Origin of the sequence: Lujinxingia vulgaris (assembly GCF_007997005.1) — a bacterium.
Taxonomy (GTDB): domain Bacteria; phylum Myxococcota_A; class Bradymonadia; order Bradymonadales; family Bradymonadaceae; genus Lujinxingia.
Genome location: NZ_VOSL01000148.1, coordinates 1 through 57,671 on the forward strand (window position 1 = coordinate 1; position 57,671 = coordinate 57,671).

At 65.7% G+C, this 57,671-nt stretch carries 48 protein-coding genes (1 of these 48 running past the window's edge); 24 read left to right on the forward strand and 24 right to left on the reverse strand.

Translation table 11 applies throughout. The features are described from left to right. A partial coding sequence (locus tag FRC96_RS21065; protein ID WP_146977526.1) for a serine/threonine-protein kinase occupies positions 1 to 1,775 on the reverse strand: 1,775 nt, incomplete at its 3' end. A 580-nt stretch (positions 1,776 to 2,355) separates the two neighbouring features. On the opposite strand from FRC96_RS21065, the gene FRC96_RS21070 reads away from it, so the two are divergent. Continuing rightward, positions 2,356 to 3,615, forward strand: a complete 1,260-nt coding sequence (locus FRC96_RS21070) for a hypothetical protein (RefSeq protein WP_146977527.1) — start codon at positions 2,356 to 2,358, stop codon at positions 3,613 to 3,615. A gap of 44 nt (positions 3,616 to 3,659) precedes the next feature. Beyond that, positions 3,660 to 4,226: a HEAT repeat domain-containing protein gene (locus tag FRC96_RS21075; protein ID WP_146977528.1), complete on the forward strand. Its 567-nt coding sequence runs from the start codon at positions 3,660 to 3,662 to the stop codon at positions 4,224 to 4,226. Positions 4,227 to 4,334: 108 nt separating this feature from the next. On the opposite strand, the gene FRC96_RS21080 is transcribed toward FRC96_RS21075, so the two are convergent. Then, positions 4,335 to 5,141 (reverse strand): outer membrane lipoprotein-sorting protein, encoded by an 807-nt coding sequence (locus FRC96_RS21080; RefSeq protein ID WP_146977529.1) that lies wholly within the window; start codon positions 5,139 to 5,141, stop codon positions 4,335 to 4,337. 186 nt (positions 5,142 to 5,327) lie between these two features. On the opposite strand from FRC96_RS21080, the gene FRC96_RS21085 reads away from it, so the two are divergent. The 8 genes from FRC96_RS21085 (at position 5,328) to FRC96_RS21120 (ending at position 13,201) form a co-directional block, all read left to right on the forward strand. Then, positions 5,328 to 7,445 (forward strand): hypothetical protein, encoded by a 2,118-nt coding sequence (locus tag FRC96_RS21085; RefSeq protein ID WP_146977530.1) that lies wholly within the window; start codon positions 5,328 to 5,330, stop codon positions 7,443 to 7,445. Between the two features lie 3 nt (positions 7,446 to 7,448). Continuing rightward, positions 7,449 to 8,021, forward strand: a complete 573-nt coding sequence (locus FRC96_RS21090) for a TlpA family protein disulfide reductase (RefSeq protein WP_146977531.1) — start codon at positions 7,449 to 7,451, stop codon at positions 8,019 to 8,021. A gap of 117 nt (positions 8,022 to 8,138) precedes the next feature. Then, positions 8,139 to 8,939 (forward strand): 3-methyl-2-oxobutanoate hydroxymethyltransferase, encoded by an 801-nt coding sequence (panB, locus tag FRC96_RS21095; RefSeq protein WP_146977532.1) that lies wholly within the window; start codon positions 8,139 to 8,141, stop codon positions 8,937 to 8,939. Positions 8,940 to 9,012: 73 nt separating this feature from the next. Beyond that, positions 9,013 to 9,891: a pantoate--beta-alanine ligase gene (gene panC, locus FRC96_RS21100; protein ID WP_146977533.1), complete on the forward strand. Its 879-nt coding sequence runs from the start codon at positions 9,013 to 9,015 to the stop codon at positions 9,889 to 9,891. 2 nt (positions 9,892 to 9,893) lie between these two features. Next, on the forward strand, positions 9,894 to 10,601 hold the full coding sequence (locus FRC96_RS21105) for a hypothetical protein (RefSeq protein WP_146977534.1): 708 nt from the start codon (positions 9,894 to 9,896) through the stop codon (positions 10,599 to 10,601). 144 nt (positions 10,602 to 10,745) lie between these two features. Further along, positions 10,746 to 11,372, forward strand: a complete 627-nt coding sequence (locus FRC96_RS21110; RefSeq protein ID WP_230470548.1) for a TetR/AcrR family transcriptional regulator — start codon at positions 10,746 to 10,748, stop codon at positions 11,370 to 11,372. 31 nt (positions 11,373 to 11,403) lie between these two features. Next, positions 11,404 to 12,150, forward strand: coding sequence for an electron transfer flavoprotein subunit beta/FixA family protein (locus FRC96_RS21115; RefSeq protein WP_146977536.1), 747 nt, complete (start codon positions 11,404 to 11,406; stop codon positions 12,148 to 12,150). An 85-nt stretch (positions 12,151 to 12,235) separates the two neighbouring features. Beyond that, on the forward strand, positions 12,236 to 13,201 hold the full coding sequence (locus tag FRC96_RS21120; RefSeq protein WP_146977537.1) for an electron transfer flavoprotein subunit alpha/FixB family protein: 966 nt from the start codon (positions 12,236 to 12,238) through the stop codon (positions 13,199 to 13,201). A 172-nt stretch (positions 13,202 to 13,373) separates the two neighbouring features. Here FRC96_RS21120 and FRC96_RS21125 read toward each other — a convergent pair whose 3' ends face one another. The 3 genes from FRC96_RS21125 to FRC96_RS21135 all read right to left on the reverse strand — a co-directional run bounded on the left by FRC96_RS21125 (position 13,374) and on the right by FRC96_RS21135 (position 17,402). Further along, positions 13,374 to 14,345, reverse strand: coding sequence for a universal stress protein (locus FRC96_RS21125; protein WP_146977538.1), 972 nt, complete (start codon positions 14,343 to 14,345; stop codon positions 13,374 to 13,376). 111 nt (positions 14,346 to 14,456) lie between these two features. Beyond that, positions 14,457 to 15,053, reverse strand: coding sequence for a hypothetical protein (locus tag FRC96_RS21130; protein WP_146977539.1), 597 nt, complete (start codon positions 15,051 to 15,053; stop codon positions 14,457 to 14,459). Between the two features lie 105 nt (positions 15,054 to 15,158). Continuing rightward, positions 15,159 to 17,402, reverse strand: a complete 2,244-nt coding sequence (locus tag FRC96_RS21135) for a spermidine synthase (RefSeq protein WP_146977540.1) — start codon at positions 17,400 to 17,402, stop codon at positions 15,159 to 15,161. Positions 17,403 to 17,647: 245 nt separating this feature from the next. On the opposite strand from FRC96_RS21135, the gene FRC96_RS21140 reads away from it, so the two are divergent. Then, a complete protein-coding gene (locus FRC96_RS21140; protein WP_146977541.1) occupies positions 17,648 to 18,886 on the forward strand; it encodes a hypothetical protein in 1,239 nt (412 codons plus the stop codon). A gap of 131 nt (positions 18,887 to 19,017) precedes the next feature. On the opposite strand, the gene FRC96_RS21145 is transcribed toward FRC96_RS21140, so the two are convergent. Then, the gene (locus tag FRC96_RS21145) at positions 19,018 to 19,506 is read right to left on the reverse strand and encodes a CarD family transcriptional regulator (protein ID WP_115605066.1); all 489 of its coding nucleotides are present in this window, start codon (positions 19,504 to 19,506) and stop codon (positions 19,018 to 19,020) included. A gap of 526 nt (positions 19,507 to 20,032) precedes the next feature. Then, positions 20,033 to 20,386, reverse strand: a complete 354-nt coding sequence (locus FRC96_RS21150; RefSeq protein ID WP_146977542.1) for a hypothetical protein — start codon at positions 20,384 to 20,386, stop codon at positions 20,033 to 20,035. Positions 20,387 to 20,626: 240 nt separating this feature from the next. Between FRC96_RS21150 and FRC96_RS21155 the strand changes: the two genes are divergently transcribed. Next, the gene (locus FRC96_RS21155) at positions 20,627 to 22,315 is read left to right on the forward strand and encodes a peptidylprolyl isomerase (RefSeq protein WP_146977543.1); all 1,689 of its coding nucleotides are present in this window, start codon (positions 20,627 to 20,629) and stop codon (positions 22,313 to 22,315) included. Here FRC96_RS21155 and truA read toward each other — a convergent pair. The 4 genes from truA to FRC96_RS21175 all read right to left on the reverse strand — a co-directional run bounded on the left by truA (position 22,288) and on the right by FRC96_RS21175 (position 26,092). Further along, entirely contained in the window at positions 22,288 to 23,100 is an 813-nt protein-coding gene (truA, locus tag FRC96_RS21160; protein ID WP_146977544.1) for a tRNA pseudouridine(38-40) synthase TruA, read from the reverse strand. The genes FRC96_RS21155 and truA overlap by 28 nt on opposite strands. Positions 23,101 to 23,151: 51 nt before the next feature. Further along, a complete protein-coding gene (locus FRC96_RS21165) occupies positions 23,152 to 23,895 on the reverse strand; it encodes an MXAN_2562 family outer membrane beta-barrel protein (protein WP_146977545.1) in 744 nt (247 codons plus the stop codon). A gap of 92 nt (positions 23,896 to 23,987) precedes the next feature. Further along, positions 23,988 to 25,037 carry an MYXO-CTERM sorting domain-containing protein gene (locus FRC96_RS21170; RefSeq protein WP_230470549.1) on the reverse strand — a complete coding sequence of 350 codons (1,050 nt, stop codon included), beginning with the start codon at positions 25,035 to 25,037 and terminating at the stop codon, positions 23,988 to 23,990. Positions 25,038 to 25,084: 47 nt separating this feature from the next. Further along, positions 25,085 to 26,092 carry an aspartate-semialdehyde dehydrogenase gene (locus FRC96_RS21175; protein WP_146977547.1) on the reverse strand — a complete coding sequence of 336 codons (1,008 nt, stop codon included), beginning with the start codon at positions 26,090 to 26,092 and terminating at the stop codon, positions 25,085 to 25,087. 374 nt (positions 26,093 to 26,466) lie between these two features. Here FRC96_RS21175 and glyQ point away from each other — a divergent pair, with 374 nt between their 5' ends. Continuing rightward, positions 26,467 to 27,345, forward strand: coding sequence for a glycine--tRNA ligase subunit alpha (gene glyQ / locus FRC96_RS21180; RefSeq protein ID WP_146977548.1), 879 nt, complete (start codon positions 26,467 to 26,469; stop codon positions 27,343 to 27,345). A 94-nt stretch (positions 27,346 to 27,439) separates the two neighbouring features. After that, on the forward strand, positions 27,440 to 29,530 hold the full coding sequence (gene glyS / locus FRC96_RS21185) for a glycine--tRNA ligase subunit beta (protein ID WP_146977549.1): 2,091 nt from the start codon (positions 27,440 to 27,442) through the stop codon (positions 29,528 to 29,530). A gap of 569 nt (positions 29,531 to 30,099) precedes the next feature. Here the strand turns inward: glyS and FRC96_RS21190 are convergent. The 3 genes from FRC96_RS21190 to FRC96_RS21200 all read right to left on the reverse strand — a co-directional run bounded on the left by FRC96_RS21190 (position 30,100) and on the right by FRC96_RS21200 (position 31,257). Further along, on the reverse strand, positions 30,100 to 30,699 hold the full coding sequence (locus tag FRC96_RS21190; RefSeq protein ID WP_230470550.1) for a pseudouridine synthase: 600 nt from the start codon (positions 30,697 to 30,699) through the stop codon (positions 30,100 to 30,102). Positions 30,700 to 30,764: 65 nt separating this feature from the next. Then, positions 30,765 to 30,968: a hypothetical protein gene (locus FRC96_RS21195; protein WP_146977551.1), complete on the reverse strand. Its 204-nt coding sequence runs from the start codon at positions 30,966 to 30,968 to the stop codon at positions 30,765 to 30,767. An 82-nt stretch (positions 30,969 to 31,050) separates the two neighbouring features. Further along, complete coding sequence (locus FRC96_RS21200; protein WP_146977552.1) at positions 31,051 to 31,257, reverse strand: hypothetical protein; 207 nt, start codon at positions 31,255 to 31,257, stop codon at positions 31,051 to 31,053. Between the two features lie 89 nt (positions 31,258 to 31,346). Between FRC96_RS21200 and FRC96_RS21205 the strand changes: the two genes are divergently transcribed. After that, the gene (locus FRC96_RS21205; RefSeq protein WP_146977553.1) at positions 31,347 to 32,405 is read left to right on the forward strand and encodes a hypothetical protein; all 1,059 of its coding nucleotides are present in this window, start codon (positions 31,347 to 31,349) and stop codon (positions 32,403 to 32,405) included. Positions 32,406 to 32,507: 102 nt separating this feature from the next. Here the strand turns inward: FRC96_RS21205 and FRC96_RS21210 are convergent, their stop codons facing one another. The 4 genes from FRC96_RS21210 to FRC96_RS21225 form a co-directional block, all read right to left on the reverse strand. Continuing rightward, positions 32,508 to 33,953 (reverse strand): hypothetical protein, encoded by a 1,446-nt coding sequence (locus tag FRC96_RS21210; RefSeq protein ID WP_146977554.1) that lies wholly within the window; start codon positions 33,951 to 33,953, stop codon positions 32,508 to 32,510. A 305-nt stretch (positions 33,954 to 34,258) separates the two neighbouring features. Then, a complete protein-coding gene (locus FRC96_RS21215; protein ID WP_146977555.1) occupies positions 34,259 to 34,852 on the reverse strand; it encodes an HD domain-containing protein in 594 nt (197 codons plus the stop codon). A 111-nt stretch (positions 34,853 to 34,963) separates the two neighbouring features. Further along, a complete protein-coding gene (locus FRC96_RS21220; protein ID WP_230470551.1) occupies positions 34,964 to 36,205 on the reverse strand; it encodes an OmpP1/FadL family transporter in 1,242 nt (413 codons plus the stop codon). A 47-nt stretch (positions 36,206 to 36,252) separates the two neighbouring features. After that, positions 36,253 to 38,790, reverse strand: a complete 2,538-nt coding sequence (locus tag FRC96_RS21225; protein WP_146977557.1) for a hypothetical protein — start codon at positions 38,788 to 38,790, stop codon at positions 36,253 to 36,255. Positions 38,791 to 39,311: 521 nt separating this feature from the next. On the opposite strand from FRC96_RS21225, the gene FRC96_RS21230 reads away from it, so the two are divergent. Continuing rightward, positions 39,312 to 40,271: a 2-oxo acid dehydrogenase subunit E2 gene (locus tag FRC96_RS21230; protein WP_146977558.1), complete on the forward strand. Its 960-nt coding sequence runs from the start codon at positions 39,312 to 39,314 to the stop codon at positions 40,269 to 40,271. 128 nt (positions 40,272 to 40,399) lie between these two features. Next, entirely contained in the window at positions 40,400 to 42,409 is a 2,010-nt protein-coding gene (locus FRC96_RS21235) for an IgGFc-binding protein (protein ID WP_146977559.1), read from the forward strand. Between the two features lie 150 nt (positions 42,410 to 42,559). Here FRC96_RS21235 and FRC96_RS21240 read toward each other — a convergent pair whose 3' ends face one another. Both FRC96_RS21240 and FRC96_RS21245 read right to left on the reverse strand, forming a co-directional pair. Continuing rightward, positions 42,560 to 43,666, reverse strand: a complete 1,107-nt coding sequence (locus tag FRC96_RS21240; RefSeq protein WP_146977560.1) for a P1 family peptidase — start codon at positions 43,664 to 43,666, stop codon at positions 42,560 to 42,562. Beyond that, complete coding sequence (locus FRC96_RS21245; RefSeq protein ID WP_146977561.1) at positions 43,663 to 44,937, reverse strand: D-alanine--D-alanine ligase family protein; 1,275 nt, start codon at positions 44,935 to 44,937, stop codon at positions 43,663 to 43,665. The genes FRC96_RS21240 and FRC96_RS21245 overlap by 4 nt, the downstream gene beginning before the upstream one ends. 215 nt (positions 44,938 to 45,152) lie before the next feature. Here FRC96_RS21245 and FRC96_RS21250 point away from each other — a divergent pair, with 215 nt between their 5' ends. The 3 genes from FRC96_RS21250 (at position 45,153) to FRC96_RS21260 (ending at position 48,953) form a co-directional block, all read left to right on the forward strand. Beyond that, the gene (locus FRC96_RS21250) at positions 45,153 to 46,367 is read left to right on the forward strand and encodes a hypothetical protein (protein WP_146977562.1); all 1,215 of its coding nucleotides are present in this window, start codon (positions 45,153 to 45,155) and stop codon (positions 46,365 to 46,367) included. 102 nt (positions 46,368 to 46,469) lie between these two features. Continuing rightward, entirely contained in the window at positions 46,470 to 47,471 is a 1,002-nt protein-coding gene (gene gluQRS / locus FRC96_RS21255) for a tRNA glutamyl-Q(34) synthetase GluQRS (protein WP_146977563.1), read from the forward strand. A 126-nt stretch (positions 47,472 to 47,597) separates the two neighbouring features. Beyond that, positions 47,598 to 48,953 carry an NAD-dependent succinate-semialdehyde dehydrogenase gene (locus FRC96_RS21260; protein ID WP_146977564.1) on the forward strand — a complete coding sequence of 452 codons (1,356 nt, stop codon included), beginning with the start codon at positions 47,598 to 47,600 and terminating at the stop codon, positions 48,951 to 48,953. 42 nt (positions 48,954 to 48,995) lie between these two features. On the opposite strand, the gene FRC96_RS21265 is transcribed toward FRC96_RS21260, so the two are convergent. After that, complete coding sequence (locus tag FRC96_RS21265; RefSeq protein WP_146977565.1) at positions 48,996 to 49,760, reverse strand: nucleotidyltransferase domain-containing protein; 765 nt, start codon at positions 49,758 to 49,760, stop codon at positions 48,996 to 48,998. A 194-nt stretch (positions 49,761 to 49,954) separates the two neighbouring features. Between FRC96_RS21265 and FRC96_RS21270 the strand changes: the two genes are divergently transcribed. From FRC96_RS21270 to FRC96_RS21280, 3 genes are all read left to right on the forward strand, one after another. After that, positions 49,955 to 51,124 (forward strand): GNAT family N-acetyltransferase, encoded by a 1,170-nt coding sequence (locus FRC96_RS21270; RefSeq protein WP_146977566.1) that lies wholly within the window; start codon positions 49,955 to 49,957, stop codon positions 51,122 to 51,124. A 138-nt stretch (positions 51,125 to 51,262) separates the two neighbouring features. Then, positions 51,263 to 52,333, forward strand: coding sequence for a hypothetical protein (locus FRC96_RS21275; protein ID WP_146977567.1), 1,071 nt, complete (start codon positions 51,263 to 51,265; stop codon positions 52,331 to 52,333). 269 nt (positions 52,334 to 52,602) lie between these two features. Beyond that, positions 52,603 to 53,322 carry a GAF domain-containing protein gene (locus FRC96_RS21280; protein ID WP_146977568.1) on the forward strand — a complete coding sequence of 240 codons (720 nt, stop codon included), beginning with the start codon at positions 52,603 to 52,605 and terminating at the stop codon, positions 53,320 to 53,322. Between the two features lie 10 nt (positions 53,323 to 53,332). Here FRC96_RS21280 and FRC96_RS21285 read toward each other — a convergent pair whose 3' ends face one another. From FRC96_RS21285 to FRC96_RS21295, 3 genes are all read right to left on the reverse strand, one after another. After that, on the reverse strand, positions 53,333 to 53,746 hold the full coding sequence (locus tag FRC96_RS21285) for a VOC family protein (RefSeq protein ID WP_146977569.1): 414 nt from the start codon (positions 53,744 to 53,746) through the stop codon (positions 53,333 to 53,335). A 111-nt stretch (positions 53,747 to 53,857) separates the two neighbouring features. After that, on the reverse strand, positions 53,858 to 54,196 hold the full coding sequence (locus FRC96_RS21290; protein WP_146977570.1) for a YciI family protein: 339 nt from the start codon (positions 54,194 to 54,196) through the stop codon (positions 53,858 to 53,860). 164 nt (positions 54,197 to 54,360) lie between these two features. Then, on the reverse strand, positions 54,361 to 55,626 hold the full coding sequence (locus FRC96_RS21295; protein ID WP_146977571.1) for an RNA polymerase sigma factor: 1,266 nt from the start codon (positions 55,624 to 55,626) through the stop codon (positions 54,361 to 54,363). A 280-nt stretch (positions 55,627 to 55,906) separates the two neighbouring features. Here FRC96_RS21295 and FRC96_RS21300 point away from each other — a divergent pair, with 280 nt between their 5' ends. Further along, a protein-coding gene (locus FRC96_RS21300; protein WP_146977572.1) for a hypothetical protein crosses the window boundary here: on the forward strand, positions 55,907 to 57,671 show its 5' portion. Its footprint extends 821 nt past the window's final position; only the first 1,765 of its 2,586 coding nucleotides appear in the window; its start codon is at positions 55,907 to 55,909; the stop codon falls past the right edge of the window.

A 57,671-nucleotide genomic window follows, 5' to 3' on the forward strand; every position in this document is an offset into this window, starting at 1 on the left:
TCGGCCGGATCCTCTGCGGCGTCACGCGCGCCGGCCACCTCCTCGCCAGCGCCCACGCCGCGCTCCGAGCCCTCGCCGGCGCCCGCCCCTTCATCGCCCGCCGCGCCCTCCTGCAGCGCCGCACCTCGCTCGTTCTCAGCGTCCTCGACCATCACCTTGCGCGGCGAGTTTGCAGCCGGAGCATCGCTCGACCCAGACGCCTCATCACCTTGCGCGGCGCGGGTCTCAGCGCCTTCACCAGCCTCACTGCTGCCGGGCTCACCATCGGTCAGCGCCTCCGCGCCTTGCGCCTCAACGGGCGCGTCAACCCCGCCCGCTGCCGTGGCAACCGCGCCCTCCTCGGGCTCTCCACCCATCCCGAAGACCACGACGGCCAGCACCACAACGGCCACCCCGATGGCGATCATCAAGAGCACCAGGGTCTTACGCTGGGTGGGGTTGGCGATCTCCTCCCAGGTCTCGGGGGCCTGACGCGGCGGCGCGCTCTCCTCGGTCGCCTGATAGGCGCGCCCGGGTTGCTGGCAGGTCGTCGGCGCATCCGCGGCCTCACCAGCTGGCGAGACGCCGATGTCGGCAGGAGGCATGGTCTGCGCATCCGAAAACGCCGCCAGAGCCTGCGCATCTCCGCGCTGCACGCCAGCGCTCGCCCCGACCTGCACGGCGATCCCGACGTCGTCCGACGAGGTGCCCTGCCAGCTCTCCGGCGAAGCCCCGAGGGTGGGCGCGTTGCCAAACGCCAGATCGGTGGAGCGAGCCCCCACCATCGGGTCGGAGTCCGGCGAACTCGGCGCCTCCGGCTCGGTCGGCTCCCCGCCAGGCTCGCCACCCATCAAAGGCGCGCCGCCCCGAAGGTCGGCCACCCCGCCCAGATCGGTCAGCGCCGTGACCTCGCCAGTCTCCACCACCACCCGGTCGAGCGCTTCGCGCAGCTCGGTGCAGCTCCCGAAACGATCCTCGGGATCTTTTTGCAAACAGCGCATCACGATCTGACGCAGCTCCTCGGGAAGATCGCTGCGCACCATCGGCGGCACCTCCTCATTGAGGTGCAACATCACCGTCTCAATCGGTGAGTCCGCCAAAAAGGGAAGTCGCCCCTCGATAAGCTCGTAGAGGATCACGCCGATCGAGTAGATATCGGTCGCAAAGGTGATGTTCAGCCGCGCCCGAATCTGCTCCGGGCTCATATAAGGCGGCGTGCCAAACATCTGCCCCATCTTCGTCAGGCGGCTCTGGTCCTGGGTCTCATCATCATCTTCGGCGATGCGCGCGATCCCGAAGTCGAGCACCTTCACCTCCAGCTTCCCGCTGTCGGCGATGGTCACCATGATGTTGTCGGGCTTTAAGTCGCGATGGATGATCTTCTGGCTGTGCGCGTGCTCAATCGCCGCGACCACCTGCCGCCCCAGATCGAGCACATCGTCGATCGCCAGCTTCTGCCCGGCCCACTTCTCCAGCGAGCGCCCCTTCACATACTCAAAGACCGCGTAGAGCGCCTCCAACTCCGGCTCCAGACCAAACTCATAGAGCATCACGCAGCCGGGGTGACTCAGCCGGGCGATCGCGCGGGCCTCGGTCTCAAAGCGACGCCGAATCGAGGCGTCCGAGGCCAGCGAGCGGTGCAACAACTTAATCGCCACCTCCCGCTCGATCGTCTTATGGCGCGCCAGATACACCGCCCCCATGCCGCCGGCGCCCAGCTCGCGCTCCAGCAGGTACTTACCCTCAATGAGCGTCCCTACCAGGGAGGGGCTCTCGGTCTCGGGAGGTTGGGTCATCAGATCGTGTCTCGGGGGCTGCGCCAGGATCGTAAACCGGGGGGCTCCGGCAGGCGTCGAGTGGCCACGTGACGTCACGTCACGCAGTCCGGGAAGGCTAAGGTGTGATTTTGCATGTTGAAGTTGCAAAGTAAAGTTACGACGCTGCGCGTCGACGCGGCGCCGCGGACATCCGGCAGCTGAATCGGTCCTTCGCCGTACACGACCGGTCCACGCCTCAATGCAGCGCGCGACGCATAAGTTGCTTTGCAGCAGCCGTGCCAGCTCGCGTGCACCCCGACTTTAACGCAACATCGCCCGGATCGCCCCCGCCAATATGGCCCGTCTCCCCATCGAAGGCGGGGACCACCCACCACACCCCTGACATCGTTGTCCGAACTCGCCCGAGCGCGGCCTCCTCCGGGCCCGGACCCGCCAGCTTGACCCTCCGGGGAGCGGTCACTATGCTCCGCTGCCGTCAGCTTCAGACCTGCTGATCGATGTGTCCCCGGCTTCGCCCGCGCGACCATCCCTCCTTTTTGAGGAGGGCTCTGGCCGGCGAGTGCAGGCTTCCACAGATCTTCATGCCTTCGGTTTTTTCATGGTTCACTGCGCCTCATTCCCCCGTACGACCCGGCTGCTTCTGGCCGGACTGTGCTCGACGCTTCTTCTGGCCTGCGACAACACCACCCCCACCGAAGAGCCGATCTTCGTGGTGGAAGAGCCCGACCCTCTGCCCGACTTTTGTGAGGGCTACACCGCGCTTCCGGTGGACCGCGACGCGCTCTCCCAGGTTCCCCCGGGAGAAGTCGCCACGGTCAAGCTCGTCGACCGCTTTGAGGTGGAGCACCCCGAAGGCTTCAGTGAAGAGCTCTGCCTCTCGGTCCCCGACAACATCCTCTCGCTGGCGGTGACCATCGAAGGCAGCGACCGCCTCACCTACGCCCTCAATGGCTGGCAGGGGCCGGACGGCTTTGAGATCGTGCGCCCGGGCTGGAACACCCAGGGCCAGGGGCTCTGCTCGAACAACTGCAACAACCGCATCTACGCGCGCATCGGCGCCTTCGCCGCGCTCGCCCCCAACAACCCGGCCAGCCGCGTGGAGCCGGGACGCCACATCCTCTCGGTCGAAGGCCGCTACTCCAGCAGCCCTCTGGCCGCCCCGCAGCCTCGCGACGGCAGCGTCAAGGTCACCATCCACGCCCGCGTCGTCGGCGATGAGGTGCCCGAGACCGGCACCCTCGATCTCAACCTCTTCTTCAGCGGCTCCGACGGCTGGACCGCCGAGAGCGCCCCGACCGACCCCGAGTTCCAGCAGGTCCTCGAAGAACTCGGTGAGATCTACGCCCAGGTGGGCATCGAGATTGGCGAGGTCGCCTACCTCGATGTCGACGAAGAGTACCAGGACATCGCAGACATCATGAGCGGCACCGGCGACTTCGCCGAGCTACTGACCAACTCGGCGCGCGCCCCCCTCGACGGCCCGAGCATCTTCTTTGTCGATCGTCTGCGCAGCATCTTTGATGGCGGCAGCGAAGGCGGCGGCGTCCTGGGCATCTCCGGCGGCATCCCCGGCCCGGTGCACGTCAAAGGCACCGTCGCCAGCGGCGTGGCCGTGATGAGCCACCAGATCCCCGGCGGCCCGCCCGTCTCCCACATCTTCGCCCACGAGCTGGGGCATTATATGGGGCTCTTCCACACCTCCGAGCAGAACCTCTTCGGCGGCCCTCAGATGCACGATCCCCTGCCGGACACCCCGCAAAATGACGAGAGCTACCTGATGCACGCCACCGGCGGTGGCGACATCCTCTCGGAGTGGCAGGGCATCGTCATCCGCAACAACCCCTGGGTGAAAAACTGAGGCGGCCGCAACTCGCACGCTTTCTGCACGATCTGGAGAACTTTATGCGCAGCATGTTCACATCGATTCTACTGGCTCTGGCGCTCGTGATGGGCGCGGCCTCCCCGGTCATCGCCCAGCACAACCACGCGCTGGAAGCCGACGCCAATTTTGACGACTTCCTCAACACCATCGACGCGCTCCCCAACGCCGAGGTGCTTGAGCGCTTCCCCGACGCCGAGGCGCGCCTGCTGGAGGTCGCCACCGACGCCGAGGCGACTGTCTTTCGGCGCTGGCGCGCCACCTCCATGCTCTCGAACTTCAACTCCCCCGAGGTGCGCCAGGCGCTGATCACGCTGACCGAGGCCGCCGATGACGACCTGCGCGGCATGGCGCTGCTCGTCCTGGGCGCAGGTTACCTCGAAGGCGGCGACGCCGAGGTGCTCGCCGCGATCGACGCCCGCTTAAGCGATGAAGACGCCTCGGTGCGCGCCGACGCGGTCCGCGCCCTGGCCTACGGCCACGGCCCTCAGATCACCGAGCGCCTGGAGCGCATCGCCGCTGGCGACGACGCTCGCCAGGCGAAGATCGCCGCGCGCGCCCTGGCCAAAAAGAGCCAGAATCCTCAATAATTACAAACACCTAGAACCACATCAGCGCAACGCACCAGAGAGGCATCCGCGACATCGCGGATGCCTCTTTGCGCTTCTTGCCTTCCGCCGGGTCGCCCCGGCCCTGGCTCAACTCCGGTCCCGGTACTGCCGCGCCTGACGGCGCATCCCCTGCTGGCTGAAGATCGAATCGTCGATGGGCACATCGAACTTCAGCTCCTCGTAGACCATCCGCGTAAACTCCCCGGGGGCATCGGCCGGGCGCACCTCCACCTGATGCGGGATCGGCCGACCATCGACCTCTTTGACGTCGCTGAAGGTGATCGTGCGCACGGCCTCCTCCCCATCGAAGTAGACCGCCTCGATCGGCGTCCACGCCTCGGCATCGAGGGCGTACTCGATCTTGGAGTAGGTCACCGGCGCGCCCTCGCGCGGGACCATCGTCGCCTGGAGCACCCGCTCGCCATCGCGCTCTCCCCAGCTCAGCTCGACCTCGAAGTCATCTTCAAAGCTCGTCTCGCGCACCAGGTCGTCGTTGGTGAGGTGGCTGCCCATCCAATCCTCGGAGAGCATGCCCGAGGGCGGCACCCGCATCAGGCGGTCCGCCCGAGGCGCGTAGTTCCAGAGCCCCTCGGAGGTGCGCAGCGTGGCCGTGCCCGCCTCCCGGGCCGGGCTGGTAATCACAAAAAGCCCCCGCTCCTCTCCCTGACTAAAGCCCTGCACGCTGAGTTCCCGCTCACGCTCGTCGCGCTTGATCGTCATCGTCATCGTCGACTCAGCGCTCTCGGAGCGATACAGCTTATCGAGATGCGCGTTGACCTCCTCGACCGAAGGCAGCGCCTCGTCCTCCTGCGCGCTTCCCACCCCGGGCGCCATCAACGCCAGGCATACCACCGCGATCCCACCCCACAACCCGCCTCTCAATGAACCTGACATAAGCCCTCCCTCGCCAGCTCGGCATGGACGAAGTTTTAAGCGTGCACATCTCAAAGTTAAACGCACAGAGCCCGCGCCGCCCGAAACTTGTAAAGTCAGCGCTCACCTGCCTATAATCTGGCCCCTTACGAGTTGATTCGCGCCGCATCGACGCCCACGTCGGCGGCTTATGAAATGGACGATCCCATGGTGAAACGCTCTCTACTTCTCCTGTCTGGCCTGTTGCTCCTGGCCGCCTGCGGCGACGACGTCGTTGAAGGTCAATGCGATCCGGGCATGACCGCCAACCCGGTCACCGGTGAATGCGTGGCCCGTCAATGCGACGAAGGTCAACGCTACAACCCCGTCGACGGCAATTGCGTCGACGAGGGCGATAACCCCGACGATCCCAACGATGCAGGCGATGCGGGTGATGAAGAAGATCCCGATTACGATCCGGATTGCCCCTTCTTCCAGGACTGCGACTCCGAGGAGCCCGCCCCCTGGAACCCGCCGGCCGACGGCTCTTACGACCCCTTTGAGCCCCAGGATCCGGCCACGGCCACCTACCACAGCTGCGAGAGCAGTGATGTGGGCCCGATGAGCGCGCCGCAGTTCATTCTGCACCGCGCTGGCGACTACCTGCTGGCGGTGGGCCGCGGCGCCGAGGTCTCCCCGCTGACCTTCTTCGACCGCAACCCCCACGCCCACGTGCTCGAAGAAGCTGACCAGGGCTACGCGGGCTTTATCGTCTCGATCAACCCGCGCTCGGGCTTCACCACGGCCACCGACATGGCCTACTGGCTCAGCGACACCATCTCGGCCATCCCCGGCTACGATGAGTCCGCACGCGAGGGCGCCGGTCGCACCTACCGCACCCACGACGGCTACAACGCCTCGGTGATGAACCACGTGCGCATCCCCACCGCCGACACCCCTGGCGAGGCCCGCGACAAGATCCTGGCCTCGATCTTTGGCATCGGCGCCTCCGACCTGGTCTATGAGCTCGACGAGGCCTCCGCGGCCGACGACTCCGGCCTTCACCTCAGCTACAAGACGGTGATGCGCTCCGATCAGCAGGTCATCATCGTCGGCGGCATCACCACCCAGGGTCGCTACGACCAGCCCGATCACGCCGCGCGCTTCGCCATCGAAGACCTCGCTGGCGGCACCGCCCTGGCGATGGCCGGCGAGACGATGAGCGATGAGTGCGTCTCGCTGACGCTGCGGGATACCACCGAGGTCGACATCATCATCTCGATGGACGCCTCCGGTTCCATGAGCTCGGTGCAATCCGCGCTGACCGGCTTCACTGAAGAGTTCACCAACCTCCTCAATGAGGCCGGCGTCGACTGGCGCATCGGGGTGACCGGCGTCGACTGCGACGGCATCCAGGACGACCAGGAGCTCAGCTACGACTTCCGCTCCCTCTGGCCCGGTCCGGATGAAGGCATCGATCCGCCCAACATCCCCGGTCTTCCCCCCTTGCCCGACATGGGCGGCCCCTGCAATCCCCCCGCCCTCGATGGAGGCGGCGGCAACAACGGCAAGCTCATCGGCGGCGGCTTCACCCGCGACCCGCAGGCGATCGCCGACCGCCTCAACGACGTCTCCACCGCCGGCGTGGAGTACACCCTGACGATGGGCATGGCCGCCATCGACCGCTCGCTGCCGCGCGCCCAGGGCGCCGTCGACAAGATCCGCCCCAACGCCCAGATCATCCTCGTGACCGTGACCGATGAGCGCGAAGAGCTCGTCGGGCAGATGATCTCCGGGTTGGGCAACTCCATCGGTGCCTCTACCCAGGCAGAGCTCGAGACCTTCCTCGATCCCTGGCTCGGGTGGCTGGCTCGCCCCGACATCGGCGCGATCGTCTACGGCCTGCACTGGATCCCCGGCCAGGCCTGCGCCACCGCCGAGCAGGGCTCGGTTGCTCACGGCATCCAGCACGTGGTCGAGCAGACCGGCGGCGCCGCCGGATCGGTCTGCCAGCCCGATGTCACCGAGACCTTCCGCGACATCGCCAACGCCACGCGCGACCTCTCCAGCGGCCTGCGTCTGGTGGGTAACCCCTACGCCAGCTCGGTCAGCGTCGACGTCACCGATCTCGACGGCAACTTCGAGCGCTCCATCCCCCGCAGCGCCGCCGATGGCTTCGATCTGGACACCGCTTACAACAGCCTTATGTTCTACGGCCCCGAGGTCCCGGAGACCGACCAGCGCGTGGTCGCTCCTTTCCTGCGTTGGAACCGCAACGTCATCCCCTGCGGTGAAGACGCTGCCTGCCCGGGCAGCAAAAAGTGCGTCCTGGGCCGCTGTGAGTAACTCGTGAGCCACACCCCCGCTTCACCCGACGCCCCATCGCCCCCACCCACCCGCTGGCAACGCCTGCGAGCCACCTGGTGGGGGCGATGGGGCATCGATCTTCTTGTGCTCGCCATCATCTTCTGGAGCATCACAAGCTACCAGACCCGCGACCTTATCGAGCGCAACACCCCGGCGCCGCCGGCCACGCTGATCAACCTGGCCGACGGCTCCGAACTCAAGCTCGACGCACTGCAGGCCGATCGCACCCTGATCTACTTCTGGGCCACCTGGTGCGGGGTTTGCAAAGCGCAGTCCTCCGTCATCTCGGCGATGCACCGCCACGCTCAAGATCGCGACGACGTCGAGGTCATCAGCGTGGTGATGGACTGGAGCGACCGCGAATCGCTGCGCGCCTTCGTCGCCGAGAACGACATCGACTACCCCGTCTACCTGGGGACCGACGCGCTGGGCAAAGGCTTCAACGTCAGCTCCTACCCCACCATCTACGTCGTCGATAACGAGCGTCAGGTGCGCCACAGCGTCATCGGCTACACCCCGCGCATCGGCCTCTACGCCCGCCTTCACCTGCTCTAAGTCGAGCCTCAAGCCCCATTGACCCCCGCAGGGCCCGACCGTAGGATGGCCGCCAGTTAGGCCCCCTGGTCGCCGCGCTCTTCGCGCGGCGTTTGCTTGTTCAATGAGGCACGACGTATGGCCCGCCGAAAGACCACCCGCGATCTTCTCAAAACCTACCGCCAGCAGACCCCGCTGACGATGGTCACCTGCTACGACTACACCTTCGCCCGCCTGGTGGAGAAGTCGCCCATCGACATCATCCTCATCGGCGACAGCCTCGGTAACGTCATCCAGGGCCAGGACACCACCGTGCCGGTGACCCTGGACGACATCATCTACCACACCCGCGCGGTGATGCGCGGAAACCAGTCCGCGCACATCCTGGCCGACATGCCCTTTATGAGCTACCAGGCCTCGGCCGACGACGGGTTGCGCAGCGCCGGTCGCCTCCTCAAAGAGGGGCTGGCTCAGTCGGTCAAAGTCGAGGGCGGCGAGGAACTGGCCCCGATGGTCGCGCGGATGACCGGCGCCGGCATCCCCGTCTGCGGACACCTCGGCCTTACGCCGCAGTCGGTGCACGCCTTCGGCGGCTTCCGCCTCCAGGCCACCGACGAGGAGGCCGCCAACCGCCTGCTCGCCGACGCAAAAGCCCTGCAAGACGCCGGCGCCTTCATGATCGTCTTAGAGATGGTCCCCTCCGAGTTGGCTGCACGCGTGACCGAAGCCCTGGAGATCCCCACCATCGGCATCGGCGCCGGCCCTCACACCAGCGGCCAGGTCCTGGTGCTGCAAGACATGCTCGGCATGAACACCGACTTTAGGCCTCGCTTCGTCAAGCACTTCGCAAGCCTTGAGGCCACCATCGTCGACGCTCTCACGGCCTACGCCGATGAAGTTCGCCAGCGCAGCTTCCCCGACGACGACCACTCCTACTAAGCCCTCCCCCGCCCCGCACCACGCACCCCACCGTGCGCGATGTGCGGCGAGCATCGTTTGTTAAGGATCTGCCGTGGAGATCATCTCCAGCATCAGCGCGCTGCGCCACGCGCGGGGCGCGCTCAAGGGCTCCGTCGCCCTGGTGCCCACCATGGGGTATCTGCATGAAGGGCACCTCGCCCTGATGCGCCAGGCGCGCCAGCGCTGCGACCACCTCATCGTGAGCATCTTCGTCAACCCCACCCAGTTTGCCCCCGGCGAAGATCTCGACCGCTACCCGCGCGACCCCGAAGGCGACGCTGAAAAATGCCGCCAGCTCGGCTGCGAGCTGCTCTTTATGCCCGACACCTCGCAGATCTACGCCCCGGATCACAGCACCCGCGTAGAAGTCAGCGAGCTCGACCAGACCCTCTGCGGCCCCAACCGCCCCGACCATTTTGTGGGCGTGACCACCATCGTCACCAAGCTCTTCAACCTCACCGGCCCCGATGTCGCGGTCTTTGGCGAGAAGGACTTTCAGCAGCTGGCGATCGTGCGCAAGATGGTCGCCGACCTCAATGTTCCGGTGGAGGTCGTCGGCGTGCCCACAGTACGCGAGCCTGACGGGCTGGCCCTCTCCAGCCGCAACCGCTACTTAAGCGCGGAGGAGCGCCGCCAGGCGCCGGCCATCGCCCGCGCCCTCGTCAGCGCACAGCGCGCCTGGCAGGATGGAGAACGTCGCGCCGCCAACCTCCTGGAGCGCGCCCACAACGCGCTCGCAGAGGCGGCTGATCTTCGCCCCGAATACGTGCAGCTCGTCCACCCTGACACCCTGCGCGCCTACGCCCCCGACGACGATCTGAGCCAGAAACCCGCACACCTGGCCATCGCCGCGCGTCTGGGGCAAACTCGCCTCATCGATAACCTGCGTCTGGACCGCCCCCTGCCCCCCGGCCCTCTGGAGACGATCTGATCATGGACACGCGCCTGCCCCACGCCCTTCTCGTGACCACCCTCGCCCTGAGCGCCCCGGCCCTGCTGGGCGCCTGCGGTGACGACCCGGTGGAGATCGCCCCGCAAGATCGCTGCGCCGAAGATGACTTGAGTGCCTATGTGCGCGCCACCATCGAGGGCGCTGAAAGCACCACCCGGATCGATCTTCCCCGCGCCACCATCGAAGGCGCGATCAGCGCCGAGGGCATCCTCGTCAACCTGGGCCCGCGCCCCCTCCCTGACGGCAGCGGACAGGCCGACCTGATCCTCAACCTCGCCGACAGCCGCAGCGCCGAGAACCTCATCGACGCGCTCAGCGACCGCACGCTCGAAGGGCCGGTCGTCTTGCAGGTCGTCGACGCCACTGAGGCTGTCACCGGCAGTGAGGGCCGCACCGACCTGGAGCGCTTCGAGTGCACCGTCGACCAGGACACCGTCTGCGTGCAGCTCGGGTATGATGTCAGCGAGAACGAGACCCTCGACGATGACGATCGCTTCGTCTACCACGGCCAGAGCGGCACGGTGACCATCGAGAGCTTCGACAACCGCACCGCCACCATGCGCGCGGACTTCGAGCTGACCCTGGGTCAGAATATGCTGGGCTTTCAGGACACCTCCTCCGGCGACCTGGCCGGCTGCCTTCAGCCGAGCTACTCCCTGGGCAGCGGCGGCCGTTTCCCGCTCGAATGAACGCACGATGGCCCGTGCGGCGATCCGCCGCGCGCCCGCTCCAGATGGCTACCTTGACAGCATCTTGTGGCGTGACTAAAAAACTGAATGGGCATTCATTCAGCGTCGCTCACGCCCGTTCATCCCTTACGAGATCTGGTCTCTATGGCAGATTCTGAAAAGCAGCGCGGCAGCAACGAGAAACGCGAGCGCATCTTAGAAGGCGCGCTGCGCGCGTTTGCCAAAAAAGGCTTCTACAACACCCGTGTCTCCGAGATCGCCAGCGAGGCCGGGGTCGCCGATGGCACGATCTACCTGTACTTCAAGAACAAAGATGACCTGCTCATCTCCCTCTTCGAAGACCGCATGGAGTGGATCATTGCCCGCCTGCAGACCGAGCTCGACGCGGTCCAGGGCAGCGTGATTGAGCGCATCAAAGCCTTTGTGCACCTGCACTTCCGGCTGGCGGTCGAAGACCGCGATCTGGCCGAGTTCATCACCGTCGAGCTGCGCCAGAGCGCAAAGTTTGTCAAAGAGTATAAAAACCCCAAGTTTGCCGATTATCTGAAGATCCTTCAGAGCCTGATTGACCAGGGCCAGAATGAGGGCATCTTCCGCACCGACCTGGACAGCAGGCTCGTCGGCCGCGCGCTCTTCGGCGCGCTCGATGAAGTCCTCTTGCAGTTCACGCTCTCGCGCAGCGCCCCCACCGACGTCAAGGACGAGGCCGAACAGATCTCGACGATGATCATCGACGGGCTGATTGTGCGCGAACACCCCACGATGGATTAACCACCCTTACTCCCCTTTAAGGAGGCTGAACGTGAAGATTCTCACGACTGTTAAGCGGGTCACCGACCCGGACATGAAGGTCAAGATCAAGCCCGACCAGAGCGGCGTTGTCACCGACGGCGTCGAGTACAAGATGAACTCCTTTGACGAGTACGGCGTCGAAGAAGCCATCAAGCTCAAAGAAGCGCACGGCGGCGAGATCGTGGTGGTCTCGGTGGGCCCCTCGGCGGCCACCAAAGAGATCCGCACGGCGATGGCCATGGGCGCCGACCGCGGCATCCTGGTCGAGACCGACGAAGATCTCGACAGCGACGCGGTCGCCCGCGTGCTCGCTGAAGTCATTCGCCGCGAGTCCCCCGACATCGTCGTGATGGGCAAGCAGGCCGTCGACAGCGACCGCAACCAGACCGGTCAGATCCTGGCGTCCTACCTGGACTACCCCCAGGCCACCTTCGCCTACAGCCTGGAAGTCGCCGATGGCTGGGCCACCGTCGGTCGTGAAGTCGACGGCGGCACCGCCACCAAGCGCGTCAAGCTGCCGGCGATCGTCACCGCCGACCTGCGCCTCAATGAGCCGCGCTACGCCAGCCTCCCGGGCATCATGAAGGCCAAGCGCAAGCCGCTTGAGACCCTCTCGCCCTCCGACCTGGGCGTGGACACGGCCAACAAGGTCAACGTCCTGCTCTTTGAAGCCCCCGAGGAGCGCGAAGCTGGCGAAATCGTTGAGGATATCGACACCCTCATCGACCGCCTCAAGAACAAGGCCAAGGTCCTCTAAGACGCCCCCTCCCCTGGCCGCCTGTGCCGGGTGAGCGCGCAAGGATCTCCACTGGTTTTTACCTTTTTGCATGTGAGGAACCCCCATGGCCAACGTACTCGTTGTCGCCGAACATCTCGACGGGAAGCTTCGTAAAGTGACCCTCCCCACCATCACCTTTGCCAGCCAGGCCGCAGCCCTGACCGGCGGTGAGGTTCACGTGCTCGTGCTGGGTAACGGCGTCGACGCCGTCGCCGGCGAAGTCGCCAAGTACGGCGTGAGCAAGGTGCACTACGCCAACAGCCCCGTCTTCGAAAACTACCTGGCCGAGACCTACGCCCCGGCCGTGGTCAAAGCTGCCCAAGCCATCGGCGCCACCGTGGTCGCCGCCCCGTCGAGCACCACCGGCAAGGACCTCCTGCCGCGCGTGGCCGCCAGGCTCGACGCCGGCATGGTCTCCGACGCCATCGCCGTCTTCGACGATGGTGGCATCAAGTTCCGCCGTCCGCTCTGGGCCGGTAACGTCCTGACCACCGTCGAAGTGGTGACCCCGGTCAAGGTCGTCTCCGTGCGTACCACCGACTTCGAAGCCCCGGCCGAAGGCGACGCCGCCTCCGTCGAGGCCTTTGACGCCGGCGTGGCCGCCTCTGAGACCGCGGAGTTCGTCTCCTTCGATCAGGTCAAGAGCGAGCGCCCCGAGCTCACCGATGCGGCCGTGGTCGTCGCCGGTGGTCGCGGCCTCAAATCTGGCGAGAACTTCCAGATGATCATGGACCTTGCCGACACCCTGGGCGGTGCCGTCGGCGCCAGCCGCGCGGCCGTCGACAGCGGCTACGCCCCCAACGACTGGCAGATCGGCCAGACCGGTAAGGTCGTCGCCCCGGATCTCTACTTCGCCGTGGCCATCAGCGGTGCCATCCAGCACCTGGCCGGCATGAAGGGCTCCAAGACCATCGTGGCGATCAACAAAGACGCCGACGCCCCCATCTTCCAGGTCGCCGACTTCGGCCTGGTGGGCGACGCCTTCGAGATCGTCCCGGCGCTTACCGAGAAGCTCAAGTCCATCGTGTGATGTGAGCTTCGAGCAGGCGGCCTTGAGCCGCCTGCGGGGAGCATCCCCGCGATGTTCTTCAAAAAAGGCCGCCCGGAGCGTCGGGCGGCCATAAAAAAACCGCGCTCCGGTCGGAGCGCGGTTTTTTTGTGTGCCATCGAGCTTCGAGAGACCTGCTCCCCTCCCGAGGCGCTCAGTCGTCCCGGGTCAGCGGCGTGGTCTGCGCCGCCGGAGGTACCACCATCACGTGGCAGCTGGCGCGACGCGCCACCGCTTCGGCCACCGTGCCCAGCCCGCCACCGCCGGCGCTGGAGCGCGCGCCGATCACCACCAGATCCGCATCGCTCTCGTAGGCGCGACGCACGATCTCGGCGGCCGGCTCCCCGCTCTCCACCCGCGTGGTGTCGGTGAGCTTTCGGGCCTGATCCCGTTGCGGGAAGGGAACCTCCACTGCCTCAACCGTACGCTCAAAGAGCGCCTCAATCTTGCCTTTGAGACGCCCGCGGGCCTGACGCTCATCGAACTTCACCTGGCTCTTTAGGAGCCCGGCGCTGTCGGCGGCCAGTGGCGAGGGCAGCACAAAGAGCAGCTCCAGCTCGCAGCCGTGTTGCAGAGCCATGCCCAGCGCAACCTCCAACACCCCGGCGCTGGTCGGCTCCAGGTCGAGCGCCACCACAATGCGCTTAAGCTGCGGGCGAGGATCATGCTGGCGCACCAGAATCACCGGCCGACTCGAGGTCTGTAAGACGCGCCGCGCCGTCGCCCCCAGCCCCTCCGAGACCAGGCCGCTCTCGCCATACGCCCCCATCACGATGGCTTCCACGTCAAAGCGGGAGGTCCACTCGCTGACGACCTGCCGGCTCGGCCCGATCTCGACCACCGGCTCCGAGACCAGCCGGCGGCGCAGCTTATCGTCGATCTCAAAGCTGCGCTCCAGCTCGGCGCGGGCCTCCTCCACAAGCTCCGCCTCAAAGGCCCGATCGTCCTCGCCCAGCGCCGCATAAGGGAAGAGCACCCGGCGCATGTAGGGGGCCATCGGCTCCAGCGCATGCCCCAGCTGCACGCGCGCCGGGCTCTCGCCGCCCAGCGATTTTGCGAGCGCGAGCGCGCTTCGGCTGAAGTTTGAAAAGTCCAGAGGGACCAACACCTGTTCGACGCGGTACATCTATACTGCCTCAACGCTTGCGCCGCCTTTACAGCAGGCGGCGCAGCCTCATTCTTTGCTGGAGATCCGCGCGCCGCTGGCGCGCGGGCGGCCTCTCATCGGGCCAGGCACTCAGAGCTGATCGAAGGTATCCGGCTGACCATCACCGGTGGTATCCCAGCCGATACGCGCCTGCTCGCCATTCTCGTAGTATTCCCAGACGTTGGGTCGACCGTCGCCGTCTTCGTCGCGCTCGACGCGAAGCAGACGCTCCTCGCTGTCGTAGAACTTCTCGATCGGAAAACTGCCGTCAAACCCCATCGTCAGCAGCCGACGGGTCACCTTTCCTTTCTCATAAAAGGTGACCATGTCGATGCGCCCGTCGAGGTCCAGGTCCATCTCTTCTTCGATGACCTCTTCGGCCTCATTGTAGTGCTGCCAGAGGTCGACCTGCCCGTTGAAGCTCAGGTCGCGCTCCACACGCACCAGACGCCCCTGCGCGTCGCGCAAGACCCACTGGTCGGGGGTGTCATCACCGTTGAGATCGGCCAGCTCCGGGGTGAGCCCGGCGCGCGAGAGATTGCCCCCGCGGGCGCGCTGCCCACTGAGCGTGGCAGGCCCCTCATCGGCGACCTCGGCCTCTTTGGAGCCGGCACAACCGACCACACCCCCGAGGAAGGTGGCCCCGATTAGCGCGATCACGAGCAGCTGTAAAAAGGGCTTTTTCAAGCGTCTCTCACTTATCAACAGGGTGATCTCTGGCACCGTACACAACCCCCGCCTTCTAGCAGATGGCCGGGGCGAAGACAACGGCCCGGCCGCAGAAGGAAGCGCTCAGCGCCGCCAGGCGCTGAGCACGTTGGCGTGGTCATCCGTCCACACCAGCGCAGGCCCGGTGGAGGTCCGCCAACGGGCCTCAATCGCCTCCAGCGCCTCGATCTTTGCCGCATCACGCGTCATCACAGCCCAGGTCGAGCTCTGCCGCCCGCTGGCGAGCTCAGCGTCGCTCAACTCCAGGTCATCCCAGAGGCGCAGCTCCAGCCCGTGAGCCTCGGCCAAACCGCGCAGCACCGGCTCCAGGTCGAAGTAGCGATTGGAGATGTGCACCGCCACCACCCCGCCCTCTTGCACTTTCGTAAGGTACATCTCAAACGCCTCCACGGTGAGCAGGTGAATCGGAATCGCGTCGGAGCTAAACGCATCGACGATCATCATCCCGTAAGGCGCCACCTCATCCTGCTCCAGCTGAATGCGAGCATCCCCCACCACATAACGCAGCGCGCTAGCCTGAGAGCGCGACACCGGCCCAAAACGCCGGGCCACCTCCACCACCGTGGGATCGAGCTCATAAAAGGTCATCTGATCGGTAGGCCGCGCATAGCAGGCGTGCGCCCCCAGCCCCAGCCCCAGCACCGCGATACGCGGCGAGAGCGCCGAGCGCTGATAGAGCTCAAAGATCGCCCCGGTCGGCCCCTGGGGGTGGTAGTAGGCCAGTGGCGAGCAACCCTCCTCATCTTTGATGGCCTGCCCGTGCACCGTGCCCCCGTGCATCATCTGGTAAAGGTGCGGCGTCTCCACCATCTGCACCGTCCCGAAAAACGAGCGCTCCTTGAAGACGACCTGCCCCAGCGTGCCTCCAAAAAACGACGACGCCACCAGCACCCCCATCAACCCCAGCCCCAGCCTGCGCGGCCGCTCCACCTGACTGTAGGCCACCACCGCCGGGATCCCGAAGAAGACCACCGCCGTGGCCTGGCTCATCGCCACATCAAGGCGCTCCAGCGTGACCATGCTCACCACCATCAACGCCGTGGCCACCACCGGGGCGGCTTGTTTCCACCGGCGCTCCGGGTCGGCCTTGTCGGCAAAGGACTGCGGACGCAACGCACACGCCACAATGATCATCAGCGGGTACTCCCAGACCCGATCAAAGACCATCGGCGCCACCAGCGAGTTGAACACCCCGCCCAGCAGCCCCCCGATCGACATGTAGAGATAGAAGCTCGTCAGGTGCGCGGCCGCAGGCCGTGCCGCCGCAAGCCTCCCGTGCACCATCACCGCCGCCATCCCGAAGAAGACAAGATGCAGCGGCAGAAGCAACCACGCCGGATGCGTCGCCCCCATAATCCACGCCACAAGCAGCGCCGTGCCGATCAAACTCATCACGCGCCCGATCCCCGAGAGGTTCAGGCGCCAGGCCGAAAACACCACGATGAACGAGCCCGTGTACATCGCCAGCGGGATCACCCACAATAGCGGAAACGCCGCCACATCGGTGCTGATATACGTGGTCACCCCCAGCATCAGGCTGGAGGGCACAAAGGCATAAAGCGTCCACAACCCCTTCTGACGCACATCCACCGGGGCCCCTGACGCGTCTTCAGCCTCGCCAGGGCCCCACGCCGACAACCGGCCTCGCTCCGGCTCAACGTCGAGGGCCCCCACGTCCGCGGGTGCCACCTCGGGCGCAGGCGACGCGGCCCGATAACCCGGTGAGCTCTTGAGCGTGACCACCCCGCAGACCAGAAGCAGCATCACCAGCACCCCGAAGCTGCCACTCCACAACGAGGCCTGGGCGCTCACGCCAAAGACCGGCTCCACCAGCAGCGGATAGCCCAAAAGCGCCAGCAGACTCCCCCCGTTACTCGCCGCATACAAAAAATAAGGATCGGAGGAGCGTCGGTGATTCAGCCGGGCAAACCAGGCCTGAATCAAGGGTGAGGTTGTCGAGAGCGCCAGAAAGGGAAGCCCCGCCCCCAGCCCCAGCGCCGCCAGCAACCAGAGGTTGGGGTGCGAGTTTAAGAGCGGGCTGCTCAGCGCCATGCGATCCATGCTCAGCGGCAGCGCCACAAGCGCCGCCACCAGGAGCAGCGCGTGCACGAGAAGTTGCGGCAGCGCCCGCAGGCGCGAGACGCCGTGGGCCCAGAGATACCCCAGCAGCAACACCGCCTGAAAGAACATCATGCAGGTGTTCCACACCCCGGGCGTGCCTCCCAGCGAGGGTAGCAGCATCTTGCCGGCCATCGGCTGGACCATAAAGAGCAGGAGCGCGCTCAGAAAGATCGTGAGTGTAAACAAAAAGACCACTTCAACCTCGCAAACCCCTTAAGGGGGACGCCTCTTGCCACCGACACCGGCCTCATCCGTTTCGCCCCCAGACTAGAGCGCTGCCCTTCCCCCGTCGAGCCTGCCGGACGGCCAGAGGTTTGCTTCACGTCCCACACTGTACTACAACCACAATGATACCCTCGGACCGCCGCGTGCCCGCCTCAATGACCCGATGTCTCTCGCGATTTGCGCGCGCATCTTCTCTGGATTCCCTTATGAATTTCCGCCTCCGAACCCTGTGGCCGCTCGCCACTTCGCTCCTTCTGCTCGCGCTCTCCGGCTGCGGGATCGACTTTGAGGCCCGCCAGCAGCAGCCCGGCCAGGAGTGCCGCTCCGACCTGGATTGTGTTGAGGGGCTGGTCTGTACGCAGCGCCGCTGCCGCCCGATGAGCTCACTCGACGCCGACCTTCCCGACGCCGACCTTCCCGACAGTGATGCGCCGGACACCGATGAGCCCGACACCTTTGAGCCCGATGGTGGCGAGCCGGACACCTTTGAACCCGACACCGACGTCATCCCCGGGACCTGCGAGACGGGCGATCGCAGCTGCGCCGATGAGCAGACCGCGCTGGAATGCGTCCCCGCCCACAACGGCTCCACGACGTGGGTTCCCATCCACTGCGCCGACAACGAGTTCTGCGCCGAAGACCGCGGCGAGTGCCTGCCCCGCGAGCAGGCCCCCTGCTGCGAAGACGGCTGCGGCGATGACCAGATCTGCAGCGAGTGCCAGTGCATCGACATCAACCCCGATGTCTGCACCGTCCAGGACCAGCCCTGCGAGGTCGAGGGTCAGGTCACCAACGGCTTTATCTGCACAAACTTCGAGGGCGATGGCGAGCTGACCTGTCTGGGCATCTGCCACGGCGATCGCTCCGTCCCCTCGTCGAGCTGCCCGGCACCCAACACCTACTGCTACATCGAAGAAGGCCAGCCCAACGGCGTCTGCCTCTCCAACTGCGAGCGCGGCGATCGCTGCGCCACCGACGACATGACCTGCGTGGCTTACGAACACGACGGGGGCTACGGCCTCTGCGTCCCCACCAGCGATGACGAAGAGATTGGCGAGGAATGCGACGAAGATGAGCCCTTCAGCTGCGCCGACGGCGGGCTCTGCGCCCAGGGCATCTGCCGCGCCTCGTGCCGCCCCTTCGGAGGCTATGGCGACTGCGAGGGCGGCGATGTCTGCGCGCCGGTCGGCCCCTACACCGGTGTGTGCATGGACCCGGGCCCCAACGCCAACGCCTCCGCCAATGACCCCTGTGATCGTTCCTCGCCCTACTGCGGAGAAGACGCCCTCTTCTGCGCCGAGGCGAGTTTTGAGCCCAACGCCAACGGGTTCTGCCTGCAATTCTGCCGCCTCAACGCCAACGACTGCGCGGACGGCTCCCCCTGCGTTCCGGCGGGCGGCGAACAGGACGACATCGGCATCTGCCTGGCCCTGGGTGGCCTCTAAGTTAGCGCAGGCATTCAGACACAAAAAGCCGGCGCTCCCGAAAGGGGGCGCCGGCTTTTCTGATCTTACAAAGCGCTCTCAACCCGACGCTCTGGCGAAACGCGCTAAGCCTGGGTCGATGACCTGAATGCTCAGGCCGTGAAGATGTGCTCGAGCTCTTCCATCACCGCCTCCTCGGAGGCGTCTTTGGCCACGGCCATCTCCTGCACCAACAGGCGGCGCGCCTTATCGAGCATCTTACGCTCGCCAAAGCTCAGCGCCTTGTGGAACTTGAGCAGGTTGAGGTCGCGCAGCACCGCGGCGATCTCGTAGGGGCTGCCCGTCTGGATCTTCTCCAGGTAAGCGCGGTAGCGCCGGTTCCAGGTCTGCTGGTTTAAGTCCACGTCGCGCTCGCGCAGGATGTCGTAGACCTCCTCAAGCTCCGAGGGGGTCATCACGCTGCGCAGCCCGACGTTTTTGACGTTATTGACCGGGATCATGATGCGCTTGTCCGAGTCCATCACGCGCAACACGTAGAAGGTCTGGCTCGTGCCCATGATCTCTTTGGTGTCGATGCCCACCACCTCCGCCACCCCCTGTGCGGGGTAGACGGCCTTATCTCCAACCTTAAACGGGGTCACCTTGACTTCTCCTTACCAATGAGGCTGTGTGGCGAGGGCCTGCAACTGACAACCCCCTCGCTCAACGAGGCGATGGGGTTGGGGCCCTGTACGATGCCGATTCGCCGCCGAGACGCGCACAGACCCAACGCATCGGGCCGATGTCACATCTTCAAACGGGATGAGCGCGGGCGTAGCGCTCGGGGTCTGGCGCCTCCCGAGGGGTTCGGGGTACAAGCGTTGGGCTCTATGGCGTAGACGCACATTCCACCGGCGCTGGGGGGACTGAGAGAGCGCTGGACAAGTCGACAACGCTGAGCTACGAGGAAGGAGTAACCCTGCCTAAACCCGCCGCATTCCATCGGATGCGCGCAGCTCAGCTCGTCGTGCCCGGCGCACGATAAAGCCCCAACAGTGTAGTCTGTTGGCGGCTCAAACACAACTATGTTGCGGGGGGATTTCGCACAGAGGGGGGCGCGCGAGAGCGTGCCGGAGGGAAAAACGCCCGCGCCTCAGGACGAGACGCGGGCGCAAAAAGCATCCTACTTCAGCGAGAGAGCTCGCTGATCTTGATCAGGTTGTGCTGACGCGCCACATCCAGAAGCTTCGGCAGGGTGAAGGTGCCCAGCTTGCGGGCGTAGTCTTCGTTGCCGCCTTTGAAGCGCGCCTTGGTGATGGCGTCGACCAGCTCGGCCTTGGAGCCGAACTTGCTGCTGACAAGCTGGTGGGCGTTCCAGAGACGAAGCAGCTTGGTGTTGCTCATGGTCTTGACGCCATGCTCAAACGCCTGGGCATCTTCGTCGTCTTCGGGGCGGTCGAGCACGCCGAGCACTTTTTCGGCGAGCGCCGCTTTGGAGCCGAACTCATCTTTGACAATCTGCAGCGGGGTTTTCTTGGCCATAACAGGTCTCCCTTTTGAAAGTACGGCGCCGCCCTGAGCCTTCGCCCCCGGGCTGGGAGCAGCCATGGGGGGCGACGCTGCTATGGCAGCCACCGCGGGCGCGTCCCTCCGAGTCTTCGGAACACAGGCGCACCGATCGTTTGTTGAGCGCCACGGCACACCGTGGCAAGGTCACTTCGCGAAAGGTTGCCTGAATATTCAGGGCCGCTCACGCGAGCCCCCTCCTAACAGAGAGTCCCCATGCGCGCAAGCTCCACGCGACGACGACATCCTTCTGGTTCCCGCTTCACCCTGCCCTCGCTTGCCCTCGCGCTCCTGATGGGGCTTACGGCCTGCGACAGCTCCCCGGAGAGCGCTCCTGAGAGCGGCTCCCCCGCCCAGGAGGCCCCCGCCGAGCAGGCTCAAGAGCGCCCCGCCCCGACCACCGAGGTTATCCGTGGCGAGGGCGTCACGCTGACTTTGGGCGAGGTGGAGAAGGCTGTGGATCGCCTGCGCATCTTCGCCCCCCGAAACGAAGACGGCTCCTTTGCCGAGCCCGACGAGCGCTGGTTTCGCACCCCCCAGGCCCAGTCCAGCCTGGTCAACAACCTGCTGCATTTTGAAGTGATGCGCCTGGCCGCCGAAGAGTGGGAGTTGAGCATCACCCCCGAAGACCGCATCAAACTGGTGCGCGAGCAGGAGCAGCTCACCCCCTTTCTTCCCCTCTTTGAAGAGGGCGAGCAGAGCGCCGCGCTGCGCCACCACCTCAACGAGGCCGGCTTAAGCGAAGACGACGTGCGCCACCTCGTCGACGACATGGTCTACGCCGAGAAGGTCCATCAGCAGCTGGTGGAGCGCTTCGACGACGAGGCCCTCTGGGCCATCTATGAGGCCGCCAACGACACCGCCACCCTGGTCGTGGTGCGCGGCACCAACACCCCCACCAGCCGCGAGATCGACGAGGCCGTGGTGGCAATGGCCGACGAGATCGAAGCGTATTACCGCGACAATCCCCAGCGTTATATGCGCCCGGAGACCGCTCGCCTGACCGTGCTTCGCCCCCAGGGCGGCGACAAACCCGAGGCGGTGCGCGAGGCCGCCCGCCGCCTGGAAGCCGGCGAAGACGCCGAGGCCATCGCCGCCGGCCTCGGCCTGGAGCTGCGCCCGGAAGCCTTTTTGATCAAACCCGAGAACCCGGCGATCTTCGAAGACGACGCCAGGGACATCGGCTTTGAGATGAGCGGCCCGCGCGGCCAGTACGCCTACAAGGTGCTCGAGCGCATGGCCCCCGAACCTCTGGAGTTGACCCGACCGCTCAAGCGCGAGATCGCCTCGCACCTGATGCGCACCCGCGGCGTCGTCGACTCGGCGCGCCGCCGCCTGGAGCCCGCCCTGGGCATCATGGAGCGCTTCCCCACCGGCGAGGCGTTGAGCGACGCCCAGATCGAGGCGATGATCGCCGAGCTTGAGAACGCCGGGTTTGAGGCGGTGCGATCCGAGCCCTTCTCCCTCCAGGGCCAGGGCATTGTGCCGGGTGTCGGCCTGGCCGAAGAAGTCGTGGAGGCCACCGCCGCCCTCTCCCTCAACGATCCCACGGTCGATGCGCCGGTCAAATCCCGCGACGACGTCTACGTCTTCCGCATGGTCGATCGCAGCCGCGCCGATCGCGCCGACTTCGAGGCCGAACGCGAGACCTTCCGCGAGCAATTCATGGCGCGCAACGCGCGGCGTTTCACCCAGGAGTTCGTGCACAAGACCCGCGACGAGCGCAACATCACCCTCAACCTGGAGCCAGTGCGCCAGCGCTACCCCCTGATGAGCAAAGACGAGCAGGCGGCGTTTATGGCCGAACAAAACGCCGCCTCCCCGGCGGCTCCCGCACCTCAAGCCGAACCCGCAGCTCAGGCCGGGGGCGACACCGCTCAGCCCTCACCCACCTCCGAGAGGTAAGCCCCGCCGAGCTCCGGCTGCGGATCCTCCCAGGGATACTCCGGGTAAAACACCCGCTCCAGGGTCAGCCCGCAGGCCGGCGCCGTCTGGCCGGCCCGCCAGCGCTCACCGGTCTCAAAGACCTCATCGAGCTGCTCCAGCGCCATGCGCCCGGTGCCGATGTCGACCAGCGTGCCCACCATGATGCGCACCATATGCTTGAGAAAAGCCGTGCCCTCGACCTCCACCTCCAGCATCGAGGGACCGGCCTCAATCACCTCCACGCGGCGCATCGTTCGCACCGTCGTCGGGCTGTCGCAGCCCGCCGTACGAAAGCCCCCGAAGTCGTGGGTGCCCACCATCCGCGCCGCCGCCTGACGCATCCGCTCCAGGTCCAGCCGGCCCCCCATCTGCCAGACCCGATCGCCTAAAAAGGGATGATCAAAGCGGTGGTTCCAGATCCGGTAGCGGTAGATCTTGCCGCGGGCGGAGTGCCGCGCATGAAACCCCTCGGCGGCAAGCTCGGCGCGGGTCACGCAGATGTCGGAATCGGTCAGCGCGTTGAGCGCGCGCACAAAATCCCACAGCCGCCTGGGGCTATCGTGGTCAAAATGCGCCACCTGCCCCAGGGCGTGCACCCCGGAGTCGGTGCGGCTTGCGCCCTGCACCTTCACCGGCGCGTCGGTGGCCAGCACCGTCTTCACCGCCCGGGTCAGCTCCCCCTCCACCGTGCGGTCTTCGGGCTGGATCTGCCAGCCGTGGTACGCCGTCCCCCGATACGCGATATGCAGCCTGATTCGCACCATCGGGCGCTCCTGCCGCTGAGCTTAAGCGCCCTTTAAAGGGCGCCCTGACACTCAGTACTCAAACGCCAGCCCGAACGCGAAGTGACGCGCGCTCAGGTCGATGCCCTCGCCGCCGAAGTTGTCGACGTTGGCCCAGGTGTATTCGGCAAACAGGTAGGAGTTGTTGATGCCCCAGGTCATATCAAAGGCCGCCGCGCTGCCCTCGTCGATGAAGTCCAGGTGGAAGTTCAGCCCGGCGGTCACGTGCCAGCCGAACTTACCCCCCGAGGCGCGTTGCGCGTCGGTGCCCGCGGTCTCGCCATCGGCCCCGACCACGCGCCAGAGGTGGTAGTCGAGCCCGGCCTTGATCTTGGGCACCAGCGGGATGCGGTGGTTCAACGCGCTGTAGTCGTAGCGGTACACCAGCCCGGCGCGAAGCGGAATCACCCGGAAACGCGCCTCGTCGCTCAGGTCCACTTCCGCGCCGTCGGGCAAGCGCAGACGCCCGCTCACCGAGCCATACCCGGCGTTAAACGCCAGGCCCAGCTTGCCAAACCCGTCCCAGAGGTGGTGGTCGTACTGCACCTCCCCCAGAAACATCGAGTCTCCCCCGAAGAACGCCTCAAAGGGGCCGCCGCCCCCCTCGCCGAACTCCTGGTCGACCATCGGGCGGTACGCGCCGCCCTTAAACTCAAAAAAACCATTGGCCGGCGACTGCGCGCTGGCCGAGGCCGCCCACAGCGTGGCGGCCATCATCACAACACTGGCACTGACGAGCGGGCCGGCAGCGCGGCGAGCTCGGTTGGGGAGGTTCATCAGCGAGTCCTTGAAATTCTTCAACATATCAGGGTGTGAGTCGTACGATTCGTGATCTTCAGGCGGACTGTCGCCGGCCCGACAAAGGGGCCCTACGGCGCGAAACGACGTCGGCCTACGCCCAGCACCATCATCGCCACAAGGAGCGTCCACAGGCTCGTCGAGCTGTCGCCGGTGCTGGCGCACCCGTAGCCGCCGGTCTCCGCACCGCCGGCGTCGACGTAGTAGTCCCAGAAGTCGTCGGTCTCGATCACCTCAACTTCAATGTCGTTGGAGAGCAGGCTGTAGTTGCCCGCTTCATCCCGCGCCGCCACGGCCACATAAACAACCGTCCCCTCTTCGAGATCCACGGCGACCTCCCCCTCGCCCGTGTCCGGGTTGACGGTGAACGCAATCCCGTCGCCATTGGAAGGCACCTCGGCGAGTTGCTCCTCGTCAAAGGGCTCCGCGCTCACGACGGCGTAGTAGCTGAGATCCTCTTCGTCATCCTCGGAGAGCTCCAGGGTAAGACGCATCGTCGTGGCCGTCGCGAAGGGCTCGCTATCCAGCGCCGGAGCCTCCGGGCGGATCAGGTCCATGATGACGCGCCCCTCGGTATAATCGGACTCCGCCTCCACGGTGGTGGTATTGGGCAGGATATGCAGCTGCACAAAATGCTCCATATCGGTGCCTTCGGTCTCGCAGAGCTCCGCGTTGCTGAACCCCAGAAGATCGCTCAGCGCCACCTCCACCGACGCGACGCCCTCGCTCAGGGTCAGCGCATCCTCACCGAGCGTCTGGCAGTCGGGGGCCTCCTCTTCACGACAGTCGACCGCGTCGTTCGACCCCCGCGACAGCTCGTAGATGTAGGGCCCTTCAAAGAACTGCTCGGCATCCCCCTGAACCGGATCGTCGTTGGCGTAGTCGGTCGTAAACGAGAACTTCACCTGCGCGTCGTTGCCGAGCTGCCTGCGGCACACATCGATGCCCGCCGTGATCGTGGCGCCGTTGTCGGAGATGAGCGCCTCACCCAGCGTGGCGGCCTGCGTATTCTGCACATACTGAGACTGACGCGGATCGCGCGCCTCCGCCTCGCCAGTAGGCACCACCCCCAACGCGGTGGCTCCCAGCAGCGCCAGGGCCCATTTCTTCGAATTCATCATGCTCGAGTCTCCATCCACCATCGAAACGTAGTTAGCTCGCCCGCGCCCTACTGCGCGATGAGCGCCTCGGCGATTTGCACGGCGTTGAGCGCCGCGCCCTTTCGCAAATTGTCAGCCACCACCCAGAAGTGCAGCGTGTTGGGGCGGTCGCGGTCCTGGCGAAGTCGGCCCACCCAGCAGGGGTCGGTTCCGGCGGCCTTGCGGGCCAGCGGGTACGCGCTCTTCGAGGGCTCGTCGAGCACCGAAACGCCCGCAGCTTCTCTCAAAAGCTCGCGAACCTCCTCTACGCCCAACGCCCGCTCCAGATCGACCATCACCGACTCTCCGTGACCACGCACCACCGGCACGCGCACACAGGTCGCGGCGATCTCCACGCCCTCAAGCCCCATGATTTTGCGTGTCTCACGCATCATCTTTTCTTCTTCGCGGGTAAAGCCGTCATCCATAAACACGTCGATCTGCGGCAGTGCCTCAAACGCCAGTGGATGCGCAAACGTCGCCGGCTCCGATTCTTGTTCCCCGCCAAGGTAAGCCCGCGCCCCGGCCAGGAGCTCATCGACCCCTTTTTGACCCGCGCCCGAGGCCGACTGGTAGGTGCTCACGACCACACGTTTAAGGCCCGCGGCCCGGTGCAGAGGTTCCAGCACACACACCAGCTGAATCGTCGAGCAGTTGGGGTTGGCGATGATGCCCTTATGCTGCGCGATCGCTTCGGGGTTGACCTCCGGCACCACGAGCGGCACGTCCGGGTCCATGCGAAAGGCGCTGGTGTTGTCGATGACCACCGCTCCCGCCTCGACCGCCCGCGGCGCAAAGGCCTTGCTCACCGCGCCGCCGGCCGAGCTGAGCACGATGTCCACGCCCTCAAAGCTGGCTTTTTCCAGATCTTCGATCACGACCGTCTGGCCCATCGCATGGACCGTCGCCCCGGCCGAGCGCGACGAGGCCATCAGGCGCAAGCTGCCGAGCGGAAAGTTCCGCTCTTCTAAGATCGCCAGCATCTCGCGGCCCACCGCGCCGGTCGCCCCCACCAGGGCCACGTTTGGTTTTTTCATCGTCGATTGCGCCATGGCGTGTCGCTCGTCGTTCAAAAGTCGTCGTTAGAAAAGGCTCTTCTGCGGGGCTCGTTTTTCCTCCCGATCGCAGCGCGCAACCTCGACGAAAACGCGCGCCCGGGCGGCCCGGCCGCAGAAAGGCCGCCACCCTACAGAAGGCCCTCTCACACGGCAACCGGCGCGGGCAGACGGCCCCGGCGACCTCTCTAACCCCGATGCTGTGGCCCCCTTGTAGCAGGGCTTCTTTGGCTCTATAAACGGCGCCCGACGCGCGCCTCGCCATCGTATCCGGGTCGTTTTCGCCGCGCGCGCACCCTTTTTGATGTCCTCGCCAGTCTGAGAAATTGAACCTCCCAACTTTGTCACGAGCGACCATGAGCGCAGCGACTTTTCAGGATCTCATCCTCACCCTTCAAAACTTCTGGGCCGAGCAGGGCTGCATCGTCGCCCAGCCCTGGGACGTGGAGAAGGGCGCCGGTACCTACAACGCCCACACCTTCCTGCGCGCCTTAGGCCCCGAGCCCTGGAAGGTGGCCTATGTGGAGCCCTGCCGCCGCCCCACCGACGGTCGCTACGGCGAAAACCCCAACCGCCTGGGCAGCTACTTTCAGTTTCAGGTCTTGCTCAAACCGGGCCCCGACAACGTGCTCGATCTCTATTTCGACAGCCTGCGCGCCATCGGCGTCGACCCGCTCGATCACGACCTGCGCCTTGTCGAAGACGACTGGGAGCAGCCCACCCTCGGCGCCTGGGGCTTAGGCTGGGAGGTCTGGATCGACGGCATGGAAGCCACCCAGTTCACCTACTTTCAGCAGGTCGGCGGCATTGAGCTCAGCCCCATCCCCGCGGAGATCACCTACGGCCTGGAGCGCATCGCCATGTTTTTGCAGGGCGTCGACAGCGTCTACGATCTGAAGTGGACCGAGGACGTCAGCTACGGCCAGATCCGCCACCAGGAAGAGGTCGAGTTCAGCCACTTCAATTTTGAAGAGGCCGACACCGAGCTGCATTTCCGCTGGTTCGATGAGTTCGAGGCCCAGGCCAAATCGCTCATCGAGAAGGCGCTCGTGCAGCCGGCCTACGACTACATCATGAAGGCCAGCCACACCTTCAATGTGCTCGATGCCCGCGGCGCCATCAGCGTCACCGAGCGCCAGAAGTACATCGGCCGCATCCGCAACCTGGCCCGCGGCATCGCCCGCGCCCACCTCGACAAGCGCGAGGCCCTCGGCTTCCCGCTCTTAAAGGGCTGACTTCTGCGCCCCGTGTCGACCGCCTCGCTTTAAAGAGCCCAGTGGCGGCCTCGCCAGACTTATTGAAAAACGCTTCAGACCCCGGTGTGACGCTATGGAATGTATCTTTGAAATCGGCTGCGAAGAGCTGCCCGCCCGCTTTGTCCCGGCCGCCCTCGACCAGCTGCGCGACTTTTTCGTTGAGGCCGCCGCCGACGCCCGCCTCTCCCACGGGGCCATCCGCACCATGGGCACCCCGCGCCGCCTTACGCTCCTGATCGACGAGCTGGCCGACGCTCAAGAAGACTTAAGCGAGGAGCGCACCGGCCCCCCTCTTAAAGCCGCCTACCGCGACGGCCAGCCCACCAAAGCCGCCGAAGGCTTTGCCCGCGGCCAGGGCGTCGCGCTCGAAGACCTCTACACCGTCGAGACCGACAAGGGCGAATACATCGCCGCAAAGGTCTTTGAGAAAGGCAAACCCGCCAGCGAGATTTTGCCGAGCCTTCTCGAAGGAATTCTGGCGAAGTTAAACTTCCCCAAATCCATGCGCTGGGCCGATCTTTCGATGAGCTTCGCGCGCCCGGTGCGCTGGATCGTGGCCGTCGCCGGCGGCGAGCTCGTGAAGATGAGCTTTGCCGGCGTGGAGAGCCAGACGGCGACCTACGGTCATCGTTTTGTGGCCCCCGGCCCCATCGAAGTCAGCTCGATTTCGGGCTACCTCGACGACCTGCGCGCAGCAGACGTCGAGCCCGACCCGGCCGCCCGCAAAGCCACCATTGAGGTCGCGCTCAAAGAGCACGCCGAGGCGATCGGCGCCCGCGTCATCGACGACCCCGAGCTCGTCGAGGAGGTCACCTACCTCGTCGAAAAACCCTTCGCCGTCACCCTGCCCTTCAGCGAAGCCTACCTGGAGCTCCCGCCCGAGGTGCTCATCAGCTCGATGCGCTCCCACCAGCGCTACTTCGCGCTGGAAAACCCCGACGGCTCGGGCCTGATGGCCGCCTGCGTCATCATCTACAACACCCCCGTGCGCGACCCCGAGCTCGTCGCCAGGGGCAACCTGCGCGTCCTCAAGGCTCGCCTCGACGACGCCCGCTTCTTCTGGGATCGCGACCTCAAGACACCCCTGGCCGAACGCGTCGCCGAGCTTGAGCGCGTGGTCTGGCTTGCCAAAATCGGCACCATGAAAGAGCGCACCGAACGCATCGGCGAGCTCGCTGGACGTGTCGGCAAAACCCTGGGACTGGAGGGCCAGGCCCTTCAAGACGCCGAGCGCGCAGGTCTGCTCTCCAAGGCCGATCTCGTCACCCAGCTCGTCTTTGAGTTCACCGACCTCCAGGGCGTGATGGGCCGCGCCTACGCCCTTAAATCCGGCGAAAACGAGGCCGTCGCGCAGGCCATCTACGACCAGTACCTGCCCAAGGGCGCCGACGAAGAACTCCCCGGCTCCGAGGTGGGCGCATCCGTCGCCATCGCCGAAAAACTCGACGCCATCGTCGGCTGCTTCGGCATCAACCTTGTGCCCTCCTCCAACGCCGACCCCTACGGCCTGCGCCGCGCCGCGCTGGGCGTCATCCGCATCCTCGACGCCGCCGGATACAACGTCACCCTCGACCGGCTCATCGACCAGGCCATCGCCACCTACCAGACCAAAAACCCCGGCGTGCTCACCCGCGACAACGATGAGCTGGCCGCCGAGGTCAAAGACTTCCTCGTGACGCGTCTGCGCTACCTCCTGCTCGACGCCGCCCCCACCGACGTCGTCGACGCTGTGCTCGCCGCCGGCGTCACCGACATCCCCTCGGTGCGCGGCCGCGTCAAAGCCCTGGCCGGCCTGCGCGACCAGGCCGACTTCGAGCCCCTGGCCATCGGCTTCAAACGCGTCGTCAATATTCTGGCCAAGCAGGCCTCCGAACTCAGCGACGCCCCGCAGGTCAACCCCGAGCTCCTGCAAGAAGACGCCGAAAAAGCCCTCTTCGACGCCTTCACCTCCACCCGCACCGAGGTCGACGCCGCGCTCGCCAGGAGCGACTGGCAAAAAGCCTGCGCCGAGCTCATCGGCCTCAAAGCCCCCGTCGACGCCTTCTTCGACGATGTGATGGTCATGACCGACGACACCGCCCTGCGCCAGAACCGGCTCGCCCTCTTGAGCGGCCTGCGCGACCTCTTCTTCGGCGTCGCCGATATCTCGAAGATTCAGGCCTGAGTTTTAGCCGGGGACGAAGGCTCGCACCTTCTCCCTGAGCCCTGATCAAAAAACCGGCTGGCCGCGATGGCCGGCCGGTTTTTTTATTCAGGACAACGACTCGGGACACCGAGTTGGTGTTTTACTCAGGTAAATCCACAGCTCAGACCCCTGAGTTGCCGTTTTACCCAGGTAAATCCACAGCTAAGCAGGCTGAGTTGGCGTTTTACTCAGGTAAATCCGCAGCTAAGCAGGCTGAGTTGGCGTTTTACTCAGGTAAATCCACAGCTAAGCAGGCTGAGTTGCCGTTCTACTCAGGTAAATCCGCAGCTAAGCAGGCTGAGTTGGCGTTTTACTCAGGTAGATCCGCAGCTCAGACCCCTTACGTCCCCTTCTATCGTTAACAAAGCGGCGACTCAGGCTCAGGGCAATCGCAAAGGGGGTTCCCACCACCTGCCACCGTAGGGGGACCCCTTGTGGGTCCCCGCCCTGGGAGTTCCGGAGGGGCACAAGACCCCTCCCTACGGATTGGGTGGGTTCTCCACAAAAAAACCTGGTGGGACTTTGCGATTGTTCTGGGCTCAAACCACTTAGCTTTCGGGCCAGGGTCGCGGGTCATGGCCAAAGGCCGCCACATAAAGCCCTTTGAGCTCGTCGTCGCTCAGATGCCGACACCAGCGCAGCTTCAGATCGCCAAGCTCCAGCGGGCCCAGACGAACGCGCCGCAGCTTGCGGATCTGCAGGCCGCTGCGATCGCAGAGCTTACGCACCTGGCGGTGGCGCCCCTCGGTGATGGCGATCTCGATCCACGTGCAACTGGAGCGCTCCGCCACCCACCCGGTGCGCGCCGGTGCCGTGAACTTGCCCGGCTCGTACTCCAGGGGCTCCTGCAAGGCCGCTAAAACCGGATCGTCCGGCCCGAGCTTCGCCTTCACTTTGACGTGGTAGACCTTCTCGATCGGTGAAAGATCCGAGGCGTCCCCCGCCATCGAGGTCGGCCCGACGTAGTCCTTGTTGAGCAGGGCCTGGGAGAGCTTGCCGTCGTCGGTGAAGAGCAAAAGCCCCTCGGTGTTGAAGTCGAGGCGCCCCACATGCGGCAGAGGCTCAAAATGCTTCGGCACGTGGTCGTAGACCGTCGGGCGATCCTCAAAATCCACCCGGGCGGTGATGCAGCCGGGGGGTTTGTTCATGATGAATGCGGACATGGAATAGGGGGCTTGAGCTTAGAAGGTGTGAGTAAGTCGAAGCCGGACGCTCAACCGAGCCCCCGCTTCTTCTTCAGGCATTTATGGGACATCGTTCGCCCCTCGTCGATGTCGCGCTCTCCACGCTCCACCAACGACCGGACGTGATGAACATACTGCAAATAGGACAGAACCTCCTGCTTCATTTCACCCCAGGTCAGGTCATCGGGAAGCTCGCGAATAAACGCGATCAGCTCATGTTTTGCGCTCGCCATCAGCGTTCTCCTGCACCATTTCAGGCTTGTGGTGAAGCCTGTCATCACGTGTGACCTCCCTACCCGCCCCCCCTGTTCAACATCAATTGAGATTCACAAATCGCCCCCGCACCCGCTGCGTATTAGGCGCATCGCCCTGGCCCCAGAGCACCACGTAGACCGAGCCCGCCACGTGGTCGATGCTGACGCCGTAGGGCATGCGCGCCTGGTCGCCGGTGTGCAGGTCGAGGCGGCCGGCCTGGGAGGTGAAGTCGCCCGACGCGTTGGCGAGGAAGCGGCGGGCATGCACGTTGAGCGCGGTGCCGTTTGAAGCACATATGCTCCCTCACTACACTCCCACGCTCCTGCGCTCGCCGACCGCTCACTTGAGAGTTGCTCATGCCCAAACATCGCCTATTGATATCGTACGCGTTCGTGATCCTGGCGATCACCGTCGTAAGTGTTGGCGGCAGTCAAGAAGCTGGCGCCATGGAGCCCCCGTATTGCCCCTTTGACATTCTGGGAGGAACGACGCTCGGCGAAGGAGTCATGGCTGACGAGGGAGAACCGCTGACGCTCTATGTTCACGGCTACCCCGATGAGCTATGGCAAGCGGATCCAGAAAACTACCCTGACACCCTGATCGCCACGCATGCGACAGGCGAGCGCACGGTCTCGCTGTCGCGCATAAGCGCGCTGCCTCTCGATAATCAGGAAGGGATCGCAACCTACGGCGCTGACGAAGGCTTGCTCGACACCGGTCGATGGGATCTGAGTTATGAGGACGAACCTGTCGGCCAGTTCAACGCCTACCCTCCTCCAATAGACCGTCTTGTTCTGCCGTTCTCTACGCCGCAGGCCTACGTTCAAGACAGCGAATCCGCCCGCGACTACCTCGATCGCAACCAGCGAGCCCGCGCCACCTTGCAGGTCATACTTCCGGTGCCCGGAGAGTGGAAGGCCTGGCACGCAGATCTCCATGACGGTGCCCTGGTCGCAGTTCGGCTCGGAGTGGATGCCCCACCCTCGACATCTGTCGATTACACCACCAACACGGGATTCACATTAACTTCAAGCGGTGAAATTGAGGTCTTTTCGCCTGAACTGAGTTGTTGGCCGGGCCGAAACGCTAATTGGATCGACGGAGGCACGCTTCATGGCCTTATATGGCCGGTAGGCACCGATCCCGAAGCCGTCTCGGTACGTTTTGAGCTCGATCTGGCCGAGCTTCAGCGCGACTTCGACGCAATCTATGGAGATGATTTCGCTGATACGGGTGGTGGGGGCAATGACGCGGGCAACCGCGAGGATGACGCGAGCGAGAGCATCAATCGGCCCACGGGGCAGTCCAGAGGTTGCGGCAGCACGGGAAACGCCACGCCTGAGCACCTTGCGTTGAGTCTGCTCATGCTTCTGGGCACGATGTGTGTCGTAAAACGACGCTCCACATCTAAGTAGAATGCGCAGAAATACAGAAGGTTGTGCGCCGTGAGCACTTGCTCTCGCTTACCGCTCGACGATCGGGCTGGCGCCTCACCCGCAACGCCCCCCTGTTCAACATCAATTGAGATTCACAAAACGCCCCTGCACCCGCTGCGTATTAGGCGCATCGCCCTGGCCCCACAGCACCACGTAGACCGAGCCCGCCACGTGGTCGATGCTGACACCGTAGGGCATGCGCGCCTGGTCGCCGGTGTGCAGGTCGAGGCGGCCGGTCTGGGAGATGAAGTCGCCCGACGCGTTGGCGAGGAAGCGGCGGGCATGCACGTTGAGCGCGGTGCCGCTGGACTGGCGGGTGATCCAGGCCACCGCGCCGCCGGTGGGGCTTGCGGCCACGTCACCCAGGAGCGCCTCGCGGTTGCTGACGGCGCTGGAGGCGTAGTCGCTGCCCGCGCTCATGCGTGAGCCGTCTTTGACGATGATGTCGTTGCCAAAGCCCACGCCACCGCTGAACGCCAGCCAGTGGCGGCCGTTGTTCTGGGCTTTGGAGAGGCGACCACCGCGGTTCAGGTCGATGGTGGGGTGGGCGACGATGGCCTGCGCGGGCGTGGCTTTGGTTTCGCCCGCCAGGATCTGGCCGTGGTAGACGCGCGGGGTGTCAAAGCCGCCGCCCACAAAGCTCATGGTGATCAGGCGGCTCTCGTTGGCGGCCACGCTCGGCTCGGTCTGGTCGCCGTAGGTGTCGACGGCATAGGGGAAGAACCCGTCGAGCAGGCGATTTCCGTTGGCGTCAAAGCGCTGCAAGACCAGCCGGGCGCCCTCCGAGGTGAGGGCGGAGGCGGCGAGTATGGCTTCGTTGTCGTCGAGGACGGCGACGTCGGGCTGCCAGATGGTGTTGATCGCATCGCCGGAGCTCAGCACGGGCGTCACCTCGAACGACTCCACCTGGCGCGGGGTGCCATCCAGATCAAAAGCGCGAGCGCGAACGGTGCCCTCGAGGTCATCTTCGCTCCAGACCACAAAAAGCGTCGTCTCACTGAGGGCCAACGAAGGTTGAAGGCTACGAACCTCTGGCGAGGTAGAGACCTCAAAGGGCTCGACCAGAAGCTCAGCGTCGCAGCCCATTTTTGCGGCGTACACCCGCTCCGGTGTGCCGGACTCACCGGGGCGCTGCACGTAGGTCACCCACACGCCCTCCCCATCGAAGGCGGCGCGCGCCTGAAGCTGTGCCTGGCCGACCAGCGGCAGGGTCCAGGTGGAGGCGGTGTCCAGAATATCGGCGCAGGTCAGCTCGGGCTCGACGTCGGTGTCAGGCTCGGTGTCGGTGTCGGCATCGGGCTCATCGTCGGCGTCCGGAACATCGCCGGCGTCGTCCAGGCCCGCGTCCTCGCCAGCGTCCGGGAGGTTGCCGGCGTCGGGCGCATCTCCCGTATCGGGGCGCGTGTCGACGCGGATGTCGTCGTCACCGCCCGAGCCGCCAAAGATGCCACCGTCGGCGCAGCCCACCACGCACGTCATCACACAAAGCGCCAGCGCGGCGCGCCCAACCTTCCAGCTCGTCTTCATCGCTACACCCTTCTCGCAAGACCCACACAACCCAGGCCACGCGCGCGCCGCGATCGCAAACGATCGCTCCCCTCCCGGGCCACAGGTCCTGTGGGGAGGTGAGTTCGACGTTGGGAGCTGGCGTTGACGCCGCGTTCGTCGGCGGCATCACCATCAGCTCAAAGCGTCGTGCCGACCCTGGGTCGGCGAAGCGTGCGTGGCATTAACCGGAAGGTTAACTACCAAAGCTGGGAGGTGGGGGGCAAGTCGGGGCCTACACGCGGGCGACGCTGTGGCACGCCAGGCAGGGCGAGGAGGCTTCAACTTCAGTCCATCTCCCCCACCAGGCGCCTGAGCTCCCCGCTCAGATACCCGGGCATCTTCGCCTCAAAGATCTCGGCCAGACATCGGTAGTACCAGATCGACTGCTCTTTGCTGGCCGAAAAACGCTCCCAGAGCGCGTCGCCCACCGCCTGCAAGTCACGCACGATCGACGCGGCGTTATGCACCTTATCGGCCAGGGACACGAGCAGGATTGGCGAGTCGTCGGGGAGCTCGCGAAGGTGGGCGAGGTAGGCTTCTTTGCGGGGCTGCCACGGGGGCTTGGGGTCTTCGTAGGCGTCGGTGCAGCCCTCCACGATAAAGAGCACCTCGGGTCCGAAGCGCTCTAAAATCTGCGCGGCGATGTCGGGGATCTCACCGACGCAGTCTTCGATGGCGTCGTGCAAAAGCGCGCCGATGACCTGGTCTTCGCTGCCGCCGTTGCTGCCGACAAGCGCGGCCACGGCCATCAGGTGGTTGATGTAAGGGGTCTTTTTGCCCTTGCGGGTCTGCGCGCGGTGCCAGCGGCTCGCGCAGCTCAGAGCTTCGTCGAAGCGCTCGGAGTAGCCGCGCTCGGGGGTGTTATCGACCTGTGTCATGGACGTCCTCCCTGGGGTGGTGTTGCGTTATGTTGCGCAACGGTCGCCCCGGGGAGGTTTTGTGTCAAGACACCACCGCATCGACGCATCGCCCGCGTCACGTCGCCCCGGCTACTTCGCCAGCAAACTCAACACCAACACATGCGCAAACCCATCGTAAATGCCCGGGTAGGCGTCGGCGCCGGCGGCGTTCTGGCTCAGGATCACGTAGTTGTAGGCGAGGTTGACCTGGAGGTGGTCGTCGACATCGTAGGCAACGCCGAGGGAGGCGATGTAGCGGTCGGTGTCGGGCTGGGCGGGGCTGATGGCCTCGGCAGGGGCCGGCGATGGGTCGATGGCGAAGCCCGAGCGCATCACCAGCCCGCCCTGTGGGGAGGCGTATTCGACGCCGACGCGCATCCCGAAGGTATCGCGCCAGCCGCGGGCCTCATTGATGTCGTCGACCTGCTCGTCTTCGAAGTCGACCTCAAAATGCTCGTTGGCGCTCCAGCGGTTGTACTCCACATCCAGGCTGACGATGGCGTCGGCCCCGAGCTCCCAGGCGCCGCCGAGCACGATGCGGTCCGGCAGCACGATGGTGGTGGTGAAGGCGGTGTCGCGGGCCTGCTCGGAGAGCTCCGGCGGCACATCGCTAAAGTCGGCGATGCCCGAAAAATTCAGGCGTACGGTGGAGCGCCAGCTCAGGCCGAAACTTAAGCGACGGGTGGGCGCCACCCACACGCCCGCCTGCGCTCCCAGGCCCCAGGCGTTGGCCGAGAGCTGCACACGGGCCTCTTCACCGCTGCGGGCCACGTCGATCTGGCGCTCAAGGCCGATGCTGCCCAGCAGCACGCGCGGCCCCGCCCCAAACGCCAGCCAGCGCGTAGGCCGGATCGCCAGCGAAGGCGCCGCCTCAAAGGCCCGCAGACTCACCGCCTGCGCCTCAAAGCGCCCCTCCCAGTTCTCGGGCCAGCGCAGGCTGCTCCCGTAAGGCACGCCCACGCTCAACCCCAGGCCCACCCGCTCCCCGGGCCGCCAGCTGGCGTGCAGGTGCGGCACAAACGCCAGATCGTTCTCGGCGCGGGTGCGCTCCCCGCTCTCCGGATCCACGTGAAAGAGGGTCGGAAAGATCGCCCCCGTGCCCACCATCGCGCCCCACCCGGGACGCAACGCCAGCCCGGCCGGATTGTAATAGCCGGCCTCCGGCGAGTCCGGCCTCGCTGTCATCGCGCCGGCGACGCCTGCCGAGGCCGCACCCTGGGTGCCCTGCGCATAGCCGCCGGCCAGCGCCGGCGCGCCCCACAGGCACATCACCCCCAACGCCGCCACGCTCAGCGCCTTCGCTGCCGCACATCTCTCAGCTGCTGCCCTCATCCCCGCTCCCATCCTGTTGTCATCACCACGCCACCAGCCAGTCACACTCACCTCTGATTGAAAAATTCGACCATGTCTTCGCGCGCGGTGCGCGAGCCGTAGGCCAGCGGGTTGGGATTGAACAAAAACCCGTGGTCGGTCAGCCCGGGCTCGTACTCCGTGATCGCCACCCCCATGCGCTCCGAGAGCGCCCGGGTGCCCTCATTCGGCACCACCCGGTCGCCCGACGCCATCTGAATCAGCACTCGCCGCGTCGGATGCCCGGGCAAAGGTTGCAGAAGCGTGTGCTGCACGAGGTTCAAGGGGTCGACCGGGTCCAGAATCCAGCGCAGGGCCTGCACAAACTCAACGTAGGCGTCGCTCCCATGCTCGATGCCGCGCGCGTGCAACGCATGCTCAAAGGCCGTCTCAAACGACACCGAGTGCTCAATGATGCGCACCAGATCAGCGGCGGGCACGTTGAGCACAAAATTGACGATCTCCGGCTCCACTGCCGAGAGCGACGACCCCAGGATGCCCCCGAGGCTCATGCCCAGATACACGATCTCATCGCCCACCCAGAGCCCGGTGGTGTCCACGATAGCCTGCTCCATGTCATCGCTCTGCAAGACGCGCACGGCCTGCTGCAGGTCGAGCACCGCCTGGGCAAAGTGGTCGCGGGTGCCAAAAAGACGCTCCATATCGATGAACACCGTGCCGCTCGTGCTCGGATACGACAACAACTCATCGAACTGGTTGCCCAGGCTCAAAAGCCAGGGCACCTCCACCCGGTTGATGCGCCCGCGGCTGCCATCGGCATAAAGACACCGGCCGAGCGCGTCGCAGGTGGCGTTTCCCTCGCAGTTCTGGTCGGTGAGACACACCGCACGCTCCCCGTGGTAGGGCAGATCCAGCGCGAAGGCCGCGTAGCCGGCGGCGGCCAGAGGCTCGGCGATCAAGTACAGCAGCTCGCGGCTGGTCATCAGCCCGTGCCCAAAGAGCACCACCGGCAGGGGCTCGGCCACCGAGACGTCTTTCGGCAAGGTCATCACAAAATCCACCGCCCGCTCCTCGTAGCGCCCGTCCGGGAAAAAGGCGCGCGTGGCCGGGTCGAGGTGGTCGGCCACAAACATCTGACCGCGCACCACCGCGTCGACGCTGTTGAGCAAAAGACGCGTGCCCCCGGAGGGCTCGGTGACCTCGAGGCTGATGACGGAAGTGCGCACCTCGTCGTCGTAGAGCTTTTGCCGTCTGGCGAGCAGCGTGCTGGCCGACGAGGCCGTTTTAAAGGGGACCGCCGCCGCCAGCGTGCTGCGATCGAGGCCCTCCTCGGCCTCCAGCTGGCGAAGCAGCCCGTCGACCTCGGCGCGCACAGGCTCCAGGCGCTGCGCCTCCGAGTCGGTGAGCCCCCCGAGCTCCGAGCGACCGCCCGCCACCAGCGGCGCCTCCAGCATCAGCATCGCGCCCAGGGGCTGCGGCCTGTGCGCCCGACCGTCGGCCGCCGGCACGTCACCCGCCACCACGTAGGCGTAGGTCGTCTGAGGCTCCAGCGTCAGACGCGGGCGCACCCAGAGGGTGGAGGCGTCGTCAAAACGCCCCCGCTCCAGATCGACGACCTCCTCCCAGCGCCCGCTTTCCCTTAAGCGAAAAACCCGCAGCTCGGCCCCCTGCCCCACCCCCTCCCCAAAGCTCGCGGTGCTCTCAACCCGCATCGCCCCGGAGATCGAAAACCCGTCGTAGCCGTTGAGCCCGCGCAAGATCTCGGCCCGCTCGCCAGGATCATCGGCGTCCACCGGCAGCGCCACACGCCCCGTCTCGTCGGTGAGCAGGGCGTTGGGCAGCGGCGCCCGACCCGACGCGCTGTCAAACGCGATGGCCGGCAGGCTCGTGGTGGTAAACTGCGTCATCGCCGCGATCTCCTCACGCGGGATGCCGCGCGACGCCAGCACCTCCATCGCCGGGATGTAGTCCTCCTGCAGCGCCGTAAGCTCGGCGGCCAGCGCCTCGCGCTCGGCGCGCGTCGCCCCGGGGAGCGCGTCGGGGTGTTCGGTGAGCCGCTCCTCGCTGCGCAACAAAAAGAAGGCCGCGTCGGCCACAAGCAGCTCACCGCCTGCGCCGCGCGCCCCCCCCGCGTACCCCCGAAGCCCAAGGGTGTAGCGCCGCCCCGGCTGCAGAGCTTCGCCCTCGGCCAGCTCCACGATCACCGCCTCAAGCTCCGCGTCATAACGCGGGCGCACTTGCACCGTACGCATCCCGGGCTCTTCGACCATCACCACCGCCCCCAGAAGCGAGCTCTCCTGCACCGGCCCCGAGAGCGGAAAGCGCATCGCGCTGCTCAGCGGATAGGCGTCGAGCGTGTTGAGGTAGGTGCGAAACTCCCGCTCCGCGTCCGAGAGCGCGTCGCCCACCGGCAGATTGAGCCGCCCGAGATCGTCGTCGCGCAAAAGATCGGTGGGCGTCGGGAGCTCTCCGGAGGTCGGGTTCCACAACGCCCGCACCACCCGCGGCGGCGCCTCCACCCCGGGCGTCTCCGACCCGCATCCCCAGCCGGCTCCCAGCACCAGCAGCGCTGCCAGGATCAGCGCACCCATTCCATTGCGTCGCATCATCGCCTCGTCGCGCCTGCAACCGCGCGCGAAATTCTCGATTTTTCCAATACGATCGAGTCCCGTCAGACTACCTGCCGGGCATGGCGCGCTTCAACCTCCCCGGCCCCCGGCCGGCGCCAACGTGAATCGACAAAAGCCCTGCGAAGCCCTTAAGACCCCCTTCGTCACCTCGACGCACCCCCTCCGAAGCCCTTAAGACCCACTTCGTCAACGCGACGCATACCCCCTTATGGGTAAACCTGGCCGCTCGTCACCTCGACGAAGCCCTTCCAAAGCCCTTAAGACCTCCTTCGTCACTTCCCAGAATACCCCCTTATGGGTAGTCGCGGAGCTTCGTCGCATCGACGAACACCGCCTGAAGGCCATCAGCCCCCCGTCGTCACCGCTCGCCAGGCATCGCTTCGCCAGCATGCCGGTTCCCTTGATGCTGGCGAGCGCGACCGCTACATTCGCCGCGCTGCTGAGTCGTCTTCTACCAACGCCGCCGACCCGCTCGGCGCTGCACACGGGAGCCCCCGATGGCCAAACTCTGGAAAAAACCCACCCGCACCTCGTCGTGGCGAAAGCTCTCGGTGGGCATGTGGAACCGCCCCTCCGACCCCACCGTCTACGGCCATGAGACCCACCCGGCCGACAAGATCCTCACCTACCTCGACGAGGTCAGCGAGTATTCTGGCCAGAAAGTCACGATGACGGCGTATCTGGTCAAGTCGATGGCGATCATGTTCTCGCTCTACCCCGAGCTCAACGTGATCGTGGTCGGCAACCGGGTGCTGCAGCGCGAGAACATCGACATCTTCTGTCAGGTGGCCGTGGCCGGCGGCGACGGCAAAGACGCCGATTTGAGCGGGGTGAAGATCCGCAACGCCGACCGCCTCTCGATTGTCGAGATCGCCGACTACCTGCACAGCCGCGCCACGCGCGTGCGCAAGGGGCAGGACGAGGAGATCGAGCAGACCAAGTCGATGATCGACAAGATTCCGCCGCTGCTTCTGCCGGCGGTGATGCGTCTGGTCGACGTGCTGACCTTTGCGGTGCCCGTGGATCTGGGCAAGCTGGGCATCCGCGACGATCCCTTCGGAAGCGGCATGGTCACCAACTGCGCGCCCTTTAACATCCGTCTGGGGCTTGCGCCGCTGGTGCCGGCCGCGCGCACCCCGCTGGTGCTTTTGCCCGGGGCGGTTCATAAGGCCCCGGCGGTGGTCGACGGAGAGGTGAAGGTGGCCGACGTGATGAGCGCGTCGTTTACCCTCGATCACCGCTGCTACGACGGCTACCACATCGGCAAACTTGTCACGACGATGCGCGAGTGCCTGATGGACCCGGCCTACCACCACCCGCCGGCCGAGACCTTCAAACAGGGCGGCGCGGTGGCGGGAAAGCCCGAGAGCCCGGCCACCGCGAAAAAGGCTGAAAAAGCGCCGGCCGACGCACCCAAGCGGCGCACGCCCGAATCTTCGGCGAAGACCCCGGCCTGATCTTACGCCCGGCGTCCCTTCCCAGGGCGGCGCTCACCAGGCCGGTGAGCGCCGCCCCGGCATAAAGCACGCGGCCCGCGCTGTTTGGTGGCAGGCCGCGTGTTTTGTTTCCATCACCAGGGTTTAACGTGCGCTCACCCCTCTCAACGCTTCTCCCGCTGCTGCTGGCCGCGCTTTTTGCGGCGAGTTGCTCCTCGCCAGTCGACACCACGGAAGGGCCCGACGCCTCAGGCCCGGGCGACGCCGACACGGCAGACGACGCCGGCGACACGGCTACCGTCTGTGTGCCCGGGGAGGCGCGCTGCGACGATGCGCTGACGCTCGAGGTCTGCCGCGCCGACGCCACCGGCTGGGAGACCACCGTGTGCGAGGGGGATCTTCGCTGCGACGCGGCCTCGGCCCGCTGCACCGACCAGCTCTGCGAGCCCGGCTCGTTTGACGCCTGCACCGAGGAGGGGCTGCAGCGCTTCTGCAACGCCACCGGCACCGCGTGGCGCGAGGCCGAATGCCCCGGCGGCGCCACCTGCGAGGAGGGCCGCTGCGGCCAGCCGGAGTGCCAGGCGGGCATCAACCGCTGCCTGGGTCGCGACCAGCTCGAGGTCTGCAACGAGGCCGGCGCTTACGTGCCGGGCCAGCGCTGCCCCACTGGCACGGAGTGTTTTGACGGCGCCTGCGAGGAGCTCTGCGAGATCTCCACCAAGGTCTCCAGCTACATCGGCTGCGAGTACTGGTCGGCCGACCTCGACAACTTCGAAGAGGCGTTAAGCCAGCCCCACGCCATCGTGATCACCAACCCCAACGAGGAGCTCGACGCCCGGGTGCGCCTCTTTGAGGGCGCCACCAGCCGCGAGCTCCTCAACGACAGCCAGGGCCAGCCCTTTGATGCGACCATCCCCCCGGGGGAGGCGCGCATCTTCTCGATCCCGGTAGGCTACGACCACAGCGGCACCCGCGTCTTCGACGATCACGCCATCCGCGTCACGAGCTCCATCCCGGTGGTCGCCCACCAGTTCAACCCGCTCAACAACGTCGACGTCTACTCCAACGACGGCACCCTGCTGCTCCCCACCAACTCGGTGGGGCGCGAGTACTTTGGCATGAGCTGGTACTTCCGCGGGGGCGCCACGCGCATCCGCGGCTACCTGACGATCGTCAACTCCACCAACCAGCCCAACGAGGTGCGGGTGACCCCCTCGGCGGAGGTGATCAGCGGGCCGGGGGTGCCGGCGATCCTCGCCGGCGAAGAACGCGTCTTTACGCTCGCTCCGGGTCAGTCGCTGAACCTGTCGACCTCAGGCGTGGAGCTCAGCGCCGCGCAGCAGGAAGGCTGCCTGGCCTCCCCCGACGGGCCGCCCGAGCAGACCTCCCCCTGCCCCGACCTGACCGGCACGCATATCATCGCCGAGCAACCCATCACCGTCTTTGGTGGCCACCAATGCGGCAACGTCGTGCTGGGCGTCAACCGCTGCGACCACATCGAGTCGGTGCTGCTTCCGGTGGAGGCCTGGGGCACGCGTTATGTGGGCTCCAAGTTCAGCCCGCGCGCGGTGGGCTCGCAGCCCGAGCCCGACGTCTGGCGGGTGATCGCCTCGGAGGACGGCACCCAGATCCAGACCGACCCGCCGATTGACGGCGTGCACGGCCGCACGCTTCAGGCCGGCGAATGGCGCCAGTTTGAGGCCCGCGAGCATTTTGAGCTCGGCGCCAGCAAGCCCGTGGCCCTGATGCAATACATGGTCGGCTCCAACTGGCTGGGCATCCCCCGCGAATGCGACGAGGGCATCGACTTCAACAACCCCACCGGCATCGGCGACCCGGCGATGTCGGCGGGCGTGCCCACCGACCAGTTCCGCGACAACTACATCGTGCTCACCCCTCAAAACTATGAGCGCGACTACCTCAACGTGATCGTGCCCACCGGCCAGGAGGTGCGCATCGACGGCGAACCCATCCCCGCCTCGCGCTGGGAGCTCGTGGGGAGCCGCGGCCGCTTCGAGGTCGCCACGCTGGAGGTCGACGCCGGCTTCCACACGCTCAGCGCCGACGAGCCTTTTGGCGTGGTGGGCTACGGCTACGCCTGCCACGTCTCCTACGCCTCCCCCGGCGGCCTGAACCTGGAAGCCGCCAGCGATCGCTAATTTCCAATGATTTTCAATCAGGTTTTTTCAATCAGGGCCTGGCAGCCGTCCTGCTCTCATCACATCGCCTGACGACGCCTTTCTCCCTGATTGAGAGAACTCCCTGATTGAGAGAACTCCCTGATTGAGAGAACTCCCTGACTGAAAAAATCAGCAGCCGCGGGAGGCCATGATCTGGCGGACGTCGTCGAGGGGAAGTGAGGGCACATAGCGGCCCAGAAAGCCCGACATCGACTCGGCGGCGAAGAGGCTGTTGACCACGGCCTCTTCGGTGGCCTCGATGGCGGCCTCGTAGAGGTCGCGGGTGTGCTGATCGTGCACGTAGACCAGCGAGCCGGTCCAGCCTACGGGGTGGCGCGGCACGATGTTGGTGGTTGAGAAGCCCAGGATGATCTCGCCAGACCCGTGTGCGGCCATGCTGCCGACGCGGCCCAGGCCCAGCGCGCAGCGTTTGGCGACGCGCTCCAGCTGCTTGGGCAGGAGCGGCGCGTCGGTGGCGAAGACCACGATGATGCTGCCGTAGTTCACCCGACGCCGATCGTAGCCCTCGTAGTCGCGCTCGAGCACCTGACCGACGGGCACCCCGGCGATACGCAGATCGTTCATCACCCCGAAGTTGGACTGCACGAGCACGCCCAGGGTGTAGCTTCGCTCCGGCGGCCCGAAGCGCCGCGAGGAGGTGCCCACGCCGGCTTTAAAGTCGCAGGTGATCATGCCCGTGCCGCCGCCGACGTTGCCCTCACGCACCCGGCTGCCGCGCGCGCGATCAAGCGCCTCATAGACGTGCTGAGCGCGCAGGTGACCGCCGGCGATGTCGTTGAGCCAGGAGTCGTCGCACTCTCCCACCAGAGGAATCGGCACATCGCCGCGGCGGCCGATCTCGGGGTGGCGGCGCACCATCCACTGCACCACCGCGTCTTGCACCACGCCCACGCTTAAGGTGTTGGTCAGGCAGATCGGCGTCTCGATCAGCCCCCACTCGTTGACCTGCACAAGGCCGGAGACCTCGCCAGCGCCATTGAGCGTAAAACTCCCGCCGATGACACGCTCCTCGTAGGGGTTGTCGTTGGGCAAGATCGCGGTGACGCCGCTGCGCACCTGGCCGTCGTACGACATCAGGGTGCGATGCCCCACCTTGACCCCGGCCACGTCCGTGATGGCGTTGAGCGGCCCGCAGGGTAGCCTCCCGATGCGCACGCCGGCCTCGCGCGCCCGCGGCCTTCGGCCGCGGGGTCTGACGCTAACCTGCTCGCTCAACCCACGACCTCCCCCAGGCCCACACCCGCCGCCAGAGTCGTAAGCGGCACCACCCCGGGCATCGCCTCTTCAGGGAATCCCATCCGCGTGAGCGCCGCGCGCATCAGATGCCCCACCAGCGTCTGGTAGGTCAGACCGGCCGCCGAGGCGATCAGACACACGTCGCTGTAGTCGGGCGTAAGACCCGGCAGCGGGTTGACCTCCAGAAAATGAATCGTGCCGTCGTCGGCCAGACGAAAGTCCACCCGCGCCAGGTCGCGAAGCTCCAGCGCGGCAAACACCTCGCGGGCGCGGCGCGCCAGGCGCTCGGCCAGCTCCCGGTCAATCGGCGCCGGGCAGAGGTAGCGCGCACCGGCCACGATCTCCTGCTTGATCTCGTAGCTGTAGACCGGAAACTCGCCAGCGGCCTCATTAAAGGCCACCTCCAGCACCGGCAGCACACAGGGCTCCGCTCCGTTGCCGATCACCGCCACCGTGAACTCTCGCCCGCTGATATACGCCTCGACCAACGCGGGCTGGTTGTAGCGCTCGCGCAGATGGCGCACCCGCGCGCGCAGCGCCTCTTCATCATGCACCACCGCGCCCTCGCCAATGCCTTTGCTCGAGCCCTCACAGGCCGGCTTGACGATCAGCGGAAAGCTCAGCGCCGGGTTCAGCGGCTCATCAGCCGCCCGAAACACCTGAAACGCCGGCGTATCAAGGCCCGCCGAAGCCACCAGCCGCTTGGCCAGCACCTTGTCGAGCGTCAGCGCGATCGAGACCGAGTCGCTGCCCACAAAGGGAATCCCACGGTACTCCAGCATCGCCGGCACCTGGCTCTCGCGGCTGCGCCCGTGCCAGCCCTCGGCGATGTTGAAGACAAGGTCGGGCGCCACCTCATCAAGGCGAGCTGGGAGGTCGGGGCCGGCCTCAATAGGCACGACCTCATAGCCCCAGCCCTGCAGGGCCTCCACGATCGCCGAGATGGTGCGCGGCGAGTCGAACTCGGCCTCCTGGTCCCCGGCGATGCCGCGTTTGACGTTGTAGGTAAAGGCCACGCGCAGCGCCCGAGAGCTGCGCGGCGTCACCTCGCGCGACGCGCTCAAAACGCGCTGCAGCGTGCTGGCGTCGCCCTCAATCACCACCACCTCGGCGTCCCCCTTCGATTCAATCCCTTGCGGCCCCGAGGAGGCATGCTCCGGCGTTGCACCGTCGCGAATCTCCACCTCAAAGCCCTGCTCCTTAAGCACCTGAGGCACCTGCGGAGCGCGTCGTCCCGTGATCAAAATCATGCGTGTCTCCCCTGCGGCCAGACCGTTGAATGCCCGCGACACAAGACTGCTTCGCGTGGCGCGATCTTGCGCTCGCCAGGGGCGCGGTCAATCCCCCACCCCGCATTTTTCGCGCGGGATGCGGTGATTAAATTTCCCTTTAGGGTCAATACGTTAGAGCCCGTCGGCCGATGCGCCAGCGGACCGCCCGCAAAACTTTTTTGAAGGGGGAGACCATGCCACGTCACGCTCCGTTCGTGATCGCCGCACACTGCTGCGCGCTGCTTCTGGCCAGCGGCACGATGAGCTGCGCCAGCGCCCCCACCGAGCCCGAGGAGGTGCGCTGCGAGGAGTGCATTCAGCCCCCGCTGCGCCGCGCGGAGCTGCTGGTGCACCTGGCCGCCGAGCAGGCCACCATCGCCCAGCGCATGCGCTACGAAGGCACCATGCCGCCTCCCATCCGCGAGATCGCCCACGGTCCCCGGCCCGAACATCCCTGGCGAGCGCCGGAGGTGATCGGCACCGCTCAGACCACCTACGAGGGGCGGCTGGGCTGGCATACGGTCTCCGTCGATCCGGTAGTGACCGAGGGCACCGCGCAGCGTTCGCTAAGGGGGCGAGATACCCACGCCGCCCACTGCTTTTTTGCCGAGCGTCCCAACGCCCACACCCCCATCTTCGCCCTCTTCGCCAGCCACGACGCGCGCCGCGGGGACCGCCTCTACGTCGGCCGCCACGACATGGAGCTGGCCCGCGTCGAGATCGCCCTTGAAGAGCGCGCCCCCATTCGCATCCTGCGCACCGAGCAGCTCTGCGCCTTTCGCCCCGACAACAACTTGAGCGGCGCGATGATCGTCAGCTACACCCGCCAGGACTTGAGCCCCCCGCATAACGGCCCCTTCTACGGCGTGGTGCTGGTGAGCCTGAGCGATGTGCGCCACACCACTGGCGAGACCACCACCGTGGAGGTTGAGAGCGCCGGCGGCCGCTTCGGCCAGGCCGCCGAGCTGCGCGAGGTGGCCATCGAGCGCTATGAGGCCCCCACCGCACGCCTTCTTGGACCCTTCAACGATGCGGTCGAGGCGATGGCTGCCGCAGAAGAGCACATCCCCGCCGGCCGCTTCCGCCTGCGCCCCGAGCACACCTTCGTGCGCATGCCGCCTCAGAGCTACCTCGACGGCACAAGCCCGGAGTTCTGCCCGGTGCGCGCCAACTGCGAGAGCGACGAGGCGCCGGAGAACACCGTGACCGCCGAAGAGTCGAATGGCGAGGCCAGCGAGGAGGCCGCAATCGCGCCGGCGTCAACGACCTCCGGCGACGACGCTGACGAGGGTGACGACGCCGACAAAGCGACCGACGACGCCGACGAAACGCCGGCCAAAACAACGCCGGCGCCGCGGGTCGCCCCCGACACCCCGGCGCCCAGCTCCTCCTTCCCCACCCGTCGCTGAGCGTTGAGGCACATCGGGCACGATGGGCAGGTGGGCAAGGCGGCGAATGCGCTTATACTACGCGCCCACGCTGCTCCGCCCCTTTAGCCCCACACGCTGACTATGACGTTGCCCGATCTCGATCCTCTCTTTGAGCGCGCCGCTGACCTTCGCCGCCAGGGCCCCGCCGGGCGCTACGCCCCCAGCCCCACCGGCGATCTGCACATGGGCAACCTGCGCACCGCGCTGGTCGCCTGGCTTCAGGCCCGCCAGGCCGGCGCGCGTTTTGTGATGCGCATGGAAGATCTCGACCAGCCCCGGGTGCGCGAGGGCAGCGCCGAGAAGATCCTCCACGATCTGCGCTGGCTCGGCCTCGACTGGGACGAGGGCCCCGATCTCGGTGGCCCGGCCGCCCCTTATGATCAGTCAGAGCGCGTGGGGCTCTACCAGGCCGCGCTCCTGCGACTTCAGGCCCAGGGCCTGGTCTACCCCTGCTACTGCTCGCGCAAAGACATCGCCGAGGCCGCCAGCGCCCCTCACGGCCCCGGCGGCATCATCTACCCGGGCACCTGCCGCCATTTGAGCGCCTCGGAGCGCGAAGTTCGTCAGCAGGAGCGCCCCGACCGCCCCCCGGCCTGGCGTTTTGTGGCCGGGGAGCGCGAGGTGCTTTTTGAAGACCTCATCTGCGGGTCGCAGCGCCAGCACCTGGCCCGCGACGTCGGCGACTTCGTGCTGCGTCGGGCCGACGACATCTTCGCCTACCAGCTCGCCGTCGTCCTCGACGACGCGCTGATGGGCATCACCGATGTGGTACGCGGCGACGACCTGCTCGACTCCACCGCGCGCCAGATCGCGCTCTTTGAAGCCTTTGATCAGCCGCCGCCCCGCTTCTGGCATGTGCCCCTGATGCGCGATGAGGCTGGTGAGCGCCTCTCCAAACGCGACGGCTCCGACGCGCTCGATGTGCTGCGCGAGCGAGGTCTCGACGCCCCGGCGGTGATTGGCCTGCTGGCGCACAGCCTGGGCTGGGTACCGCAGGGCGCGCGCCTCTCAGCCACCGAACTTCTCGAAGAGCTCCCCGCCGACGCCCTCCGCGCGCTCCGCGACCACCCCGAGCGCCACTGAAGCCTCTCTGCTTACCTGGCCTCCCCAATCCGAGCGCCTGCAACCTGCGGTTGTGCCCGGCGCCGCGGCGATTAGATTGGCCCCCGCCAACGACTTTGATGACCCATGCTTCCCACCGAGGTGTCCATGCGCGCGATCAACCCCACCACCGAAGAGCTCATCGCGGAGTTCCCCGAGCACACCAACGACGAGGTCGTCGAGCGCCTCAACGCCGCGCGCGAGGGCTTTGAGCGCTGGCGCCACACCCCGATCGTCGAGCGCGCGCGCCACTTCCGCCTGCTGGCAGACGAGCTGCGCCGCGGCATCACCCACTTAAGCCGCCGCATGACCGACGAGATGGGCAAGCCCATCGCCCAGGCTCGCTCCGAGGTGGAAAAATGCGCCTGGGCCTGCGAGTACTTCGCCGATCACGCCGGCAGCCTCCTCGAAGCTCGCCACATCGAGACCGAGGCCTCCGACTCTTACGTCACCTACGAACCTCTCGGGGTGGTGCTGGCGATCATGCCCTGGAACTTCCCGCTGTGGCAGGTCTTCCGCTTCGCCGCACCGGCGATGATGGCCGGCAACGTCGCCCTGCTCAAACACGCGTCGAGCACCCCGGGCTGTGCCCGCGACATCGTCGAGCTCTTCGACGCCGCCGGCTTCCCGCCGGGCACCTTCCAGCATCTCTTTATCAACAACCGCAAAACCGAGGAGCTCATCCGCCACAGCGACGTGGCCGCGCTGACCCTGACCGGCTCCACCCGCGCCGGCCGCGCTGTGGCCTCGGTGGCCGGCGAATCGCTCAAAAAATGCGTCCTGGAGCTCGGCGGCTCCGATCCCTTCGTGGTGCTGGCGGACTGCGACCTCGACCACACCGTCGAAAAAGCCGTCCAGGGACGCTTTCAGAACAACGGGCAGAGCTGCATCGCCGCCAAACGCTTCATCGTCGAAGAGGCCGTCTACGACGAGTTCGTCGCGCGTTTCAAAAGCGCCATCGAAGCGCTCAAGGTCGGCGACCCGCACGACGAAGACATCGACGTGGGCCCCATGGCCCGAAAAGATCTTCGCGACGAGCTGCATAAGCAGGTCAAACGCAGCCTGCGCCAGGGCGCGCGCTGCCTGGTCGGCGGGGAGCCTCTCGACCGCCCGGGTTACTTCTACGCCCCCACGCTGCTTGTCGATGTCACCCCCGAGATGCCCGCCTTTGCCGAAGAGACCTTCGGTCCGGTCGCCGCGGTGGTGCGCGCCCGCGACACCGACGAGGCCATTGAGCTTGCCAACACCAGCGACTTCGGCCTGGGCGCCAGCCTCTGGACCAGCCGCAGCCGCGGCCACACCCTGGTGGGTCGCCTGCGCGCCGGCTTTGTCGCCGTCAACGAGATCGTCAAAAGCGACCCGCGCCTGCCCTTCGGCGGCATTAAAGACTCCGGCTTTGGCCGCGAGCTCGCCGCAGAAGGCATCCACGAGTTCACCAACATCAAGACCATCTACGTGGCCTGACGCCCCCCCGAAGTTGTCAGACATGTGACCGGGCCAATCGCCTCAGCCGGCCTGCCCGTGCTCCAGACGCATCCGCACCAGCAGATCGTGGAGCTCGGGCTTGCCGCGCGGCTCCTCGGGAAGATCGCTGTGAAAACGCGCGTCGTCGAGCCGTCGCATCAACCGGCGAAACTCCCCCTCATAAAAACTCATATCGGCGTCTTCCATCAGCGTCTCTTCGGAGCCGTGAAGTTTCAACGCGATCAGATCCCCCAGATAAGGCAGCCGGTAGCGGTGGTTAAGGCGCATGATGTTGGCCTCCACCTCGCCCGTCTCCATCAGGTTGAGCCCGGTCAGCAGCGTGCGAAACACGTAGAGCAGCGGCTTGAGCTTGCGCTGCTTCTCAAACACCGACCAGATCTTCTGGGCAAACCCGCGGTAGGCATGACCGTGGTTGCTGGTCAGACACTCCCCGGCGATCTCGCGCAGCTCATCAAAATACGCCGTGCGATGATGGATCAGCGGCGAGTAGATCTGCTCGAGTACGTTGGTATTTCGCTTGAGCAGGAGCGTGAAGTACTTGTGAACATCGTGCGAGACAAAATCGATCTTCTCCCCGTCCACCGTCTCCATCAGCTCCAGCGTCTCGCGCTCGTTGTAGAGGCCGACCACATTCTCCAGCGGAAGAATATGCGCCCCGCGGATGTCATGATCGGAGTCAAACGAGGGAAAGCCGTAAAGATGGCTCCCCACCACGCTCGAAAAGAGCATCGGGTAGGGCTGCCGAGCGAGGACTTTTTTGACGATCTGATCTTGCGCCACCTGCATATCCAGCGCTCCTGGGCATACGTGAAAGGTCTGAGCCGGGCTCGTCATCTGCCGGCCTATCGTCGCACAGAACGCCCGCCTCAAACAATCGCATTCCTTGCCAGACGCTCCGCCGTAACGAAGTCACACAATGCGGTGTGAAACGCGCATCGCCCGCACCGCACGTCCCGAAGTTGCCGTAGATTGAGGCCCCCATGAGCTCCCTTCGCATTGAGATCCGCGCCGGCGTCAGCGACCTTAACGCCCCGGCGTGGGACGCGATCGCCAGCATCACCAACCCCTTTTTAAGCCACGGGTTTTTGAGCACCCTGGAGCGCTCCGGCTGCCTCGATGAGGCCAGCGGCTGGGTCCCCCAGATCCTGTGCGCCTTCGATGACGACGACACCCTCCTCGGCGCGGTTCCCCTCTACCTGAAGTTTCACTCCCGCGGGGAGTTCGTCTTCGACTGGAGCTGGGCCGAGGCCGCCCACCGCGTGGGCATCCCCTACTACCCCAAGGCCGTGGCCGCGGTGCCTTTTAGCCCGGTCAGCGGCGCGCGCGTGCTCGTCGACCCCGATCGCCCCGACGCCGACGCGATCGCCCGCGCGCTGATTCAGGCTTCCATTCGGCTGGCCGATGACGCCGGCCTCTCATCGCTGCACTTTAACTTCATTCGCCCCGAGGATCGCCCCCTCTTCGACGATCTCGACCTGCCGATCCGCGCGGGCATGCAGTACCACTGGCAGAACCGCTCCCCGCTCACAGACGCTCCGTTTGAAGACTTTGACGACTTCCTCAAAGCCTTTCGCAGCAAACGCCGCGCCTCGATCCGCCGCGAGCGCCGCGATCTCTCACGCGAGAGCGTCAACGCCCGCATCCTCCAGGGCGACGCGCTCACCGAGGAGGTGATGCGGCGGATGTTCCGCTACTACGCCCGCACCGTCGACGCGCACGTTTACGGCCAGCGCTACCTCAACGAGCGCTTCTTTATCGAGATCGCCCACAGCCTGCGCGAGAACCTCCACCTGGTGATGCTCGAGCAAGACGGCGCCCCCTTCGGGGGCACCTTTAACCTGGCGGACACCACCCATCTTTTTGGCCGCTACTGGGGCTGCGAACGCGAGGTGCGTTTTGCCCATTTTGAGGCCTGCATCTACGCCCCCATCGAGTGGGCGATCGACCACGGCATCGAGGTCTTTGAGCCCGGCGCCGGCGGCGACCACAAGTACGAGCGCGGCTTTACCCCCTCGCCCACCTACAGCGCGCATTATATCGCCGATGAACGCCTGCGTGAGGCGGTGCGCGACTTCGTCGGCCGCGAACATCAGGCCGTCGACGCCCACATCGACGAGCTGCGCGAGATGGGCCCGCTCAAAGACGGTTGAGTGACAGAGCCCCACCCGGGCAGCGCCAACGCGCGTCTTGTTTCAGCTCCTCCACTTCGACTAGCCTGTGCGTTCGGGTTCGGAACTCACACTGACCATGGGGCGTCGACACGCCACCATGTTTTCCACGGCTTCGCTATGTCGATCGTTGACGCTCTCCGTAAGGCTTCGCTGCCGCTGACGCTCTTGCTGCTCTCGACGCTGCCCCTGAGCGCCTGCACCTCCGACTCCGCGGTGAGCTGCACCGACGACACGGACTGCTTCACTGGCGAGGCGTGCAACGCGGGCATCTGCGTTCCTCTCGACGAGGAGCCCGGTCAGGACGCCGACCAAAACGATGTCGACGCCAGCGCGGACACCGGCACCGACGCCAGCGATGCAGACACCTCCGAGGACGCTGGCGATGATGCCGACGCGAACGACGACACGTCCGACACCGACATCGACGCTGACCCCATCGATCCACCCCAACTTCCCGACGATCCGCTGGGGCGAGATGATTGCACGCAGCGCAACCTCTGCAACGGCTGCGATCCTCTCAACATCCCCGGCACCCCGGGCGACTACGATCCCGACACCGAGCAAAGCATGGTCTGCACCGACTTCAACGAGGTCGACTGGCTGGCCCACACGCCCAACGCTCTGGAGCTGCGCCTGGGTTGGCGACATCCCGAGTTGGCCGACAACCCGATGGGCGCGCGCGCCGCGCTGATCCTCTGCCGCGACGACGCCACCGGATTTGGCGACGCGGAGCGCTGCATCTTTACGCGCCTGGGCGCTCCGCTCAACGAAAGTGCCTTTGAGCCGGTCCATGTCGACATCGACCGCTCCGCCCCCCTCGATCACCAGCTTAACCTGCGCTTCCCCCCCTCCGAGCGCCTCCACGTGGGCGTGGCCTTTGTGGAGAGCCGCGACAACCTGCGCGCGCTGCGCGCGGAGATCTCCGCCGACGTCTACGTCCACTCCGAGAATCAGACGCCGGTCTTCTACCCCCGCTTCTATGAGCACGGCTGGCTGGGGCGCCCCGGCGACATCTGGTACGCCGGCGTCATCGACTGGAGCCAGGCGCTGCCCAACGCCAAATACACCCCGCGCGGCGCGACCTACGACCTCGATCGCCGCTGCCGCACCAGCGTGCACCAGCGCTGCGGCTCCTCCGATCGCTTCTTCAGCGCGAACTCACTCAACGTCTGGAACTTCGAGCCCTGACGCCCCCCCGGACGCATGAACGCGCTCGAACGTGCACACCGTCCCGCCACCCGCCCACGGCTTCGACGGGATGGAAGCGTAGCGCATCGCGCCCTGAGCGCGCCGGATGGAATTGTCACACAACTTCGACCCTTCCCTCTTTGGACCACAGCGCCGAATCCTCTATTCTTAACGCACTCGGTCAACTTTCCTTTTTTACTCCGGGGACGGTCCTGAGCGCCGCTCCCGCTCTGGCTTTCGCCGGAGATTTTCACGTGTTTTGGAGTCGTATGCCCAAACCTTTCCCACTCACTGCTGCCGAGAAGGAGCGCCTCGAAGCGCTGCGCCAGTTCGCGATTTTGGACACCCCGCCCGATGGTGCCTTTGATCGCATCGTAAAGCTGGCTGCTCGCCTCTTTGACGCTCCCATCGCACTGGTCTCTCTGGTCGATGAGGATCGCGTCTGGTTCAAGGCGCGCCACGGCATCGACATCGATGAGGTCGGTCGCGATCCGGGCCTCTGCGCCTCGGTGGTCTTCAGCGACGAAGCGTACATGATCCGCGACGCCCTCGACGATCCCCGAACTCTGGCTCACCCCCTGGTCGCCGGCGAGTTCGGGCTGCGCTTCTACGCCGCCGCCCCCCTGATCACCCGGCAGGGCCACCGCCTGGGCGCGCTGGCCGTGATGGGCTTTGAACCTCGCGACTTCGCTCAGGAGGATCGCGACACCCTCCACGACCTGGCCGCGCTGGTCATGGAGCAGATGGAGCTGCGCCTGACCACCCGCAAACTTCTGGGGAGTTTGGAGCGCTTCATCACCAACCTCCACGACCTGCAAGAGCCCGAGCGCTTCATCACCCTCTGCGCCTGGACCAAATCCATCCGCGTGGGCGACGAGTGGATGACCTTCGAGCACTTTCTGCGCAGCAAGCTCGGCTTAAGCGTCACCCACGGCATCCACCCCGACGCCGCGGAGAAGTTCGGTAACTCCACCGACGACGAGGGCTAAGCCCCCCGGCTCAGGTGCACTCGCGCTCGTTGCAGTTGATCATCCACGGTATGCCAAAACGATCGTGGAGCGTCCCGAAACGCAGCGCCCAGAAGGTCTTCTCCAGAGGCATCGTCACCTCGCCGCCTTCGGCCAGCGCCGCGAAGACGCGCTCGGCCTCCTCCGGCGTCTCAAACTGCAGCGACACCGAGAACCCCTGCGGCGCTTTAAAGGTGGCGTTCATGGTGTCGGAGGCCATCAGCACCTGCTCACCCACCTCCAGACAGGCGTGCATCACCGAGTTCTGATGTTCCGGCGCCATATGCTCGGCTGCCGGCGACTCCGAGACCACCTGCATGGTGAGCTTGCCGCCCAGCACCCCGGCGTAGAACTCGAAAGCCTCTTTGCAGTTTTTATCGAAGTTCAAATAGGTCACGATCTTCATAACGTACTCCCTGTGCGAGTCGACATCACGTTGCCGGCTGCGGACCATCCCCGGCCGGCTTCAACCCCTGGTCGAAGCGCGACACACGCGATCGACATCGAGAGGAAAAAATCAGCCCTCGACGTCGAGCTCCCGCGCTGGCCGAATCTCAATCGAGCCCACCTGCGCCGGCGGAATGCCCGAGGCGATGCGAATCGCCTCATTAAGATCGCGCGCTTCGATCAGATAAAAGCCCGCCAGCTGCTCCTTGGTCTCCGCAAAAGGACCGTCGGTCACGGTCACCTCCCCGCGGCGCACCCGCACGGTGGTCGCCGTCTCCACGCTCATCAAGGGTTGACCTCCCAGGTACACGCCGCGCTCCTGAAGCTCCTGGCCGTAGGCCGCGCAAACCTTGTCGTCGACGCCGCGAATCGCCTCTTCTTCGCCGTACACCAGACAGACATACTTCATAAAAACCTCCGTGGGTTGGGGGAGTTAAAAAAACGCGCAGCGAGGATCGCATACGCGCCCGACTTCCGGCGTTGCCTTACGCTCATCCTGTAGTCGAAGAAGCACAGCCGCGATCGACACGCCTCATTGATGCATCGGTAATTAAACACCGCGCCCCGGCGACCTTAACCGTCGAGTTCCTGAAGACGCCTGCTCAGAAAACGGCGCTCGGGCTCAAGTTCCGTCAGCTCAAGCGCGCGCCGGTAGGCCACGCGTGCATCTTCCCTTCGCCCCAACCTTCGGTAAAGATCGGCTCGGGCGGCGTGCGCCAGGTGATAATTCTTGAGCGCATCGTCGCGCAGAAGCGCCTCCACAAGCTCCAGACCCGCCGCGGGCCCGTCGCGCATCGCCAGGGCCACCGCCCGGTTGAGCGCCACCACTGGCGAGTCGGAGGCCTCATAGAGAAGATCATAGAGGGCCACGATCTCCGCCCAGTCGGTCGCCTCAAAGGTCTCAGCGCGGGCGTGCACCGCGGCGATCGCCGCCTGCAGCGCATAGCTTCCGACCTCGCCAGTGGCGAACGCGCGCGCCACATACGCCCGCCCCTCCTCCATAAGCTCGCGATCCCACAACGCGCGATCCTGATCTTCCAGGAGCACCAGGTCGCCCCGGGCATCGGTCCGCGCCACGCGCCGCGACTCGCTTAAGAGCATCAAGGCCACAAGGCCCAGCGCCTCCCCGTCGGGCTCGTCGAGAAGATCCACCACAAGCCTCCCCAGCCCGATCGCCTCCAGGCAGAGTTCTCGACGAATCAACGCATCTCCCGAGCTCGCCGCATACCCCTCATTAAAGACCAGGTAGATCACGCTGAGCACCGCCTCCAACCGCATCGGGATGTCGGCCGCCTCGGGGATGGCGTAAGGAATCTTCGCGCTCTGGATCTTTCGTTTGGCCCGCACAATACGCTGCGCCAGCGTGGGCGCGCGCAACAGAAACGCCCGCGCGATCTCCTCGGTACTCAGCCCGCAGACCTCTCTTAAGGTGAGCGCCACCTGCGCCTCACGGCTCAGCGCGGGATGGCAGCAGGTAAAGATCAGACGCAGCCGGTCGTCCTCAAAGACGGTCGCGTCCACCAGCGCCTGCTCCGGCGTCGCCTCACTGGCCGAGGGCTCCCCGGCCGCCACCAGCGCCAACTTCTCGCGGTAGCGCACCCGCCGACGCAGCCGGTCGATCCCCTTAAAACGCGCCGTCGAGATCAGCCAGGCCCGCGGGTTTGCCGGCAGCTGCAGCGCCCCGCCATCATCCACCCAGCTCTGCATCGCCACAATCCAGGCCTCGTGCAGCGCGTCTTCGGCCAGCTCAAAATCCCCCAGCAAACGAATCAGCGTCGCACGCGCCGCCGGCGCGTGCTCCCGGTAGAGCGCATCAAACCCACCATCCACATCTCTCATCCCAACTCCCCTGCCCGGCGCGAACTTAACCCGACCACGCGCTCACTCTGCCGTCTTCTCCGTCTCCCCTCAAGGCCCCTCCCCCCGTCACTTCACCCTTTCGGGCGAAAAGCTGTGCGCTTTCGATTTGCTCGATTCGTAACAATCTGTTAACAGCCTCCTGTTACCTATATCCCTCGCAGGGGCGAGTCCGACGCGCGGCAGCAGTTCTGCACGCACCCCATCCCTGAGATTTTCAAACACATCGATCCTCACGCGTTTTTCTCCACAGGAGTCCCCTATGACCCTCTCGCGCTTTCGAAACTCCCGTCGAAGCCTCATTGCCCTGAGCGGCGCGATGGCGCTGAGCCTTGCCGCCTGCGGTGGAGGCGACGATGAAATCAACGTCACCTGCGGCGAGGGCACCGTCGAAGAAGACGGCAGCTGCGTGGTCGCCGAACCCACCGCCTGCGGCGAAGGCACCGTCGAAAACGACGAAGGTCTCTGCGTGGTCGTCGAGCCCACCACCTGCGGCGAAGGCACCACCCGCGCCGACGACGGCAGCTGCGTGCCGGCCGAAGACGCCTGCACCGCCGGCACCGTCCTCAACATCGAGAGCGGCCGTTGCGTGCCCACCGCCGACGTCTGCGAAGAGGGCACCCTCTGGAGCGAAGACGCCCAGCGCTGCGCCCCTGAGGCCCGCTGCCAGCCCGGCGACATCATCCTCGATGGCCTCTGCTTTTCCGAAGCCGAACAGCTCGCCCGCGACGCCGACGTCACCCTCGACGCCGAGGGTAAGGTCGGCGAAGAGTCCGGCGTGATGCTGGAGCTCGTCGAAGGCGAGCGTCAGATCGTGGCCGGCACCCTGGGCGCGCCGGTCCTCGACGCCGACGGCGTGCCCGTCCCGGTCAAACCCGCCATCTCTTTTGAAGGCCAGTTCGGCGACCTCGTGCACGTCTCGGTCCATGACCTGGGCCTCCCCGACGCCGCCTTCCGCGTCATCGGCCCCAGGGGCTACGAGCGCTTCAGCGGCAACCTGGGCCAGGGCGTCAACGCCCGCCAGCTCTTCCTCACCGAGGAGGGCACCTACACCGTGCAGATCATCCCCGGCGCCCTCAGCGGCGACGAGGAGCGCTCCAACGCCTACGGCGGCACCGACTGGCGCTACGTGGCCACCTTCGAGCACCAGGGTCAGGCCGAGCCCACCGCGCTAAGCGATGATCAGGCCTACACCATCGACTTGAGCCAGCCCGGCCAGAACTACTTCGTCGTCGACGCTGGCGTCGATGCCGAGGCCATCGAGCTTGAGCTTGAGCACATCCCCGAAAACTACGAGCTGATCGCCTACTTCGACAGCCAGCTCCTGGAGAGCAACCCTCAGTTTCTCCTGCAGCTCGCCGGCATGGAAGGCTCCATTGGCATCAGCCTTCGCGAGGTCTTCCCGCCGGCCGGCGCCCACCTGCCAATGGCCAACGCGATCATGCAAGACGGCGCCATCATTCTCGACTGGTACCACCGCACCCCGGGGGGCGATGAGGCCCAGGTTCGCCTCAATACCCCCATCAGCGTGCCCGCCGGCGACTCCATCACCCGCGAAGTCACCGTGAAGGCCGGCGAGATCTTCGCCGGCAGCTTCAGCCGTGGCATGGGCGGGTTCTTCGGTGCCACCATCGCCACCAACCCCGGCGCTCTGGATATGGAGATCCGCGACGAAGCCGACGACGTCATCTTCTCGCGCGAAGGCACCAGCGGCGTGGATGATAATGATGAGACCTTCCCCGGCTACTTCTTCGAGCGCGCCGCGGCCGACACCACCTTTACGGTCACTCTGACCAACCCCGACGCCGAAAACGACGTCGAGAACATCATGTGGCGCCTGCGCCGTCAGCAGGCCCGCCAGCTCGGCGACATGGTCGGCGGCCGCATGCGCCAGATCGCCTACGACCAGTTCATGCCCCCGGGCTACCACATCTTCACCGAGTTCTCGGCCGACTTCGATTGGATCGGCCAGCTCTTTTTCAACCTGGGCGGTGAGTCGATCGAACCCGAGGTGATGGCGCAGCTCT

Bases quoted from the DNA above. Each gene is read 5' to 3' on its own strand.
- FRC96_RS21265 (WP_146977565.1), bottom strand. From the start codon at position 49,760: ATGCAGGTGGCGCAAGATCAGATCGTCAAAAAAGTCCTCGCTCGGCAG.
- FRC96_RS21225 (WP_146977557.1), bottom strand. From the start codon at position 38,790: ATGCGACGCAATGGAATGGGTGCGCTGATCCTGGCAGCGCTGCTGGTG.
- FRC96_RS21295 (WP_146977571.1), bottom strand. From the start codon at position 55,626: ATGAGAGATGTGGATGGTGGGTTTGATGCGCTCTACCGGGAGCACGCG.
- FRC96_RS21155 (WP_146977543.1), top strand. From the start codon at position 20,627: ATGCGCGCAAGCTCCACGCGACGACGACATCCTTCTGGTTCCCGCTTC.
- FRC96_RS21290 (WP_146977570.1), bottom strand. From the start codon at position 54,196: ATGAAGTATGTCTGTCTGGTGTACGGCGAAGAAGAGGCGATTCGCGGC.
- truA (WP_146977544.1), bottom strand. From the start codon at position 23,100: ATGGTGCGAATCAGGCTGCATATCGCGTATCGGGGGACGGCGTACCAC.
- FRC96_RS21220 (WP_230470551.1), bottom strand. From the start codon at position 36,205: ATGAGGGCAGCAGCTGAGAGATGTGCGGCAGCGAAGGCGCTGAGCGTG.
- FRC96_RS21210 (WP_146977554.1), bottom strand. From the start codon at position 33,953: ATGAAGACGAGCTGGAAGGTTGGGCGCGCCGCGCTGGCGCTTTGTGTG.
- FRC96_RS21190 (WP_230470550.1), bottom strand. From the start codon at position 30,699: ATGAACAAACCCCCCGGCTGCATCACCGCCCGGGTGGATTTTGAGGAT.
- FRC96_RS21275 (WP_146977567.1), top strand. From the start codon at position 51,263: ATGTCGATCGTTGACGCTCTCCGTAAGGCTTCGCTGCCGCTGACGCTC.
- panB (WP_146977532.1), top strand. From the start codon at position 8,139: ATGGCCCGCCGAAAGACCACCCGCGATCTTCTCAAAACCTACCGCCAG.
- FRC96_RS21205 (WP_146977553.1), top strand. From the start codon at position 31,347: ATGCCCAAACATCGCCTATTGATATCGTACGCGTTCGTGATCCTGGCG.
- FRC96_RS21245 (WP_146977561.1), bottom strand. From the start codon at position 44,937: ATGATTTTGATCACGGGACGACGCGCTCCGCAGGTGCCTCAGGTGCTT.
- gluQRS (WP_146977563.1), top strand. From the start codon at position 46,470: ATGACGTTGCCCGATCTCGATCCTCTCTTTGAGCGCGCCGCTGACCTT.
- glyS (WP_146977549.1), top strand. From the start codon at position 27,440: ATGGAATGTATCTTTGAAATCGGCTGCGAAGAGCTGCCCGCCCGCTTT.
- FRC96_RS21070 (WP_146977527.1), top strand. From the start codon at position 2,356: ATGGTTCACTGCGCCTCATTCCCCCGTACGACCCGGCTGCTTCTGGCC.
- FRC96_RS21285 (WP_146977569.1), bottom strand. From the start codon at position 53,746: ATGAAGATCGTGACCTATTTGAACTTCGATAAAAACTGCAAAGAGGCT.
- FRC96_RS21230 (WP_146977558.1), top strand. From the start codon at position 39,312: ATGGCCAAACTCTGGAAAAAACCCACCCGCACCTCGTCGTGGCGAAAG.
- FRC96_RS21215 (WP_146977555.1), bottom strand. From the start codon at position 34,852: ATGACACAGGTCGATAACACCCCCGAGCGCGGCTACTCCGAGCGCTTC.
- FRC96_RS21170 (WP_230470549.1), bottom strand. From the start codon at position 25,037: ATGATGAATTCGAAGAAATGGGCCCTGGCGCTGCTGGGAGCCACCGCG.
- FRC96_RS21125 (WP_146977538.1), bottom strand. From the start codon at position 14,345: ATGTACCGCGTCGAACAGGTGTTGGTCCCTCTGGACTTTTCAAACTTC.
- FRC96_RS21150 (WP_146977542.1), bottom strand. From the start codon at position 20,386: ATGGCCAAGAAAACCCCGCTGCAGATTGTCAAAGATGAGTTCGGCTCC.
- FRC96_RS21120 (WP_146977537.1), top strand. From the start codon at position 12,236: ATGGCCAACGTACTCGTTGTCGCCGAACATCTCGACGGGAAGCTTCGT.
- FRC96_RS21270 (WP_146977566.1), top strand. From the start codon at position 49,955: ATGAGCTCCCTTCGCATTGAGATCCGCGCCGGCGTCAGCGACCTTAAC.
- FRC96_RS21175 (WP_146977547.1), bottom strand. From the start codon at position 26,092: ATGAAAAAACCAAACGTGGCCCTGGTGGGGGCGACCGGCGCGGTGGGC.
- FRC96_RS21140 (WP_146977541.1), top strand. From the start codon at position 17,648: ATGAATTTCCGCCTCCGAACCCTGTGGCCGCTCGCCACTTCGCTCCTT.
- FRC96_RS21280 (WP_146977568.1), top strand. From the start codon at position 52,603: ATGCCCAAACCTTTCCCACTCACTGCTGCCGAGAAGGAGCGCCTCGAA.
- FRC96_RS21105 (WP_146977534.1), top strand. From the start codon at position 9,894: ATGGACACGCGCCTGCCCCACGCCCTTCTCGTGACCACCCTCGCCCTG.
- FRC96_RS21085 (WP_146977530.1), top strand. From the start codon at position 5,328: ATGGTGAAACGCTCTCTACTTCTCCTGTCTGGCCTGTTGCTCCTGGCC.
- FRC96_RS21080 (WP_146977529.1), bottom strand. From the start codon at position 5,141: ATGTCAGGTTCATTGAGAGGCGGGTTGTGGGGTGGGATCGCGGTGGTA.
- FRC96_RS21260 (WP_146977564.1), top strand. From the start codon at position 47,598: ATGCGCGCGATCAACCCCACCACCGAAGAGCTCATCGCGGAGTTCCCC.
- glyQ (WP_146977548.1), top strand. From the start codon at position 26,467: ATGAGCGCAGCGACTTTTCAGGATCTCATCCTCACCCTTCAAAACTTC.
- FRC96_RS21250 (WP_146977562.1), top strand. From the start codon at position 45,153: ATGCCACGTCACGCTCCGTTCGTGATCGCCGCACACTGCTGCGCGCTG.
- FRC96_RS21195 (WP_146977551.1), bottom strand. From the start codon at position 30,968: ATGGCGAGCGCAAAACATGAGCTGATCGCGTTTATTCGCGAGCTTCCC.
- FRC96_RS21165 (WP_146977545.1), bottom strand. From the start codon at position 23,895: ATGAACCTCCCCAACCGAGCTCGCCGCGCTGCCGGCCCGCTCGTCAGT.
- FRC96_RS21075 (WP_146977528.1), top strand. From the start codon at position 3,660: ATGCGCAGCATGTTCACATCGATTCTACTGGCTCTGGCGCTCGTGATG.
- FRC96_RS21110 (WP_230470548.1), top strand. From the start codon at position 10,746: ATGGCAGATTCTGAAAAGCAGCGCGGCAGCAACGAGAAACGCGAGCGC.